Raw genomic sequence first — 57,671 nt, 5'->3', positions numbered from 1 at the left:
CCTAAGGTAGCGAAATTCCTTGTCGGGTAAGTTCCGACCTGCACGAATGGCGTAACGACTTCCCCGCTGTCTCCAACATCGACTCAGCGAAATTGAATTGCCTGTCAAGATGCAGGCTTCCCGCGGTTAGACGGAAAGACCCCGTGCACCTTCACTACAGCTTCGCACTGGCATCAGTCACAACATGTGCAGGATAGGTGGTAGGCTTCGAAGCAGGGACGCCAGTCCCTGTGGAGCCTCCCTTGAGATACCACCCTTGTTCTGATTGATGTCTAACCGCGGTCCGTTATCCGGATCCGGGACCCTGCGTGGTGGGTAGTTTGACTGGGGCGGTCGCCTCCTAAAGCGTAACGGAGGCGCGCGAAGGTTGGCTCAGAGCGGTCGGAAATCGCTCGTTGAGTGCAATGGCATAAGCCAGCCTGACTGCGAGACTGACAAGTCGAGCAGAGACGAAAGTCGGCCATAGTGATCCGGTGGTCCCAAGTGGGAGGGCCATCGCTCAACGGATAAAAGGTACGCCGGGGATAACAGGCTGATACTGCCCAAGAGTCCATATCGACGGCAGTGTTTGGCACCTCGATGTCGGCTCATCTCATCCTGGGGCTGGAGCAGGTCCCAAGGGTATGGCTGTTCGCCATTTAAAGAGGTACGTGAGCTGGGTTTAGAACGTCGTGAGACAGTTCGGTCCCTATCTGCCGTGGGTGTAGGATACTTGAGAGGAGTTGCCCCTAGTACGAGAGGACCGGGGTGAACGTTCCACTGGTGGACCAGTTGTCGTGCCAACGGCAGTGCTGGGTAGCTATGAACGGACAGGATAACCGCTGAAGGCATCTAAGCGGGAAGCCCCCCTCAAAACAAGGTATCCCTGAGGACCGTGGTAGACCACCACGTCGATAGGCCGGAGATGTAAGTGCAGCAATGCATTCAGTTGACCGGTACTAATGGTCCGATAGGCTTGATTTGATCCAGTAACAGCCAGGTTACAAATCAAAGCATACACACAAGTGTAAAACACTTGGACAACAGTTGATCGTGTCTTTTTCCTCGGTTTGGTGGTCATAGCGAAAGCAATACACCCAGTCCCATCCCGAACCTGGCCGTTAAGTGCTTCCACGCCAATGGTACTGCGTCTCAAGACGTGGGAGAGTAGGTAACCGCCAAACCTAGTAAAGACACAACTCTCTATATAAAATGTGAAATTCTAAAAGGCCGTCCCTCTGGGGCGGCTTTTTGCTTTGCTAAGACGCCAGCATTATCAATCATCTTCCTATGTTGTTTGCGTCAGAGCGCCAAAAAGATGCGTGACGCCATCACGACCCTCCGCGAGCGGCAGTAGCAGTCTCTGCCCGCTTTCCGGGATGTCCTGAACGTCAGCCAAGCCACGTAGACAGCGTAATATCGCGTCCCTGATGTTCCCCAAGTAAGCTTCGTGTTCCGCAGTGATCTCCAATCCCGTCAGGTCGGAACCCAGACGACGTTCCATCTCGGAACCCGCCCAAACGAAACGCAGCATCGGCAAGCCGGTTTCATGTTGGCGATCACAGGCGATCAGGAAGGAGCAGTCCGGTTGCGGAGCCTGGAGGTCGTTGACCAATGCGCAATCGGGCAGGGCGTGAAGCCGGTTGACCTGTTCGAACCACAAATCAAAGGCCGACCTCATCGCGGGATTCGACAGGGTCTGTCCGGCCTGCGCTGAAATCTCCAATGCCCGTAGGCTCAAACCTGCACCTGGATGGCGTTCCAGGTGCTCTAGAAGCGCCTGAGACAGGCTGAGTTCAGAGATCGGCTTGTGCAAGGTTGCGACGCCGGACAAGGGTTCCCGATCAGTGGTCATGCAAATGATGCTGCATCGTGGGGCCAATTGCTGCAGCTCTGCAATCAGCGCCTCGACATCGTCCACCACGGTATCGATATCCAGCAAGATAAGGTCCTTGGGGGCGGCGGTGAGCGCTGCCAAAGCCTCGCGAGGCGTTTTTGTACGGGACACGTCGTAGCGAAGCCCGATGAGCAGGTCGGCGAGAGCTGATGCCAATCGATCAGACGCTTCGACCAACAGGATCCGCGCGTCGCCATGCAATTCGGGCAACTGAATGCTGCCCGCAAGCTCGATCATCTCGCCGCGCAGGATGGCTCGCGCCAGATAAATGTCAATGCGGGTGCCTTCGCCTTCGGTGCTGGTGACGTGCACCGTTCCGCCGCATCGCTGCGCCAGATTATACGCCGATTGCAGGCCCAGGCCGGTGCCCGCGCCCCTTGGTTTGGTCGTGAAATAGGGCTCTCCCAGCCGCGCCAGAACTTCCGGGGACATGCCGGCACCGGTATCTTCGATCGAGAGGCACAGATAATCGCGCGGAAAGGTCCCCTCGGGCCGATCTTCCAGCGGGACATTACGAAGACTGACGCGAACCTCACCGGACCGTCCAGCTTGCCGAATGGCATCACATGCATTGGACAGGAGGTTGAACACGACTGCCGCAAACCGACCGGGTTCGCAATAGACGCTCCAACTGTCCTCAGGCAACAGCAATTCAAGCCGGTTACTATGGCCAATCAATTGCTGCATCAGACCGCGATCACGATCCAGCATTTCCGAAGGATCTGCCAACTCGGGGCGCAAATCGTCCTTTCGTGAAAAATCGAGCAATTGACGGAGCAGCGTCCGGCCACGCTCCACCGAGGCATCCACCTCGTCGAACAGAGTGGCATCGACCTGTCCGTCAAGCTTGCGTCGCACGATGCGTTGCGCGGATGTCATCACCGACAACACGTTGTTCATATCGTGCACCACCGAAGCGACGAAGGCGCCCATCGTCTGGACCTTGTCGGAGTGACTGTTGACTTGTTCCAGAACGCGAATGCGCTCGCGTTTGGTTTCCAGACGTCGCATCAGCTGGGCGTTTGTCTGGCGCAGCAGGGACAATTCGTCCTCGAGCGCTTGGTGCTTGGCTGTCATCTGCAGCAGCATTGCATTTCCCGCCGTATCGGGCAGCTGCGTCAGAAACAGCGTCCAATGCGGGCCCTGCATCCATTCGGGCAGGGCAGGCAAGTTGAGAGTGGCGCTGCCGGTGGTTCGTGCTTGTTCCAGAGCGTTTGCGATCGACTGGCTGTGCTCTCGCCCCCACCAGTCGGTGACCGGCTTGCCGGAGACGAGCGCCTCGAGGTCAGGGGAAAAGGTGCTGGCCGCGTCCGATCCAGTCCACTGTGCGTGGCCGTCGGGCGTCAACAGAGCAATGGCGATATTGCGTCTAGGGTCTGCTGTGTCGATCATGGTATAAGACGTACTTTTCGGAGCGCCAACGGGCCGCCCCGCGCTGCCACAATTATGAAGGTTAGTTATTTCCTTTTTGACTTTCAAGCGGTTGCAGATGGTTGATCAGTGCATCTTCGGTCGGAAGCCCGATTACGGGCATTGATGGGTTTGGACTGTGAATGTGTTCCTTTAATGCTAGTTTGTGATTGCCGCCGCATCTCATAGCGAGGACACGTCGATCTTACGATTCAATCTGACTTTCTGGCCAGTTGTTGCGCTTTGCGCTCTGGTGTTCCTGTCGATCTGGGGCGCGGCTCGTCTGGATCGCCTCACCCAGAGTTTCGAGCGGACGAGCGCGACATTTGTGCAAATGGAACGCGCGTTGGGCTACGTGGGCTTCATCCACCATTTCAAGAACTATATTCTGCGCCCGGGTGAAGATCGCTACCTTGCCATGGCGGTGGAGGAGTACCACGAAACACTGGACGCAATTTCGCAGTTGGACGCGTTGATCGCAGAGTTCGAGTTGACAGCCAATCTCCAGGATCTGAGGGCGACGGTGGAACTGTACGGCTCGATGCTGCCAGTGGCAGAGGCGATGCGCAGGGACGGGGCTACAATCCGGGAAATAGATGACGCAGTCCGAATTCCCGACGAAAAGGCCGAGCTGAACCTGGCGCGACTGGAACGGCAGATCCTGGGTCAACTCAAAGCCAAACGCGACGAGGAAGCACGCCTGCGCTCGTCGATTTATGCGCTTGCTGCGGCGTTCTCCATTGTGGCGATCGTCGTGACGTTTCGTGCCGCGACGGGAACCCAAAAGTCACTTCGGTTCCTGTCCTCTGTTCTGGACCGTGTCGACATGAAGGTTTGCATCACTGACTCTCGCGGCAAGATTGCATTCTTCAACCGGGCCTTTCGCGATTCCTACATGAAATACGGCTGGACCGTGCGGTCGGGGCAGGAATTGGCCGACCTTGCTTTGCATGTGACACCCCATCTTGTCGATCCGCGCATGGCGAACGAGGTTTTGTATCGGGAAGGAAGCGCGCATTCGGAGCGTGATATCTTTTACAAGGATGGCACGATCGAACACCTCAGCGATGACCGGCTGCCGGACGGAGGGCGCATGTTCCTTCGGCGCGATGTCACCGAGGCACGCATCAAGGAACAGCAGGCTGCGGCCGAGCGTGCCTCGATGATCGCACAGCTGCGCGCGTCGAACGAAGAACTCGAGAACTTTGCCAATGTCGCCTCGCATGACCTTCAGGAACCGCTGCGAGGGATTGCAATCAACGCGGGCTTCCTGATGCGCGAGGAGCTTTCGCCGAGCGCGCGTCAACGGCTGGAACGCATGGTCAGCATGTGCCGCCGCGAGCAGGATATGATCGACACGCTGCTGCGATACGCCCAGATAAACCGCATGGATTCCGCTACCCTGATTGAAGATCCGGAGCCAAGCGTACACGCCGTGATTTCGGATCTTGCGTCCATGATCTCCGAGGCCGATGCCGTGGTGACGGTCGAGACCGAATTGCCGCTTGTCCTGTGTTCTCCGGGCAAGCTGCGCAGCCTGTTCCAGAACCTCATCGAGAATGGGTTGAAATACAACGACAGCGCCACACCGCGCGTCGGGGTGGGCTTCCTTCACCAGACCCGCATCAATGGAAAAGACATGTCCGACGTTTTTTATGTTCGCGACAACGGAATTGGCATCGCCGAACAGGACAAAACGCGGATTTGGGATATCTTTACTCGCGGATCAGATGCGGAAAAACACGGGGGAGGGCGCGGCACAGGGGCGGGTCTTACCTTTGTCAAACGGATCATCGAGGGCTATGGTGGTATCATAGACTTCGAAACATCACCCGGCACGGGGACGAGGTTCTACTTTACATTGCCTTTGGCAACCGTCGAAGGTGAGGTAAACGATGCGACGCCATCAGAAATGGAGACCACATGAAAGGCATCCGGCGGATCATGATCGTCGAGGACAACGACGATGATTTCGAAGCTTTGTCGATGGCTCTGGAAGAGAGCGGGAGCGGTCATACGCCGATCATCCGCTGCTCCACCGGGAAGGAGGCGCTCGAGCAATTTGATCGAATGCGTCAGTCCAGACGACCCGCCGAAGAAAGCCCACGACTGATCCTGTTGGATCTGAAGTTGCCTGACATGGCCGGTTCCGTGCTTCTCGAAGAAATCAAGTCGGACGCGCGTCTGCGTCAGATCCCGGTCATCGTCGTGACCAGTTCCTCAAACAACAGCGATGTGAACAGGTGTTACGACAACGGTGCGAACAGTTACGTTCGCAAGCCGCTTGATCTGGATGGTTTCTCCAGCATGGTCGAACGGCTGCGCGGTTTCTGGTTGGAGACCTCGGAATTGCCAATACCCGTCTGAGGGGCGACCAACATTCGCAAAGAGGTGCCTGGCCTAGCGACTGTTGCGGGTGTGACGTTTCCAGCGCATCGCCTCTTCGACGGCAGAGCGCAGCATTTCGGAATCCAGCCCGCGTTTCGTCAAGTAACGAACTGCACCGGCCTTGCGAGAGGCGACGGAAATCTGGTCATTTCCCTGACCCGACATTGCCACTGTCGGCAGGTCGGGCCATCGTTTGCTGAGGACTTCCAGAAGGGAAACCCCGTCGTCCGGCCCCAGCCGATAATCGACGAGGGCACAATCGGGAGAATGGTCTTGAAGAAAGGCAATGGTGTCGGCGGCATTCCTGGTCGAGGCGAGAACCACAAGGCCCGCGCGTTCCGCGAGATCTGTTAACTGTTCCACGTCTTCCGGGAAATCGTCAACGATCAGTAGACCGTATGAATGCACCTTCTCGTCTCCCATCGTATTGTCGCCCGACCATTTCGGTTTCCTTTAAGGATCGCAATCCTTTCGGTTCAGCGCAACCGCCTCGGTCATCGTTTACACCGTCATTCGCCTGAGGGAAGTGTCAACTGCAACACCACTCCAGATGCGCCCTGGTCGTGGGACACAGAGATATCCGCATTCATCAGGTCGATCATACGCCGACACATTGCAAGGCCGTCGGGCGTCCCATGCAAAAGAACCGTGGCGGCATCTGCCGGAGAGCGCAATGGGTCATAGAACGCGTCGTCCGTTGGCGCGGCTGTATCCCTTATCTGGATGATGACGCGACCGGGATTGGCCTCTACCTTCTCCGACCCGATCTCGATGCGTCGTGCCTGGCTCGTTGAGGCATTCATCAGAAGAGCTTCGAACAATCCGATCAGCACTTCAGTCAAAGCCTCGGGTATCACATTGACGGTGACCAGCGGCCCGAAACGAAAATCTATACCAGCTTGGACAAAGCCATGCTCCAGCCGACGCATAACCGCCTTGAGGATATCTGAAAGCGGGGTATCCACGCTCGCCAGCGTATTGGGGGGCAGGGACAGAGTACCCAAAACCTCGCCGATCTGTTCCTGCATATTGGTCAGCACGGCGTCTATCTTGTCCAAGGCGGACTGCGGCGTCGATCCGTTCCCGAGCAGCGCGCCTTGTGCGCTCGTGAGGTGCTTTACCGTGGCGGCCAGATCCATGGCTCCCGTCAGCGCGCGCCGTCGCGCGCCGTCATCGCGCTCTATCAACTCGAACTCGCGGCCCTTGATGGTGGCGATATCGAACAGGACACCACTGACCCGGTCGGCTCTGCCACTGGCATCTCGCGAAATAACGCGGCCACGCACCTGAAACCAGATCTTGTGGCCTTCTCGGTGGAGCAACTGCAAGTCCAGCGACAGAACGGCGTCCCTCTCCATCCCATGCAAATGCGCAGCCACTGCTGCGCGGGCCGTTTCGCGATCTTCAGGGGCTATCAGACGGCTCCAGCCCTGAATGTTGTCCGGGATTTCCAACTCGCCATAGCCAAGTGCATTTTTGAGGCGTGGGCTGAGGTAGGATTTGCCTGTGTCCGGTGTCCAGTCGAAATACCCCGCCAATTCGCTTTCCAGCATCACGTCCAGACGTTCGCGGTGGTACTTCAGATCATGTTCCAGCAACTTGACATCCGTGATGTCCCGCATGGTGATGACCGACCCAACCACTTCTCCCTCGGAATTGTAGTAGGGGCGTGTGCGGACGCGCAGCCACCCTCCGTCCATGCGGCTCAATTCTCGGGCGCTTTCTTCGGCGGCCTCCAAAGCCAGCCGGGCGTCGTCCCTCAGGTTGGCAATGGAGTCCAGGGGCAGTACGGTGGAAAGGTTGTCCAGCGGTTGTCCCAGCATTGATCCGTCGATGTTTACGAAAGCCCCGAGTCCCGCGCTGAACCGGCGCACCCTCATGTTCGCCGACAAAACGAGGACGCCGATTTCGGCCGTTGCCATAAGGTTTTCGATGTCCGAATAGGCCGCTTCCAGTTCTACGATCCGCTCCTGATGTTCGGTGTTGACCGTATGCAGCTCTTCGTTGATCGACTGGGTTTCCTCGTTGGTCGCCTGCAATTCTTCGTTCGCCGCCGAAAGTTCCTCGTTCGCGGTCTGCAATTCCTCGTTCGACGCGCCCAGATCCTCAGCCGTGGCGCTCAGCATATCCTGCAATGCCTGCACCTCATTTTCGAGGTGCTCGATATAAGCGTCATGCGGCATGTCGATGGTGTCCTGCCCGGCAAGGACAGGCCGCGGAGGCGGCTCCTCCACGAAATGGAAACTCACGGCGTAGACCAGCCCATGTGTGCCCCATTCGACCCTGCGCGCGGTGATATCGACCTTTCGGATCACGTCTTTGTCGATCAGACGGAGGCCGGGGCGCTTTGACACGTGTTCGCTTTGCGCGCGCCGAATGATCAGCATGATGGAACTGCGCAGCCGCTCGTCCACCAATTCCAGCAGGTAAGGAGAATAGCCGTCCTCTGGGAACCGCAGCAGGGTCTTCACGTCGCCGAAGGAGCGGATCATCCGGGCGTTCTCGTCCACCAGACAGATCGCCGTCTCTGCTTCTTCCAACGCAAAATAGATCAGCTTCTGCAGTTCTTCGTCCGGCATCCTGTCCTGCAGGTTCAATCGCCGCGCCCGGGGCATCCGCATTCCCGAAGGCAGCGAATATTCCATCAGCTTGCTGATGCTTTCCCGGGTGCTCGATGGAATACGCTGGTTTTCGTAGATGCGCATTTTCGGCACGACGGGCTTGAACATCGTGCCATGATTGCCGGGCGTCTCTGCCGCGCCCAGCACGAGAAATCCGGCCTTGCGCAGGCTGAATGAGAACTGCGTGATGACGCGAGCCTGTACGTCCGGGCTGAGATAAATCAGAAGATTTCGGCACGTAATGAGGTCTATGCGCGTGAACGGCGGGTCCTCGACGACATTATGCACGGAGAACACCACGCGCGTCCGGATATGAGGCGAGATGCGGAACCCATCGGGTGTGGCATCGAGAAAGCCTTTCTCGCGGAACTCCTCGGGAATCTCGTCCAGCAGACTTGTTGAGAACAAGCCTTGCTTTGCCATGGTGATGGCGCTTTCGTTGGCGTCCGTGGCATAAATCCGGAAATCCCGCTTCAGACCTTGGGTGCTGCGATAGTCTTCCATCAACATGGACAGGGTATAGGCTTCTTCCCCCGTGGAACATGCCGCGACCCAGACCCTGACCGGTGTGTCCTCCGCACCCTCTTCGAACAGTTTCTTCAGGACACGCTCACGAAAGGCCATCCAGACGGGCAGATCGCGGAAAAAGTTGGTCACTCCGACGAGGAACTCCCGCGACAATGCATTCGCTTCCTGGGCGTTCGTCTTGAGTTCCTGAAGATAGGCCTTGGCATCGATATGGCCGCGCAACGCCATGCGGCGGACGATGCGGCGCATCAGCGTCGGCGTCTTGTAACTTGTGAAGTCGATTTCGGCATTGGCACTGACCAATTTCAATATCGAGTGGAATTCAGGGCTCAAGGAAACGCCGTCCTCTGGCTCTATGACGCCCTTGTCGCGCAGGTCGATGTAACGCTCGATCTCCGGCAACATGTCCTCGGCGGGCAGAACCTTGTCCACCAGTCCGGTAGCGATGGCCGTGCGCGGCATGCCGTCGAACCCGGCCAGTCCGGGATCCTGCACCAATATGAAACCGTCGTGATCCTTGACCGTCCGAATGCCGCGGCTGCCATCCGACCCGGTGCCGGACAGGACGACGGCAATACTGCGATTGCCAACCGCTTCGGCGAGCGACGTAAAAAACAAGTCGATTGGCAAGTTCAATGCGGGCTTTCGCACCTGAGTGGTCAACGAGAACCGCAGGCCTTGAGGCGCGGGCTGTTCCGGGCTCGTCCGTTCTACTGGCCGGGGTTCTGCAGAATGTTCAGCGACATCTGTCGGCGTGCCCTGGATGACGATGTTCGCTTTAGGCGGGATCAGGTAGATCTTGCCGGATTCAACCTTCATGTCGTCATCGACTTCGAGAACCGGCAACCATGTCTCGCGGCTCAGGATGTCCGGCATCATGGATTTATAGTCGGGAGATATGTGCTGAACGATGACAAGGCTATGAGGGAAGCTCTGCGGCAGGCTGCTCAGGAACCGCTTGATCGCGTCAAGACCACCGGCCGACGCACCGATGGCGATAATGTAAAAACTTGTATCGACCTTGCCCAGCTTTCGGTCTGCAGGTGTGCCGATATTGATGTGCTCATCGTCCATTTTCTGATCCGCTGATTGGACGTGAACAGCCTATTGGTGTTTCCAAAAATTTCACCCCAATCTTGGCGAGTGTCGCCGGTCCGGTCCAGCGGGTCAAGGGTGCGAAGTCGTCAGCGATGCTCCCAAAGGAACGCGGCAAATCTTTCATCGCCAAGAGTTTCCAATGCCAACTGTGCCGTCCCAAGAACCATCTGCCGGGCGAACTCAGGCCCTTGATCGTCCCTCCACAGATCGAGCAGCGCGGACTGCGGCAATTCAAGGTCAGCCAAGCGCATCCCGTCATCGATCAGGCCCGGCTGGTCGCCTTGCCAAGGTGCGCCGCGGCGCAGGCCAAAGCCTTCGACCAGCTTGCCGGGATGCCGCTCGAATTCGCCGCCACCGCCCTTGATGACGCTTAGATTGTCCCAGCCCAGCAACTGCGCCGCGTCGGCCTGTAACAGCCGGTACGATGGGTGAAAGACCCCCTGAACGCTGGCCGTTGCGCGACCGGGATTCAGCATCCGGCAGACCGTGTTCACGCAGGACCGCAATCCCAGCACGCCGCGCAGCTTCAACAAGCTGAACAGGGCAGGGTGCATCTCTTCGAGCGGCATGTAGACCAACCCGTCACGCGCCAGCGCTCCTTCGGCCTCTGTTGCCGTGGCAGCGCAGGCGATACCCAGCGTCCTGACGCCTTGGCGCACCGCCGCATCGGGCCCGTTCCAGCCGTGGATCAGGACGCGATGGCCCGCACTGGCGAGTAGCTTGGCCGAAAGCAGAAACCACGGCAGGCCACGGGTGCGCCCTGCGGCGTAGCTCGGCCAGTCCAGATCGACCTGGGGCAGGGGGCCTGCCGCCGCTTGCGCGGCCTCGGCCAGTCCCGCGATTTCCTCCGCCGTCTCACCCTTCATGCGCAGGAGCATCAACAGCGCACCCACTGCGTGCGCGTCCGCGCCGTGAAGCATCAAGCCCATGGCTTCAGACGCTTCGTCGCGGGTCAGGGACCGGGAACGTCCCGGCCCGCGTCCCAGCGTGCGCACATGCTGTGCGAGCGTCGTGTCATTCACTCGGCGGCCTCTTTTACCTGTGCCCGTGCCAGCAGATCTGCCAGCTCTGGACGACAGCTGCCGCAATTTGTGCCCGCCTGCAAGGCCGCACCGATTTCCTCGACCGTCAGCAAACCGTCGCTTTCGATGGCGCGAAGGATCGTATTCACGCCGACGTCAAAGCAGGCACAGACCGTGGCACCTGGATCTGGGCGGTCCGCCGGGGCGCGGCCCGACAGCAATCCAAAGTCCGGAACGTCGGGCAGGGTGGCTATATAGTCGCGCATCACGGCCACAGGCTGCGGCGAGACGAACAACGCCGCCACCAACTGGCCATTCACCCGGAAGGCAAGGCGCGCAGTCCCCTTGGCGCGGTCCTCAAGGATCGACATCTCGGCATCGGGCAGTCCGAACATGTCACGCGCCGTTGTCTCCCAGTCGGATGGCGCATCGAAACCGGCCATTTCAGCACGATGGCCCGCCTTGGTCACCGAACGTGCCCAATAGTCTGCCGCCGGGCGGAAGTCCTGCGCCGATACGGCAAAGCCATACCACGACGCCTGCATCCGCGTGACCTTGACCACGCTGGCCTTGCTTTCGGGCTGGCCGGACAGCGGGTCGACCTCGGGGGCCACTACCGCGTCGATCCGGGCGGCAGGGGCGGTTTCGCCCGTCCAGTGCATCGGGGCAAAGACCTGTCCGCGCAGCACGTCATCGGTGATGCGGGCGCGAAGGATGGCACGCCCCTGCGGGCTTTCGACCACGCACAGATCCGCCGCGCCGATGCCATGCACCTCGGCGTCGGCCGGATGGATTTCCAGGAAAGGCTCGGACAGATGCGCCGCCAGACGCGGGCTCAGCGCCGTGCGGGTCATGGTATGCCACTGGTCGCGCGTGCGCCCGGTATTCAGACGGAAGGGAAAGCGTGGCTCCAGCTTCGACGCCGGGGCCCGCCAGGAGACCGGCACCAGTTTCGCTTTGCCATCCGCGTGAAAAAACTGCCCATCCGCAAAGAACCGGCCACCGGTGCGATGCGCGCTGACGGGCCAGCGCACCGGCTCCAGCGCCTCGTATCCTGCCTCGTCAATGCCAGCTAGTCCGCTGATGTCAAAGTCCTTTCCGAACCGGCCCGCGATCCCGGACAGCGCCGCGTACTCGCGAAAGATCTCGACCTCGGAGGTATAGTCGAAGGCCGCGCCAAAACCCATGCGCCGCCCCACTTCGGCCAGCTGCGCCCAGTCGGGGCGTGCCTCGCCCGGAGCAGACAGGACCGCCCGCTGACGCGAGATCGTCCGGTCAGAGTTCGTTACCGTGCCGTTCTTCTCGGCCCAGGCCGTCGCTGGCAGCAACACATCCGCCAGCCGCGCCGTATCCGTCTGCCCGGTCACGTCGCTGACCACGACGAAATCGCACCCGGCGATGGCATCACGCACCGCATCGGCGTCGGGCATGGACACGGCGGGGTTGGTGTGGATCACCCACAGCGCCTTGATCCGGCCATCCCCCACAGCGCGGAACATGTCCACCGCCTTCAGCCCCGGCGCATCGGGCACCCGTTCGCAGCCCCAGAAGTCGCGCACCGCCGTGCGGTGATCGGCATTTTCCAGATCGAGGTGGCAGGCCAGCATGTTCGCCAGCCCGCCCACCTCGCGGCCGCCCATGGCGTTGGGCTGTCCCGTGACCGACAGAGGCCCGCACCCGGGCTTGCCGATCCGCCCCGTCGCCAGGTGGCAGTTCAGGATCGCGTTCACCTTGTCCGACCCGCTGGAGGACTGGTTGACCCCCTGGCTGAACACGGTCACGACCTTTTCGTGGTCCAGCCACATCTTGCAGAAGGCCGCGATGTCCGCCGCATCAAGGCCCGTAACCATCTCGTCGTCGTTCATCGCCTTGCGCAAGGTTTCATCAAATCCGGTGGTCCGCGTCAGGAAGGTCGCATCCACGCGACCGCCCTCGTAGATCTCTGAAAACAACCGGTTGAACAGCGCCACATCGCTGCCCGGCTGCAATGCCAGATGCAGATCGGCGCCGTCGCAGGACGCCGTGCGGCGGGGGTCGATGACCACCAACTTGGTGCCACGTGCCTTCCGTGCTGCCACGACACGCTGATACAGCACGGGGTGGCACCATGCCATGTTCGATCCGACCAGAACGATGAGGTCGGCTTCTTCGAGATCGTCATATGTCTGCGGAACCGTGTCCGTGCCAAAGGCGCGTTTGTGTCCTGCAACGGTCGACGCCATGCAAAGTCTTGAATTCGTGTCAATATTCGCAGTGCCAAGGAACCCTTTCGCCAGTTTGTTGGCAACGTAGTAATCCTCGGTCAGCAGCTGGCCCGAAACATACAGCGCAACCGAATCCGGCCCGTGCTCGACGATGGTGCTGGAGAAGCGGTCTGCCACCAGTTGCAGTGCCTCGTCCCATCCGGTCGCGCGTCCGTTCACCATCGGCGTCATCAGGCGGTGGCCCAGACCCACGGTTTCGCCCAAGGCCGAACCCTTGGAACATAGCCGTCCGTAATTCGCGGGGTGATCCGGGTCGCCGCGCACCTCCAGCCCGCCCGCACCATCCGGTGTCAGCAGGACGCCGCATCCGACGCCGCAATAGGCGCAGGTCGACCGCTTCGTGACGCGGGTCTCTTCGACCATGTCAGCCGAGGGCAGGGGGCTCGTTCCGTCCATCACTCTTCCTCTTCTCCGCGTGCCCCTCTGTTGGGGGCCGTTACCCGTCAGGCCGCGAGGCTCGACCGGCTCAATTCATTTCCATCTTGCGCGTCAGGGCCGAAAAGCAGCGTTTCGCGCATGCTCGATACGTCGGCCCCGTCGCGGATCAGCTGGTGGAACCAGTTCGCGCCGTCTGTGTCGCCGTACATCACCGCACCGATCAGCCGATGGCCCTCAAGGACCAACCGCTTGTAGACATTGCGGGCGCGGTCGCGGAACACGATCTCCTCGCGTCCTTCTCCGCCCGCGAAGTCCCCCGCGCTGAAGACCTCGCAGCCGGTCACCTTCAGCTTGGTCGACAGCTCGCGCATCTCGAACACCGCTTCACCGTCGGTGAGCGTGGTGGCCAGCACCTTTGCCTGATCGTAAAGCGGTGCCACGAGGCCAAAGAGATTTCCGTCGAATTCAACACATTCCCCCAGCGCATAGACGCCCGGAGTGCCGGTGCGCATCGCAGCATCGACATGGATCGCCCGCCCGCAGGTCACGCCCGCCGCTTGCGCCAGACCCGCCGCGGGGCGAATGCCCACCGCCATCACAACGATCTCACAGGGCAGGATGCGCCCGTCCTTCAGCTTTACGGCCTCGGCACGGAGGTCCCCGACAATCGCTTCGGTCGAGGCTCCGAGGATCACGTCGATCCCCTTGGCCTTCAGATCGCGTGCCAGTGCCGCGCCCGCTTCGGGGTCCAGCTGGCGCTCGATCAGGTGGCCCATGAGGTGCAGGACGGTGACCTCGGCCCCACGCGCCCGCAGGCCCGCGGCTGCCTCCAATCCCAGAAGGCCGCCACCGATCACCACTGCCCGCGCACCGGGGCGCGCCGCGTCGATCATCCTTTGCGTGTCGTCGAGGTCGCGGTAGGCCAGCACGCCGGGCAGGTCATGCCCCGGCACCGGCACGATGAAAGGCGCCGAGCCGGTGGCGAACACCAACCGGTCATAGCCCATCGCACCGTGCTCGCCGGTCACGATGCGTTTCTCGGTATCCACCGCCAGTACCTTCTCGCCAAAGCGGCAGGTCACGCCACGCGCGGCGTACCAGGCGTCGTCATGCGTGACGATCTGTTCATAGGTCTTTTCGCCGGACAACACGGGCGACAGCATGATCCTGTTATACGTCCCGCGCGGCTCGGCGTTGAACAGTGTGATGTCGTAGCGCCCGGGAGCCTCATCCGTCAGATGCTCCAGCAACCGCCCCGCTGCCATGCCTGCGCCGATGATGATGAGACGTTCGGTCATTGAGTGGACTCCCGGTCAACCGGAAGTCTGTGCTCCGGGAACCCCGAAACGTGTTCTGCGTTTGCCCCAAGGTGACCTCTGGTATAGAATTTATTGAGTTGGATGCTTAGCCAAGGGGTGATCGAGTGACCTTCGAATGGGACGACGCAAAGAACGCCGCCAGTATTGCAGAGCGCGGCATCGACTTTGTGTGCGTCCACCAATTCGACTTCGCCAGCGCCTTCATCGAGTCCGATACCCGTTGCGACTATTGCGAGGACCGCGTTCGTGCCTTGGGCCTGATCAAGGGAACGCGCCGCCAGCTCGCATTCACTTTGCGAAACGGCAACATCCGCGTTATATCTCTGAGAAGAGCCAACGCCCGTGAGCGCCGCAGATATGACCGCGAAACCGCTGCCAAACCCGGAAACGCCTGACGTCGACACGCCCGAGTGGACCGACGCCAATTTCCGTTGGGCCGTGCATGCGCGCGACTTCGACGGCGACGTATTTGCTGTCACGGCGTTCCTCAAATCCCGTGCCGAGTTTTTGGCAAAGGCCGAGGCTGCCGGCATACCGCGCGACACTTTCCTGCCGTTCGACCCGAACCGCCCGGGTTTCGAAGAGCGCGCAAAGGCGCTCCTGAAACTGGCCGATGCCGTGGGCTGGGCTGCCGAGTAAGCCATCCCTGTTACTCCGCCGCGATGGCCTTTGGGGCCACCTTCGCCTTGGGCTTTGCGCCGTGCTCGTATTCCTCGAGGAAATCCAGAACGTCCTGACGGTAGCGGTAATAATCCGGGTGCTCCAGCAGGGCCTTGCGGGTGCGCGGGCGGGGCAGGTCCACGTCCACGATCTTGCCGATCGTCGCCTGCGGCCCGTTGGTCATCATGACCACGCGGTCCGCCAGCAGGATCGCCTCGTCCACGTCATGCGTCACGCAGACAGCCGTGACTTTGGTCCGGTCCCAGACCTCCATCAGCACTTCCTGCAACTCCCAGCGCGTCAGCGAATCCAGCATGCCAAAGGGCTCATCGAGCAACAGCAGCTTGGGCGACAGGGCAAAGGCCCGCGCGATGCCGACGCGCTGCTTCATTCCGTTCGACATGTCGGCGGTCGACCGATCCATGGCATCCGCCAGACCGACACGCTCGAGGTAGTATTCCACCACATCCTGCCGCTCGGCCTGCGAGGCCTTGGGGTACACCTTGTCCACGCCGATGGCGCAGTTCTCGCGCGCGGTCAGCCAGGGGAAGAGGTTGGGCGACTGGAACACCACGGCGCGTTCCGGGTCCGCGTCGCGCACCTCGTAACCGTCCAGCTTGATGACGCCTTTCGACACCGAATTCAGCCCCGCCGCCATAGTCAGCACGGTCGACTTGCCGCAGCCGGAATGCCCGATCAGCGAGATGAATTCTCCCTTGTTGAGCTTCAGGTTGAAGTCCTCGACCACCGTCAGCGGACCCTTGGGCGTCGGGTAGATCTTGTGCAGCTGCGAGAACTCCAGGTACTTCTCCTCGATCCCGCTGGCCGCGGCTTCGCGCACAGCCGCCGGCACCGTGTGGTTCGGCTTGATGCCCGGCAGCACGCGCACGCCTTCGGTCTTGGCCGACATGCCCACATCCATCAGGTAGCCGGTGACGTCCTTGCGCAGCTGCTTGAACACCTCGTCATGGTTCATCTCGCCCCGGTCGCGCGGGCGCGGGATGGTGACCTTGAATTCCTCGCCCAAAGTCCCGTCCGGGTTCAGCGCGATGATGCGATCCGCCAGCAGGATCGCCTCGTCCACGTCGTTGGTGATGAGCACGCAGGTCTTCTTGTCCTGCTCCCAGATGTGTTCGATCTCGTCGGCGAGGTTGGCGCGGGTCAGCGCATCGAGCGCAGACAGCGGTTCGTCCAGCAACAGGACCTCCGGCGACATCGCCAGCGCACGCGCCACGTTCACCCGCTGGCGCATCCCGCCCGACAGTTCCGCCGGACGACGCGTCGCAGCGTGGTTCAGCCCCACCATCTTGACGTAATGCGCCACTTTCGATGCCTTTTCTGCCGCTGGCATCTTGGGGAAGACAGAGTCCAGCGCCAGCCGAACGTTCCCCTCGACCGTCAGCCAGGGCATCAGCGAATAGCTTTGGAAGATCACGCCACGCTCCGGCCCCGGACCTTCGACGGGCTTGCCCTTGAAGGTCACGGCGCCTTGCGTCGGCTTTTCCAGCCCCGCCATCAGGTTGATCAGTGTCGTCTTGCCGGTGCCGGAGAACCCCAGGAGGACAAGGAACTCGCCCTCCTGAACGTCCAGATCGATGTTCTTCAGAACCTTCGTGGCGGCGGTGCCGGTGCCGAAGGACTTGGACACATTGTCGAACTTGAGAATGCTCATGATGGGTTCCTCTCAGCCAATCAGCGCTGGTTGGTGAAGGTAAAGAGCGACTGGAGGGCGAACATCACACGGTCCAAGAGGAAGCCGATGATGCCGATGGTGAAGACCGCGACCATGATCTTGGCCAACGAGGAGGACGAGCCGTTCTGGAATTCATCCCACACGAACTTGCCCAGGCCCGGGTTCTGCGCCAGCATCTCTGCGGCGATCAGAACCATCCAGCCCACACCAAGCGACAGACGCAGGCCGGTAAAGATCAGCGGCAGGGCCGAGGGCAGCACCAGCTTGGTGATCTTGGTCCAGGTGTTCATCTTCAGCACCTTGGAGACGTTCACCAGGTCCTTGTCGATCGAGGCAACCCCAAGAGATGTGTTGATCAGCGTCGGCCAGAGCGAGCACAGCGTCACGGTGACAGCCGAGATGATGAAGGATTTCGCAAACAGCCCGCCTTCGGCAGCGGCCACGGCCGAGACGATCATGGTCACGATGGGCAGCCAGGCCAGCGGCGACACGGGCTTGAAGATTTGCACCAGCGGGTTGATCGCGGCATTGGCGGCAGGGGACAGACCGGCGAGGATGCCCAGCGGCACCGCCACGATGGTCGCCAGCAGGAAGCCGAAGAACACGGTTTTGATCGAGGTCCAGATCTGCTGGTAGTAGGAGGGCGCGCCGGTATAGGCCACGTCCTTGACCTGATCAGCCTTGCCGTCGGCGATCAGCTTTTCATTGCGCTTTTCCACCATGGCTTCGAATTTCGCCTGCTTGGCGGCCTTGGCCTGCGCGTCCTGATGCAGGTTGACGGCTTCGGTCCAGACCTGCGCCGGTCCGGGCACCGCGCCCAGCGACGTTTGCACCTGCGGCGCCAGCGTCCCCCACAGCAGCAGGAAGCCGATGATCGCCAGCACGGGCACGACCAGCAGCCGCCAGATTTCCTTCATCTGCGCCTGCGGGTTGTCCCCGGCGGCGGCCTTCAGCACCGGCGTGACCCAGGACAGGCCGATCACCTGGAACCACTTGTCGGCTTTGTTGATGCGGGTGAACAGACGCGCGCGCCGCGCTTCGCGGTCGGCCTCTGCGGTGAAGTTCGGATCGACGGTTGTCATCTCTTGTCCTCGCTGCATCGCGGCGCTCTGCCACGGCGTGCTTAAAATTTAGGCAAACCCGCGATGCTGCACCTGCGATACGCATGGTTTGTGCATGGGTTGTGCATGGATTGTGCATCGGCCGTGATGCGATGTGTTTCTGCGGCTGCATCCGTTCGCAGCCGCAGAAGATTTCAGGGACATACCGGGCGTCAGCCCTTTACCTCGGTGCCTTCGACGATCTGTTCGCCCTTCAGGCCGATCGGCAGGCTTTCCAGGTAGGCGTTCGGGGCCTTGCCGTCATAGCCGATGCCGTCGATCACGTCCCCGGCCGGGGTCGGCGCCTTGTAGCCATCGCTGTCCCATGGGAAATCAGCCTCGTTGGCCAGACCCTCGTCCACCAGCAGGCGGGCCGCTTCGAGGTAGATTTCCGGCTTGTAGACCGACTTCGCCACTTCGTCGTACCACGAGTCCGGCTTGGCCTCGGCGATCTGGCCCCAGCGGCGCATCTGCGTCAGGTACCACACGGCATCCGAGTAGAACGGGTAGGTCGCATTGTAGCGGAAGAACACGTTGAAGTCGGGAACGTCGCGCTTGTCCCCTTTTTCATACTCGAACGTCCCGGTCATCGAGTTGGCGATCACTTCCGGGTCGGCACCGACGTATTCCGGCTTCGACAGGATCTCCACCGCTTCCATGCGGTTGGCGTTGTCGTTCTCGTCCAGCCAGATGGCGGCGCGGATCAGCGCCTTGGTCACGGCCAGCGTCGTGTTCGGGTACTGCTCGGCGAACTCGGCGGTGATGCCGAACACCTTCTCGGGGTTGTTCTTCCACAGCTCGTAGTCGGTGATGACCGGAACGCCGATGCCCTTGAAGACAGCTGCCTGGTTCCACGGCTCACCCACGCAGTAGCCGTCGATGGTGCCGGCCTCCAGCGTCGCGGGCATCTGCGGCGGCGGGGTCACCGACAGCAGCACATCCGCGCCGATCTGCCCGGAGATGTTCTCGGGTGAGTAGAACCCCGGGTTCAGACCGCCCGCCGCCAGCCAGTAGCGCAGCTCGTAGTTGTGGGTCGAGACCGGGAAGACCATACCCATGTTGAAGGGCTTGCCCTCGGACTTGTACTCCTCAACCACCGGAGCCAGAGCCGACGCGCTGATCGGGTGCTGCGGCTTGCCGTCCGCATCCATGGTCAGGTTCGGCTTCATCTTCTCCCAGACGGCGTTCGACACGGTGATGCCGTTGCCGTTCAGGTCCATGGAAAACGGCGTGATGATATGCGCCTCGGTGCCATAGCCGATCGTCGCCGCCAGCGGCTGACCGGCCAGCATATGCGCGCCGTCCAGCTGCCCGCCGATCACGCCGTCCAGCAGCACCTTCCAGTTCGCCTGCGCTTCCAGCGTCACGAACAGCCCTTCGTCCAGGAAATAGCCCTGCTCGTAGGCCACGGCCAGCGGCGCCATGTCGGTCAGCTTGATGAAGCCGAACTTCAGTTCGTCCTTCTCCAGCGCCAGTTCCGCGAAGGCCGGGCTCACCATGGCAGTGGTGGCGGCGAGGGCGGCAAGGAATTTCTTCATGGTCACGTCGTCCCTTTATTGTCAGGCTCAAGGCCCAAAAAACAAAAGCACCGCAGTCACAATCCAACGCGGGAGGAGGTGCGTCGGACAGTGAGCTACGGTGCTCCGGTGCTCCCGATCATCGGGAAGAATTTCGTACCAGGCCACGCCCTTGTGACCCGGTGATTTGATGATTCACCCAAAGCGGTCGACCGATCAAGGGCGATGCTGCATCGCAGCGGCATCCTGCCGCAGAAAGGCGGACTTTAGCGAAACCTTTGATTAAAAATCGGGCGCTATACCTTGAGCGGATCAAAAACGCGCCCGTCAAAGAACGCATCCTTCATAAGCGACAGGTGCCCCGCATTGGATGCAACAGCCGTAGGGGTCAGAATCGATCCCTCCAGTTTCTCCGAGGCGCCGGGCATTTCGGCGCCGGTGCCGGTCAATTGCTGGCGGTAGATGTCGCTGCGGAAGACGCTGCCCGCAGTTTCCATGGCTTGCCGCACGTCCAGCCCATTCCGGACCGCAAGTCGCGCGCCGATCCACTTTGCCTGGCTGCGCCAGGGGAAATTAGCCGCGCCATTGTGGAACACGACAAAATGCGGGCAATCGCGCTGCTCGCCGTGGCCTGAAACCGTGAACCGGCCTGACAAGGCGCGGTCAATCATTTCGGCGGGCACGTTCAGGTAGCGGGCGCGGGACAGGATCTCTGATGCCGACCCGCGCCGGTCGTCGTCCTTCAGCCAGCGTCCCGCCTTCCAGACTGCGCGCATCAGGCGACCCAAGAGGTGCGGCTCCGTCTCGGCCCAATCTGTGCGCACGCCCAACACCTTTTCCGGGCTGAAGGCCCAGATTGCGTTCCCCGGTATCAGCAGCGCACCTGCGCGGCTATCCACCGCCAGTGACCCCCAAGGCTCGCCTACGCAAAATGCATCCACATCACCATCGGCCAGAGCCCGCGCCATCAGAGGTGGCGGCACGGTCCGCACCTCGTAGTCGATGTCGGCGAGCGCCGAATTCGAAATCCAGTAATCCAAGAGTTCCTGGTGCATTGAGAAGGGAAAGGGCACGCCAAAAGTGATCTTGCCGTCCACCACATCGGCGAGCACCTCGGCGGCGCGCACCGGGTCCTGGAAGTCAAAGAAATAGCCCTTCGCGCGCATTTTATCTTCAAGGGCGCGGCTGACGCCGATCACGTCGCCATTCACCGAAAGCACCGAGACGGCAGATATGTCCTGCCGCACGCCGCCCAGTCCCAGCGCCATGGCGACCGGCATGGCCGACAGCATATGTGCCGCGTCCACCCGTCCGAAGGCCAGCATGTCCCGCAGAGACGACCAAGACGACGCGGGTACGAGGTCTAAAGCGAGCCCCTCGGCTTCGGCAAAGCCCATTTCCTGCGCGATAATCAGTGGGGCTGCGTCCACGAGCGGGACGTAAGCGACGGGAACTTCGACGGTTTTCATGCAAGAAGCCCCGCCGTGGTGACGATGGCCTCGGCCACTTCGGCCACCCGACGGCCTTGATCCATTGCCGCCTTGCGCAACAAGGCGTAGGCGGCGGCCTCGTCGATGCCCCGCGCCTTCATCAAAACGCCCTTGGCGCGGTCAATGACTTTGCGTTCTTCCAGCGCGCGCCGGGTTTCCAGCAGTTCGCGGCGCATTTGCTGTGTCATCTGGAACCGGGCAATCGCCGCGTCCAGCACCGGTTTCAAACGGTCCGGATGCAAACCATCCACCACATAGGCGGACAGGCCCGCTTCGATCGCCTCGCGCGCCAAACCGCCCGCCGCCCCGCCTACGAACATCGCAACCGGGCGTTCCATCGGGCCGGAGGCCAGCGTCAGTTCCTCAAGCATGTCACGCGTGGGGTTGTCCACGTCGATCAGCACGACATCCGGGCTGAGCGCAGCGATGCGCCGCGCCAAGGCAGAGACATTGCCGATGACATGCACGTCAAAGTCACCGCCGGCCTGCAAGGCATCCATGATCGAGATCGCACGATCCCGGTCTTCTTCGACGACGACGATGGTTAGGCGGTTGCTCATACAGCCTTTGTGCCTGTCCGCTGGTCGAGTGCAAGCCGCTATCGTGCCGCATTGCTTCGTTTCAGTGCAAATGCCTGTAAATGTGGCTCAATCCCCGGGCGCAGTGCATCTATGCGCCAATTGGTACGATATGGTTGTCCCATGCCAGTTTGTGCGGCTGCATTGCATTGGAAGTGCCGTCTTCGATGGTGTGAAATCCGCCCAGCCCTGTCGAGGCGACAAACCCCTTGGTGCCCGCCGCCAGCCCGCAGACATCCTCCAACGGAACTTCGTGCAGAAACTCACCTTTGTCAGATGAAAAAATCTGCAGGCGTCCGCCCATGGGTGATGTTATGGCCACCTGCGACCCATTCCCGGAAAAGGAAACGCTGCCGGCATAGCCTTTCATCAACTCGTGACGCGGACCGTCGGCCATGGCCCAGGTGGGGTATTCACCGCGCCGGTGCAACATCAAAAGGGCAGGGGCATCGGCCACATCCCCTTGCCACTGAAGCGCCAGCGCCACGCGCCCAGAGGAATCTACTGCAAGATGCCGCATCGAGTTCAGATGCTCCTCTGCGGGCGGCTCGACGGTTTCCAGAACCTCCCCCGAAAGGGAGACATACGTCAGGTTCGGAGCCATGACAGGCAGGTTCAGCTTGGTGCGGCCGGAGTCGGGATGGGTCTCGATTCCTCCATTCGCGATCACCAGCGAAGCGCCGTCCGGCATGAGCCGAAGGTCGTGCGGGCCGACACCCCCAGAGTCGAACTCGCCTAATCGGCGATAGCCGCCGAAAACATCCCACATTCCGATGATGCCTTTTGCAGTCTCGAAATCGTTTTCCGTGGTGAAAAGAATAGATCCGTCAGGGGAATATGCTCCATGGCCGTAGAAATGTCGCCCGGCAGGAGCGGTAAGCTCAGCTTTCAAGGCTCCGGAAAGACAATCCAGAACAACAGCGTAGGTGCCCGGTCGGCGGGCAAAAGCCACCGCCTCTGCGCGTTCGGGATGCGCCGCTGCCGCATGTCCTCGGGCGGGCAATGAAACCGAGAATAGACTTTCACCCTTCTGCGAAAGGCCGTGCAACGCGTATCCGGCACCATCCTTTGCGGCTGCCAAAAAGCTTGGTGCGCCGACATCGGCCCAGCCGCGCGAAGGCATCAGGCCCGCGGCAATCAGCCCATTCAACATGCTTCGGCGTGACAGCATCTCAATCTCCGTCCTGCGAGTTGAAACCGGCGATAACCCCCAATTCCGGTCCCAACTCCCTTGCGATCACGTCGCGAACCTGGTCCACGGCTACCTGCAGCATTTCTACCCGGAACCGGCCTGTCGGATCATCGACGTCGGCGAATACGGGGCTGTCTTGTGCGTCCAGTTCCGCAAATGCCTTTTCATATGCTGCTTCGATATCTTCGCTCACCTTCGGCAAATCGGCTGCCAACCAAAGCGCCAAGGCCTGGGTCGCTTGCAAAGAGAGCCGCACGTGGTGAACCGAGCGCTCCGAGCGGCGCGCCTCGGCCCGTGACGCGCGCGGCTTTTCGAAGGTGCCCATGGGCCGACCAATCCGTGTATCAGAGGTGAACTGCAACCCAGTGGTGACAGCCTTGAACAGCTCCTGAAGACCTTCTTCGCGTGTACGATATCGCTCCGAGTTGTCCGCGAATTCGAACTGATAAGTCATCCAGCCCGCTAGAATGTCGTTAGCGAGGCGGGAAATGTCCCGCGCTTCGGCTTGGATCAAGGTGCAGGCATAAGGCGACTCCGTCGCATAGTTGGGATTGAACAGCAGGTACTCCATTGCGTAAAATCCGCGTGCTGCGATCGAAACGTCTGCAAAGGCACCGGGGTCCACGACGACCGGGTCTTGGGACGCAATCAATCCGGCGAGGGCCTTGGGCGTCGCTCCACGGGTGTCGGGCCAAAACGCCAGCGCGAAGGCCCGATCCTGTTCCTCGGTGGGGCCAAATCGAAGATGGCTAACCTCGACCCATGCGTCGAATGCCTGTGCCCACGCCCTTCGCAATGCAGGGCTGTCCGGTGAGCAGTCCGACTTGGCAGCTTCCTCCAGAAGGTTTGCTTGGCTCGCCAGCCTTTCGAAGCGAGGCACGACGTTCTTTTGCACAATCTCCAAAGGATCCGGGGCGGCAAACGCGGCGCCAGCGCAGAGCGAGAAAAAGCACGTCAATGGTTTCAGCATCACAGGCTCTCCAGAAATTTCAAAAGGTCAGCGCGGTCTTTCGCGGGCATTTCGATCACGGCATCGCGCTGAGCCTGTGCCTCGCCTCCGTGCCAAAGCACTGCTTCCAGAAGTGACCTTGCGCGCCCGTCATGCAAGAAATAGCTGTGGCCGGAAACGGTCTGCGTCAATCCGATGCCCCACAGGGGCGCGGTCCGCCACTCACTGCCATCTGCACGTGCTTCCGGACGTCCATCAGCCAACCCAGGTCCCATGTCATGCAACAGCATGTCGGAATAGGGCCAGATCAGTTGAAAAGACTGTTCTGGCTGGTCTTCCAACCGGTGGGTGACAAAGGAAGGCTGATGGCAGGATTGGCAGCCGGTCTGGTAAAACACCTGTTTCCCTGCCAAAACGTCCGGATCGTCAAAGCCACGCCGCGCCGGGACGGCCAGGTTGCGCGAGTAGAAGGTCACGAGGTCAAGCCCCTCGGCGTCGATCTCGAAGCCGCGTTCGTCGGTATCTCCGTGTGCTGCGGCTTGGCAATCCACCTGCGCCTCGGTGCAGTCACCAGCGCCTGCCGCGAACAACGGGTTCGAAATCCCGATGTCCCCGGCAAATGCCGCTGCGGACTGCTCCTTTATCGTCGGAGCCCCCGCCTTCAGGCCAAATCTGCCCAACATCGGCTGATCGAATTCCGCGGACCACACAATCTGCGCCTTGCCGCTGATGCCATCTCCGTTCGCGTCCTCTGGGTCCGCCAGGGCAAGAATATCCTCCGCCGGGATCGCTTCCAGCAGTCCAAGGCCAATCATTTGCGGCGCGACGCGCGGCGACAGCATCGCTCCTTCGGCCAGGGGACCATATCCGAGATTGGCAGCCGAATAGCTGGGGGCCCGCAACGATGCCGTTTCTCCGTCTGAAAGCTGAACAAGATGCTCCTCATGGGAAATGTCCAAACGGTATTCCGCTGGATGACCGGGAAGCCCGAAATCCTGAAGTTGCAGACCGTAAACCGGGTCGGGGCGGGTCGCCAGGTAACCTTCGATCTCGGGGATCAGATCCTCGGGCGTACCCGGTACGGAAACGCGCAGAAACATCGAGATGGCCGTATCTTCTGGTCCTTCGGGAGGATGTCCACGCCCGTCTTTGAGGTGGCATCGCTGGCACGACCGCGCGTTGTAAAGCGGTCCCAGCCCGTCCGATGCCAGGGTAGATGAGGGCGCGGACACCCAGACCTTGCGGAAAAGACCGTTGCCAACCTTGAAATCCAGTTCGCGCTCGAAGGAGATATTGCCGGATGGCTGCGAAAACGCGTCGGCGGTGTCACGGGCGCGGACTGTGGCTGCACCTCCTGGCATATCTTCGAACCGTTGGGGGACGCCAAAATCCACTGGATGTGCCAGAACTGCCGCTATTCGTGCGCGTTCCTCCGCCGTCCTCGGCACGACCGCAAGGTGTACGTCGGACAAGTCCTGCGCACAGGCGCTGCCTGCGACCATCATCATCCCCAGAACGCCAAGTTTCATGCAGATTGCTCCGTCTTTCCAGCATCATGCCGGACGCCCGCCGGAGGGTGGCAGGCGCCCGGCTCGATGTCAGGGCCACCCATCAGCCCCGACATCTGTTTCGAACCTTATTGGAAGACCGCGCCCGGTGCGTCCAGAGAGTCCGATCCTTCGATCGTCACACCGTCGAGCCCCATGAGCGCCACGACGCGCTCGATGCTGCGGGTCTGATCAATCAGCGCATTCACCCCGCCCATGACGAGCGCTTCACCTTCGGCATTGCCGCGTTCAAGCATCATATCATAGGAAAAGCCGTTCTCTGCAGCCGTCTTGATCGCTCCGAGCGCGACCATGCTGGCGTCCAGTTTCTCCTTCAGTTCCGCATCGAGGTCCGGATCAACCTCTGCAACCAGATCACTGACAGAAGGCCCTTCGATCACCGAGCCATCGACCCGTTCGTAGCGCCCGAGGTAGACATTCCGGATACCCATGCCATCGTAGTAATGCGAATTGTGCGTATTGTCAGAGAAGCAATCATGTTCTTCTTCCGGGTCATTCAGCATCAGCCCAAGGCGCATCCTTTCGCCGGCCTGTTCACCGTAGGAAAGCGATCCCATACCTGTCAGGATCGCCACTATGCCGGCACCTTCGTCGGCCAATAGCGCCTCGCGTGCCGCGCCATCATCGGCCCACTGTGTCGTCATCCACTCGAGGTCCGATACCAAAAGATCCGTTGCCGCCAACAGGTATTGGCCGCGTCGGTCGCAATTTCCGTTGGTGCAGTCTGCGCCTAGGCCGAAGTCCGTCCATGCACGATTTCCCGCACCGTATTCATGGCCGTTCAAATCCTGCCCCCAGAGCAGAAACTCGATGGCATGATACCCCGAGGCGACGTTCGCCTCGATCCCATCCGCTTCGTGCAACACCTCGCCGATCAGGTCGGGTGTGATTTCAGAGGCGTCCACCGCTTCGCCCGACAGGGTAAAGACGGGGGTCGCCACCACGTTCAGTGCCGCGAATTCGTTTTCATCCGAAGGACCGCCGTATGAGGAGTCCACATAGTCGATCAGCCCTTCATCCAGCGGCCATGCATTTACCTTTCCTTCCCAATCGTCGACGATCGGATTGCCGAAGCGGAAAGCCTCTGTCTGTTGGTAGGGCACTCGGGCTGCAAGCCATGCGGTTCGTGCCGCCGCCATCCTTTCTTCCGATGGCGTTTCGACCAGCGCAGCGACAGCGTCCCGCAGGGATTTTGCCGTTTCGGCAGCGTCGCCGTAGCCAGCCTGCGCGAGGTTGGCATAATTGTCGAGAATTGCGTTGCGCTCGATGGCCCAAGCCGGAGCACCAAGCAGCGTCATCACCGCTGCGGAGGTCAGAAGATATTTCATGACTGTTTCCCTCGGAAATCCCAGTTCGGAGTCTTCCTGACTAAAATTATCACCTATGTCAATCCTGCGAGAAACGGAGGCTCCGAAATCAAGCCCGTTTCATTCCGTGTCAAATCTGAAGCGGCCTGCTGGACGCTGGGCCATATGCACATTTACCCAAGAGCTCGACATCCTCAGACACGAGAGCCCCCATGACACAACCGTTTCAACTCGCCGCATGTGCGGAAATGCTCTGGCAGGACAGGCCGATACACTGGCGCGCGGCGCGGCTGCACGAGATGGGATTCGGGGTTGGCCTCTGGAACTATCCGGCTTGGGATCTGGTTGAACTGGAAAAGACCGGCGCCACTTTCACCATCATGAACGGCTACCTCGAAGGCCGGCTGACCGACGCTGAAGGATGCGAGACGCTGTTAAGTTCCGCTCGCGAGACTGCACAGGTTGGCAAACGTCTCGGTGTACAGCGTCTGAACCTGCACGGAACCGGCCTTGGGGACGGAGGTATTCCGATTCCGCAGCATGGCGCTTTCAGCCCCGGCATGGCTTTGCGCGCCCGCGATACACTCAACCGCATCTGCGACCTGGCTGAAACGGAAGGCGTGACATTCACGCTCGAAAACCTCAACCCGTTGGACCATCCCGGATGCCCCTTCGGCAGCACGGCGGAGGTGCTGGCGCTGGTTTCGGCGGTCAACCGCCCGCAGCTCAAGATCAACCTCGACCTCTACCACACCCAGATCGGAGAGGGTGACCTTGTGCGCTGGTGCGAAGCCTGCTTGCCGTGGATTGGCGAAGTGCAGGTCGCCGACAACCCGGGTCGGTGCGAACCGGGTACAGGTGAAATCAACTACGCGGGCATCGCCCGCGCGCTGGCAGACATGGGCTACCAATGTACCGTCGGAATGGAGGCCTTCGCCATGGGCGATGAAGACGCTGCGCTCGAAGCCTTCCGCAAGGCCTTCACGCTCTGACCATGCGGGGGGGAGGCGCGCCGCGTGCCCTCCTTCATCTTGACGAAAATACCGCGGAGAGCGCGAGAGGCAGGGGCTCTCGCACGCCGCAGGCGTCAGAGTGATTTTTCAAAAAAGAAATCCGGGTAAGGATCGTCGTTGAACCGGTCGATCTCGACCCATCCACGCTTGCGGTAAAAGGCGATGGCCTCGGGCAATTGCGCATTCGTATCCAGCCGCAGGAGCGCAACGCCCAGGTCTCGCGCACGCGTCTCGATCCGGTCCATCAGTTGTCCCGCCAGCCCCATACCGCGGGCGGCAGGCGACACCCACAGGCGCTTGATCTCGGCATAGCCTTTTTCCGTCCCCTTCAGGCCGACACAGCCAATGGGCAACCCGTCCGACAAGGCGATCAGGAACGCTCCGCGCGGCGCCGTCATGTCACTTGCCTCGGGGTCGGCGGACAGCTTGACGTCGAAACCGGTATCGAAACGTCGGGCCAGTTCCGAGTAGTAGGTTTCCAGGCAGGCCAAGGCCCGGGAGTCGGTGGGAGGGACTTCCTCCATCGTGATCCGGTCAAACCCCAAAGCCGTGGCAACAATGTCCATGGCCTCCAGCAAGGTGTCGGGCCGGGGATGGCGCGACAGAATGTCTGTAACCTGAAGGTCCGAAAGTCGCTCGTATTCGGCATATTCCGCACGGCCAGAGGCGGTGAGGTGGGCTTCGCGGCGACGACCATCTTCTTCTGACGTTCGCACCTCGATCAAACCTTCATCTTCGAGCCCCCGCAACAAGCGGCTCATCAGTCCCGAATCCAGTCGCAAATAAGCTCGGATTTCCGCGACATCATGCATTTTGTGCCCAATAGCATTCAGAACACGGGCAGGTCCCAACGGACGTCCACGCCCCAAGAATGAGGAATCCAGTACGCCGGACTCGGTGGTGACGGCACGATGAAAGCGGCGGGCCCGGGCAACAGGATCGTTCAGCATGGATGGCTCCGATGTGGTTGTCTGACTTTTGTCAGGCATATCGGGGGCCGTCAATCCGTCACCGAAACGAGATCCTGAACCGCGCACCAAGCACCGAAGGCTCCAAGGCAATGTCCGCCCCATGCGCCTTGAGGATGTTCTGCACGATTGAAAGTCCCATGCCGGTTCCACCCTCTTCCCGCCGCGTGGTGAAGAAGGGTTCGAACACCCGTGCTGCGTTTCCTTTGGAAACGCCCCGGCCATCGTCCGCGACCACCAGCCAGCGATCGCCGCCGTCCAAGGTAACACGGCCAGCTCCATGTTCGGACGCATTGCGGACAAGTTGCCCAACCACAAGTGCCAGGCCGTCTTCAGCCATGGGAAGCACGGCATCGCCCCTGACCTCGAGCGTGAGCCCGTCCGGCAGATCGATCAATTTTGCGAAAGAGCTTAGCGTGGACTGCCCAAGATAGCGGACCTCGCGGGCCTGAGCGGCCTTGCGCAGGGCGGTCAACTGGCGTTCGATCTGCAGCCGGGCGCTGTCTACCTGCGCCAACAGTCTGGCATCTTCAGGCGACAGGCTTCCGCCGTCTTCCATCAACTCCACCGCCGCCCGGATACCGGCCACGGGCGTCTTAAGCTCATGGGTCACATGGTCGGTAAAGGCGCGGATGGTGGCTTCGCGATCGCGCAAGGCCTCGGCCATTGCGATGACCCGGACAGCCGTGGCGTGCAGTTCCTTTGTGCCGTAGTGTACTGGCACGGGCGCAGTTCCTTCTGCCTCGGCATATGCTTCGAGCGCCCGGATCGGGCGCAGCAGCAGGCGGACCAAGAGCCCGCCCAACAAAGCGGTCAGCACTGTGATCACGACGCCCAGCAAGGCGGCCGCAGGGCGAAAGCCGATCTCCGGCCCGAGGTAGCGCAAGACCACCAGCCCGACAAAGCTCATCCCGAGCGTCGCCGCCAGCGCCCCGCCCAGAACGAAGCCCAGCGAAGGCCGCCATCGCCGGGTCAAGAGCAGGCTCCCAGCCTAATGCCTTGCCCGTGCACGGTCTCGATGGACTCAGGACAGCCCGCCTCGGCCAGCTTGCGGCGGAGGTTCCGCAGATGGCTGTCCATGGTGCGGTCCGATTGTTGGGCGCCCGAGCCCCAGACCGCATTGGCCATGTCCATCCGGCTCAGCAGCCGCCCAGGCGAGGCCATCACTGCTTCGAGCATCTGGAATTCGGTTCCGGTCAGGGCGACTGTCGCCTCATCTACCCGGCAAACGCGTGCGGTCATATCCAACGTCACGCGGCCGTGGCGGCGTATCTCGGACCGCGCGGCACTTCCACTGCGGCGCAGGATTGCGCCGACGCGGGCGACCAGTTCGCGTGGTGAGAATGGTTTCGTCACGTAATCGTCCGCGCCCATCTCCAGTCCGACTATGCGGTCCACCTCGTCGTCGCGGGCGGTCAGGAACAGGATCGGAACTTCGGACCGGGCGCGGATGCGGCGGCAGACCTCGAAGCCGTCCATCTCGGGCAGGCCGATGTCCAGCACGATGAGGTCGGGCCCGGAGCGGGCAGCCTCGACCAAGGCCTGCGCCCCGTCGGCAGCGCAGGTCACGCTATGGTCGGCGCGTTCGAGCGCGGTGCGGACGAGGTCACGCAGGCGGGGGTCATCGTCGACAACAAGGATTTTCATGACTGCTCTCCTTGCCGATTGTTAACCCGCCAAACGCGACTTGCGAAAGCCCCAGTCGCGCCAGCCTTCGACGGTCGGATAAATGGTGTCACAGGGCATGGATCCGGTGCCGAACCGGGACACTGCGGGGGCCGCCATCGGGCCGAGGGCACAGATGTAGGCGGGATCGCGCGCGACGTCGGGGTGCGAGAGATTGTAGCTGGCGATCACGCCGGCGAAGTTGACGAAGCTGGCGGAATAGAGCAGGACCAGCCCGGCGCCGAAGCCACGCCAGATCAGCCAGCTGTTAGAAAGGCCGAGCAGCACTTGCCAGATGGCCAGCGCCAGCAGGCCGAAGACCAGAAGCATCCAGAGAAAGGCGTAAACGCGCATGTAGGTCAGTCCGTAGCTTTGCACGTAGAGTTCCAGCCGCAACATGGCCCCGGCGCACAGGACAAGGTTCTGACCGAGCCAGACCAGCAGCAGGGGGCTGATGGAACGGTGTTCCTGCAGAAAGGGGCGGGCGGCGAGCGCCACTCCGGCAGCAAGCAGAGCGGTGACCAGCAGCGGATAGGCGCCGCGATGCGCATATTCGGCGAGGTTCATACCGCGGGGCAAGTCGGCGCCGCCGAGGACGATGAGCATGTCCGTGACGGTTTGAACCGCGATCACGGCGTTGAAGGTCCATAGCGCCCGCAGGATCGAGCGGCGGTTGACGCCGAGGCGGGGGCCCACCTCGGGGAGAGAGGGCAGAGCCGCTGGTGCGGGCAAGGTCCGGTCCAGAAGAGGCCAGAGGATGAGCGCGACGCCAGCCCAGAACAGCAGGCGTTCGATCAGGTCCATGAGGTCAACCTCCCAATCGAGCGCCTGAAGGATCAGCGGGTTGGCCCGCAGGATGAGCCCGCCAAAGACCATCAACCCGCCAAGGGGAAATCCCCAGTCTCGCAGGAGCGGGCGCAGCGTCGCCGGTTGCGGAGCGCTGGGCGTGAAGCCACGCCAATGGCTGGGGGTCAGGGGCGTGGTCCAGCCTTTTGGCAGACGGGCCAGCCAGGCGAGGCCGGTGGCAAGCCATGGGTCTTCGTCGCGAACCCGCGCCCACACCAGCGCGGCGGCGAGGCTGGCGAGGAGAAAGACGACCGAGAGCAGTTGGACATAGTCGATGGCGGGCAGGCTGCCGACGAGGACGAGCAAGGCGGGGCGGATCTTGCGGTGGCCGGGGACGTCCCAGGTCGCGATGGCAAATAGGATACCGGCAAAGAGCGCCAGTGACACGCCAAGAGTTTCGCCGCGAAACAGCCAGTCGGCGAGCAGGACCAGCACGGCCAGAGCACTGCCCCGCTGCCAGTCGCGGCGGGGGCGTTCATCGCGCCGGGAGGCTGTCTGCGCTTGGTCATCCAGCCACCAGCCGTCCATTGTGAGTGTGTTCGGAAACTGTCCCAAGGCTTCGCCCTCTCTTTCTTGTGTCGCTGGAAAGAGGAATGCCCCGGAGGCTGTGCAGACGAGGGACAGGAGATGTGCAGGTTTCGTGCAGAGCGGCCTGTCGCGGAGGCCGCCCAAACCTCGCCTTGCAAGGCGCGGACAACGAGGGGGGGATCGGAGAAGGGCGGGTTTGAAGGTTTTGCTGCGAAACCTGTTTTGTTAACAATGTGTTAACGTATCAGCGGAACCATTGGTCCCAGCCGGACAGATAGTAGTCGACGAGATGGTGGGTCTGGAGGCTGTTGGGCTGGACCTGCACTCGGGCGGCGTCGCGACCAAAGATCTGCAGGGCGGACCATGTCTCCGGATCCAGAAACCGCAGGCCGTCGGGCAAGTTCAGGGGACGGGGGCGGTGCGGAAGGGGCGTGACCAGCGTGAAGCCCCAGTCTCCGAAGCTGGGAACATAGGCGTGATAGGGCAGGACGCTGAGCGGCTCGGAGGGCGTGGCGGGGTTGCGGGTGTCCTCCCATGTGGCCACGACGGACCAGAAGGCCTCGCGGGCGTAGACCGGGGACCCGGACTGCGTGACCAAAGCGCCGCCGGTGGCGAGACGTTCTATCAGAAGGCTGTAGAATTCGCGGCTGTAGAGCTTTGACAGGGCGATGTTTTTCGGGTCTGGCAGGTCGGCTATGATGACATCGAAAATTTCCTCGGAGCTCTCGGCAAATTGCCAGGCATCCTGGTTCAGAATTGTCACGCGCGGGTCGCGCAGGGCGTTGTCCGACAACGCGGCAAGGTCGTTGTGGTCGCGAAACAGCTGCGTCATCCGCGGGTCGAGATCAACAAGGGTGACGGTTTCGACGCCTGCGTGCCGCAGCACTTCGCGCGCGGCCATGCCGTCGCCGCCGCCGAGGATCAGGACGTTGGCATGGCGCTCGGCCAGCGACATGGCGGGGTGGACGAGGGACTCGTGGTAGCGGTGTTCGTCGAGGCTGTCGAATTGAAGCGAGTGGTCGAGGTAGAGCCGGGTGCGGTCGCGGAAGCGGGTGACAGAGATCTTCTGGTAGGGGGTCAGTTCGGTCAGGATGACGTCGTCCTCGAAGAGCGCGGCATCCGCGACAGAAACGAGGCGTTCAGACTGGATGAGCGCCGCGCCCGTCGCCAGTAATGCGACGGTGCAGGCGATCCACTGGGCACGGGCGGCACCGTCGCGGAAGATCCAGAGCGACAGGAGCGCCACCAGCAAATTCAGCAGGCCGAAGGCAAGGCTGGCCGACATCAGCCCGAGGTTGGGGATGATGAACAGCGGAAAGGCCAGCGAGGCGATGAGCGCGCCGATGTAATCGACTGTGAGCACGTTTTCGAAGCGGAAGCGGTGCGCGCCGATCGTTTCGAGGGTGCGGGCGATGAGAGGGATCTCGGCCCCGGACAGGGCGCCGATTGCGATGAGTGCGGCATATAGGGCGACACCCACCGCGTCGGTTGTGGCGTAGGAGAAGAACAGCATGGGCGCGAGGAATCCGCCGATGAGCCCCAGCGCGATTTGCGCCCATATGAAACCGCGCACCGCCTCGGTGACAAAGCGCGAGGCCCATGCGCCAAGGCCCATGGCCGAGAGGAAGACCCCGATGACGAAGGAGAATTGCCGGATCGAGTCGCCCAGCAGGTAGCTGGAGACCGTGGCGGCGATCAGTTCGTAGATCAGCCCGGCCACCGCCACCAGAAGGGTGGCGAGCAGCAGCCAAGCCTCGCGCAGGCGCGTCGGGGCGGTTGTCTCGGTCACTGGGTTAGGACGAGAGTATGACGGAGGAGATGATGATTGCCAGAGACAGGAAAACCGACCCGATAAGCACGGCAAGGGCGGTGTTCTGGTCTTCCTCGATTTCCTTGACGACCGAGAAGTGGGTCATCTTGTTGATGAGCCACCAGCACAGCCCCATCAGCAGCACGCCGAGGAAGGTGTAGAAGATGGTTCCGATGACCTCGGAAAGCTGGATCGTGATGATGGGGTCCATGGTGTCCCTTCCTGCGATTACTTGATGCGGCCGGCGATGGAGCCGGCGCCATTGGAGCCTTGTCGGATGGAGCGGGTTTCCTCGCCCGAGCTGCCGCCAAGGCCGTACCAGGCAACGTAGCTGGTGGCCGCGAGCGCTGAGAGCGAGAGGGAGAGGAAGACAATGCGAAACAGGGTCATGTCAGTCCTCGTCCCAGTCTGAACCGGCGAAACGCTGTTTGTATTGCCAGATCTGACGCGCCCAGGGCGCGAGGGTCAGCACACCGAAGCCAATGGCGAGGAGATAGAGCCATTGCGGCATGCGCACGCCTTCGGAGACGGAGACCGTGACTTCGGTCGGGGCGCGGCCATCGGTCCAGAGTTCGGTTTCGGCCTCGGAGAGGGTCAACTGATAGGTGCCGGGGGTTGCGGGGCGGAATTTGAGCCCGGCAGAGCGGTTGCCCTCGGACCACGCGCCGTCGCTGTCGCGGCCGCTGTAGAATTCCATGAAGCGGCTGGATTCGACCAGGGTCTCGTCTTCGGGATCGGTGACGTCGAAGTCGATTCCGAGCCAGGCGTTCGACGGGCTGGACGCGAAGGCGATGCGCACCAGCTGTTCGGTATTGGTGACCTCGAAGTCAAAGGTTTGCGGCAGGTCGGCGAGTCTGACGCGGGTTGCGGGCAGAATGTCGGGCGGCCGGTTGAGGGCGCCGATGAGCATCGCCAGCAGCAAGGCCACCACGGCGCACCCGCCCGCAACGAGGCGGATGAAGCTGTCGTTATGTCCTCCGCCGAAGGGCTGCGTCGGATGCCGGTCGATGGGACGCGGCGGCGTGTCGAGGCCAAAGGCGAGGGTGACTTCCTCGGGGGAGAGCCAGACCGTGCGGTAGACCTCGCGTTCCTTGAACGCCCCGGAGGTGGAGAAGTCGAGCATGGCAGAGGACGAGAGCAGCGAGACCGTAGTGGTCTTTTCGTCCATCTTTGGCGCCCATGTGAATTCGCCTTCGAGGTAGGTGATTTGCGGGCGCGAGGTCTCGTAGTACGTGTGACGGTCGCCATTCAGCAGGACGGTCGGACGGTTGTCGGCGGCATTGACCATGCGGCTGTCGATCCAGGCCGGGGTTGTGGGTTTGCGCACGCGCCGCGAAAAGGTGGTGTTTCCGTTCTCGAAGTTGAGCCAGGCGTAGCCGTGGGTCGGCGAATACAGCTGGTGTTCGGCCCATTCGAAAGGCCCTTCGCGCAGGCCGATGGTGCCGACGATCTGCCAGTCGACCCCCATGAGCCGCCCCGACATCCCGAGGGTGAAGGGGGAGTCCGGGCGTTTGCGCCTGTCGTATTTCGTCAACAGCTTGTAGCCGTGCTGGGCGTCCAGTTCGGCTCCGCAGTAGGGGCAGACATGGACCACCACGCGCCCACCGCCGAGCAGGTTCAGACCCGCGCCGCAGGAGGTGCAATTGATCGACTTCAGGTCAGAGGAGAGGGTCATCGCGGCTCTCCCGACACTTCGAACGGATCATGCCATTCGCCTGTGAACCACCCCGATCCAGTGGCATCGGTTTCGCAGGAGAGCAGCGTGCCGTGATCGCCCTGCGCATTGGCGTAGGTGAAGGACTCTCCCACCAGAAGCCGCTCGCCAAAGGCGCCGCGCAGTGCGCTGCATTCGCCGCGGCCTGTTTCAATGACGCGGAAGCGCTCGTTCTGCCACTGGAAGCTGTGGCCGAGCGGGCTTTCGGTGGTGAAGCCGGGGCGCTGGGCGTCGGGGATCTCGAACTGGATCACGATGTCGCCCTCGTCGACCGAGATCCAGGCACCGTTGCCGCGCGGGTCTTCGCACCAGTACTCGTCCCACCAGCCACGCCCGTAGCTGAACCGCGCATGGCCAAGCGCCTCCCACGCCTTGTGGCCAAGTTTGACGATGTCGCCGATGGCAAACAGCTGCGGGCCGTCGTGCATCTCGCCCGCCGAGCCGGCATTCAGAAGCCGCTCGCCCTCGATGTACAACGTGGTGTCGCACGAGGGGCAAGTCTGCATGATGACGGACTTGACCACCTCCGGGACGGGGTGGCCGCAATTTGGGCAGGTCAATTCCATGGCTAAGGTAAATCAGTTAACGGAGCTTGGTTCAACGATGGGACAACCTTACCCGGGAAAGAGCTCCATCGCCAGCACATCGCACAGCACGCGCGGTCGATAAGCCTTTTCAGGGAGGCGAGTGCTACGCTCGCGATCCCGGCGTAAGGCCATGCGTGATCTGTGTACTCGGACGTAAGGACCACGCGTGCATCGGGTCGCCTGCGAATAATCGATGCCGGTGGGGGGCCAGTAGGATGAGATCAACGAAGGACAGATCTGCGCGTGGTGTGGCGGTCCATGCCAGAAATGTAGGGGTGGCATTGGTCGGCGTCCAAGCTTGATAGCCTGGGTCGCACGGTAAGCGGTCCGACGCTGTGTACCGATGCTCTTTCTCAGGCGGCTGTTTGGGGCAGGAACCGGCAAACTGGAGCGCATGTGTAGTGTTGGCTTTCAGTGACGCCGGATCGTCAGCCGATTCATGCGCGCATCTGGGCGGGCTTCGGCTCTGCGCACCAAACTTTGGAGGCGCGGTACGGTGAACGATAGGGATGAGAGAATTTTATCATGACTGCGGCGGGGCTGGGTGATTGGTCATGATACAAAACATCATGGGGGGATTGCGAGGCGGGGGCGAAACATGGAGAGCATGGCGCCGGAGGAGCCGCAGCGTATGCTGCACCCGTTTCAAATCCTGCCAGAACGGCTGCCGCCCGGTGACACCGCCGGTGCGCGGGTTAATGGCGGGTTTCCGCATCACGGGCCGCGCGAGGGCGCGACCGACACGACACGAGACCGGACTTTCAAGGAGCCGCGCATATGACCCTTCGTTTCGCCATTCTCGGCGCAGGCCGCATCGGCCAAGCCCACGCCCGCGCCATTTCCGCCACCCCCGGCGCGGCCTTGGTCGCGCTTTACGAACCGCTGGAGGCCGCGGCGCAGTCCATGGCATCCCGCTATGGCTGCGAGCTGCGCTCGACTGACGAAATTGCTGCGGCGGAGGACATCGACGCCGTTGCCATCTGCACGCCGACCGACACCCATGCCGACCTGATCGAGCAGTTCGCGCGCGCCGGAAAGGCGATCTTTTGCGAGAAGCCGGTGGACCTGTCGTCGGAGCGTGTGAAGCAGGCGCTGAAGACCGTCGAGGACACCGGCGCGACGCTGATGGTGGGCTTCAACCGCCGTTTTGACCCGGATTTCATGGCGGTCAAGGCCGCGATCGACGCGGGCAGCATCGGCGACGTGGAGATGGTGACCATCACCTCGCGCGATCCGGGCGCGCCGCCGGTCAGCTACATCAAGGTGTCGGGCGGGATCTTCCGCGACATGACGATCCATGACTTCGACATGGCGCGCTGGTTGCTGGGCGAGGAAGTGACGACCGTGGTGGCACAGGGTTCGAACCTGGTCGATCCCGAGATCGCGGCGGCGGGCGATTATGATTCCGTCAACGTGATCCTCAAGACCGCGTCGGGCAAGCAGTGCGTCATCACCAACTCGCGCCGCGCCACCTATGGCTATGACCAGCGCATCGAGGTGCATGGGTCCAAGGGCATGGCCTCGGCGGCGAACCGCCACGAGTCGACCGTCGAAGTGGCGGGCGAGGGCGGCTATGCGCGTCCGCCGCTGCTGAACTTCTTCATGGACCGCTATGCCATGGCCTATGCCAACGAGATCGCGGCCTTTGTCGACGCCGTGGCCAATGGCAAGCCGACGCCGACCACGGGTCTGGACGGCCTGAAGGCGCTGGAACTGGCGGATGCCGCGCTGGAATCGGCGCAGACCGGCAAGGCCGTGACGCTGGGCTGAGGTCCGTACCGAGCCTGATCGGTTGGTTTCACTCCCTCTGTGTGCCCGGGACACCGGGCACGTGCCGCCGCACGGATCCTCCCCCGTGCGGCGATTTTTCGTTGCGTGTGCAACGAAGCTTGATCTTCTGGTGGGGCTGGTGTTTGGTCCGCCGCAGAGGCCGTGCGATCAAAATTTTGTTTCCTAGTGGAAGAAACTGGACAAGTCGGGGCGAGTCGTGTTCCATGTTCTCAAGTGGCAAAGGTGTTGCAATATAGTGCGAACCCTGCAACATCTTGCACATATCGTCGCGGTGTAGGGGAGGACATCATGGCACTATTTCGCAGACATTTCCTGTCGGCAACGGCGGCGCTGGTGCCGCTGTTCATGGCTGGGGGCGCGATGGCGCAGGAGGTCACGCTGACCCTGCACCAGTTCCTGCCCGCGCAGGCCAACGTGCCGAAGCTGGTGCTGGACGTCTGGGCCGACAAGGTCGAGGCCGACTCCAATGGCCGGATCGAGATCGAGCGCTTTCCCGCGATGCAGCTGGGCGGCACCCCGCCGGAGCTGATCGACCAGGTGCAGGATGGCGTGGCGGATATCGTCTGGGCGGTGAACGGCTTCACCCCGGGGCGCTTTCCGCAGACCGAGGTGTTCGAACTGCCCTTCATGACCGAGGACGCCGGCGCGGCGTCCTATGCGTACTGGAAGATGTTCGAGACGCATATGAAGGACGCGGATTTCGCGGATGTGCATGTTCTGGCCACTTTCGTGCACGGTCCCGGCATGTTGCACACGAAAAGCCCGGTGTCGGCCCCCGAAGACCTGACCGGGATGAAGATCCGTGGCGGGTCGCGCATGGTGAACCAGCTTCTGGAGACGGTCGGGGCAGAGCCCATCGGGCTGCCGGTCACGGCGATCCCGGAATCGCTGTCCAAGGGCGTGATCGATGGCACCACCATCCCGTGGGAGGTGACGACCTCGCTGAAAGTGCCCGAACTCGTGCACAATCACACCGAGTTCGACGGGCCGGGGATTTACAACCTGACCTTCGTTCTGGCGATGAACAAGGACGTCTATGAAAGCCTGTCCGACGAGGACCGCGCGGTGATCGACGCCAATTCCGGTCTGGATTTCAGCGTCTTCGCGGGCAAGACCATGGAAGAGGCCGATGGCCCCGCGCGGCAGGTCGCGGTGGACAATGGCAACACCATCGTCACCGTGTCGGAAGAAGACGCACAGAAATGGGCGGAAATGGCACAGCCGATCTATGATACATGGGTCGCGGACATGCAGTCCAAGGGCATCGACGGTCAGGCGCTGATCGACGAGGCGCGCGCCCTGATGGCGGAATACGAAGCGAACAACTAAAGACCGCCCGCAGGGGCGGGGTCATTCTCAGGGAGGAAACGAAATGACCACACGGAGAACCTTCATGGGTGTTGCGGCAGGCTTTGCCGCGGCGCTGATGGGCACCACCGCACTGGCGGCGGATGTCACGCTGACGCTGGAGCACTTCCTGCCCGCACAAGCCAACGTGCCGGTGCAGGTGCTGGACGTCTGGGCCGACAAGATCGAAGCCGAGTCGGGCGGCCGCATCGAGATCGAGCGCTACCCCTCGATGCAGCTGGGCGGCACCCCGCCGGAATTGATCGACCACGTGCAGGACGGCATCGTCGACCTGGGCTGGACCGTGGTTGGCTACACCCCGGGCCGCTTCCCGCGCACCGAGGTGTTCGAACTGCCGTTCATGGTGACCGACGCGCGCGCCGCGTCCTATGCCTATGCCAAGATCTTCGAAGAGCAGATGGCCGACGAAGACTTCAAGGACGTCAAGATCATCGGCACCTGGGTGCATGGCCCGGGCATGTTCCACACCAACAAGCCGGTGACCAAGCCCGAGGACCTGCAGGGCATGAAGATCCGTGGCGGTTCGCGCCTGGTGAACGACCTGCTGACCCGCGTCGGCGCAGAGCCGATCGGCATGCCGGTTCCGGCGGTGTCCGAGGCGCTGTCGAAGGGCGTTCTGGATGGCACCACCATTCCGTGGGAAGTGACCCCGGCGGTGAAGGTGTCGGAACTGGTGTCCAACCACACCGAGTTCGAAGGTCCGGCGCTGTACAACCTGACCTTCGTTCTGGCGATGAACAAGGACAAGTACGAGAGCCTCGACGATGACCTGAAGGCCATCATCGACGCGAACTCGGGCGTGCCGTTCTCGATCTTTGCCGGTGGTACGCAGGCGGATGCCGATGGCCCGGCGCGCCAGATCGCGGTGGACCGTGGCAACAACATCATCACCGTGAGCCAGGCCGACGCCGAGGCGGCATGGGCACCGATCACCGCGCCGATCTACGAGACCTGGGTCGCGGACATGAACGCAAAGGGCATCGACGGTCAGGCACTGATCGACGAGGCCAAGCAGCTGATGTCCGAGTACACGCCGGACATGGACACCTGGGGCAAGTAAGCCCTAAGGAGGGGCCGCGCCGCGATGGTCGCGGCCCCGATTGCATTTATCGGAAACACTTGAATTACAGGGGAATGTCGCGATGGCCGGTTTGCACCGCATCGTCCTTGGACTTGCGCGCCTGATGGCGCTGGCCGGGGGCGCCGTGCTGACAGTTCTGATTGTCATGGTCTGCCTGTCGATCATCGGCCGCGCGGGCAACAGCCTGTTGCATGCGCTGGTGGCCGTGGACGTGATGGCCGGGGCCGCGCAGGGCCTGATCGACGCGGGCGTCGGCGCCATTCGCGGCGACTTTGAACTGGTGGAGGCCGGGATGGCCTTTTGCATCTTTGCCTTCCTGCCGTTCTGCACGGTGACGGGCGGCCATGCCTCGGTCGACGTGTTCACCAACTTCCTGCCTGGTTCGGTGAACCGCGTGCTGGACGTGCTGATCGCGATCCTGTTCGCGGCGGTGATGGTGGTGATCGCGGTGCAGCTGGAAGAGGGCATGGCGCGCAAGATTTCCTCGGGGCAGACGACGCTGTTGTTGGAATTCCCGGTGTGGTGGGCCTATGCGGCCAGCCTTGTCGGAGCTGCTGCCTCGGCGGTGGTGGCCTGCTACCTCGTGGTGGTGCGGGTGTATGAAATCGTGACGGGGCGCGTGATCGTGCCGAATGCCGTGGGAGCGGACCATTGAGCAATCTGGAAATCGGGATCTGGTCGTTCCCTGCGCTGCTGCTGCTGATCTTCCTGCGGGTGCCTATCGGGCTGGCGATGTTCTCGGCGGGGTTTGCCGGGATGTGGCTGACAATGGGGAACACCAAGTTGCCGATGGCGCAGTTGAAGGACCTCGCCTATTCGCAATTCTCCAACTACTCGCTGTCCATCGTGCCGATGTTCCTGCTGATGGGGTATTTCGCGACATTGGGCGGCATGTCCCAGGCGCTGTTCAAGGCGGCAGAGAACTTCCTCGGGCATCGGCGCGGCGGGGTGGCCATGGCGGCGATTGGCGCCTGCGCGGGCTTTGGCGCGATCTGCGGGTCGTCGCTGGCGACGGCTGCCACCATGTCGCGCGTGTCGCTGCCCGAACTGAAGCGCTACGGCTATGACGGCGGTTTTGCCACGGCGACGCTGGCGGCGGGGGGCACGCTGGGCATCCTCATTCCGCCGTCGGTGGTGCTGGTGATCTACGCCATCCTGACCGAGCAGAACATCGCCAAGCTGTTCCTTGCGGCCTTTGTGCCCGGTATCCTTGCGGCCATCGGTTACATGGTGGCGGTGTCGATCTACGTGCGGGTGAACCCCGAGAGCGCCGGTGTGCGCGAACCGGTCCCGATGGGCGAGCGGTTCCGGGCGCTGGTCGATGTCTGGCCGGTGCTCTTGGTGTTCCTCGCGGTGGTGGGCGGCATCTACGGCGGTATCTTCACCCCGACCGAGGGCGCGGCCGTCGGTGCATTGGGAACTGGTATCATCGCGCTGGTTAATGGTGGCTTGACCTGGCGCACGCTGCTGGACAGCTTTACCGATACGGCGCGGTCCTCGGCGATGATCTTCTTCATCGTGCTGGGGGCGGCGTTCTACAACGCTTTCCTCGCGCGGACGCGGGTGCCGCAGGAGCTGTCGGAGTGGGTCGTGGGACTCGGTCTGACGCCGATCGCGGTGCTGGCGGCTATCCTCGTGATCTACCTGATCCTGGGCTGTTTCATGGACTCGCTTTCCATGATCCTGCTGACGATCCCGATCTTCTTTCCGGTGATCATGGCGATGGATTTCGGGCTGTCGCCGGAACACACGGCCATCTGGTTCGGCATCCTCGTGCTGATCGTCGTCGAGGTCGGGCTGATTACGCCGCCGGTGGGGATGAACCTGTTCGTCATCAACGCCATGTCGCCGGAGACGCCGATGGTCTCCACCTATCGCGCGGTGTTGTATTACGTCGTGTCCGACCTGCTGCGGGTGGTGGTGCTGGTGGCTTTCCCGGCGATCACGTTGTTCCTGCTGCCATAAGCGGGAGAGGAGTCGGGAATATGCATCGCGTGAGGCGGTGCATGGACTTCGAGCGGGGAGGGGGCGCTGCCCCCGTCGCCTCTGAGGAGGCGACTCCCCCGAGGGTATTTGTGAAACCAAAGAACATGGGGCCGGGCGCCCGAGGGGAGGTTCGACATGAAAATTGCGGGACAGGTTGCGATCGTCACGGGCGGGGCGAGCGGACTGGGGGCGGCAACGGCGCGGCGACTGGCGGCCGAGGGGGCCAGAGTTGGCATCCTCGATTTCGACGCCGATCGCGGGGCCGAGGTGGCGCGCGAGATCGGTGGACATGCGGTAAAGACCGACGTGTCGTCGGAGGCTTCGGTGGCGGCGGCGGTGGCCGAGGTGAAGGCCACGCTCGGCGCGCCGCGGATTTCGGTCAGCTGTGCCGGGATTGGCTTGGCAGCGCGGGTTGTCGGGCGCGAGGGCGTGCTGTCGACGGAACTGTTCGAGAAGACGATCCGGGTGAACCTGATGGGGTCCTATTACGTGATGAGCCATGCGGCGCGCGAGATGATGGCGCTGGAGCCGCTGGAGGGGGGCGAGCGCGGCGTGGTCATCAATACCGCGTCGGTGGCCTTCGAGGACGGGCAGATCGGGCAGGTGGCTTATGCGGCGTCGAAAGGCGGGATTGCCTCGATGTGCCTGCCTGCCGCCCGCGAGATGGCCAAGCAGGGCGTGCGGGTCATGGCGATTGCGCCGGGCCTGTTCAACACGCCGATGATGGAGGGCCTGCCGCAGGAGACGGTGGACGGGATCGTGGCGAACATTCCCTTCCCGCATCGTTTGGGCGATCCGGCGGAATACGCGCAGCTGGTCTGCCAGATCTGCGAAAGCGCCTATCTGAACGGCTCGGTCATCCGGCTGGACGCCGCTGTGCGTCTGCCACAGCGCTGAGGGTCTGGGGATGGGTGTTCAGTATCGCGCGCACAAGGTGAAGCGGGAGGATCGGGCCGATGGTTCGATCATCCTGACCTCTGGCTACGACATGAGCCCGGTGGCGGAGAAGACCGGTGTCTGGGTGGACCGCTGGGCCGCCGAGGCGCCCGACCGGGTGTTCATTGCCGAACGCGACGGCGAGGGCTGGCGCGAGGTGAGCTATGCCGAGACGCGCCGGATCGTGCGGGAGCTGGCCGGTGGGCTGCTGGCGCGCGGGGTGTCCGCGCCGCTGGTGGTGATCTCCGGCAACGGGGTGGACCATGGCCTGCTGACGCTGGCGGCGCAGTACATCGGCGTGCCGACGGTGCCCCTGGCGGAGCAGTATTCGTTGATCCCCGAGGCGCGCGGCCAGCTGGAGCATTGCGTCGAAGTGGTGAAGCCGGCGGTGGTCTTTGCCGACGATGGCGCGCGCTATGGCGAGGCGCTGGCCATGCCGATCTTCGACGGGATGCTGAAGGTCGTGGCGAAGAATGCCTCGGGTGACATGCTGCTGCTGTCGGACCTGATGGGATCGGACGCGGGTGTCGATGCGGCGGCGGCGGCGGTCGGCCCGAACACGGTGGCGAAGTACCTGATGACCTCGGGGTCGACCTCGCACCCTAAGGCGGTGGTGACCACGCAGCGCATGATGTGCGCGAACCAGGCGCAGATCCTCGACGCGCTGCCCTTCCTCGGCGATCCGGCGAAGCCGCCGGTGGTGGTGGACTGGCTGCCGTGGAACCATGTGTTCGGCGGCTCGCACAACTTCAACATGATGCTGTCGAATGGCGGGACCTTCTACGTGGATGGCGGCAAGCCGACGCCCGCGTTGATGGGCCTGTCCATCGAGAACAACCGTATGAAGAGCGGCACACTGGCCTTCAACGTGCCGGTGGGCTTTGCCAAGATGCGCGACGCGATGAAGGCGGACGAGGCCCTGCGCGACATGTATTTCTCGGGTCTCGACATGCTGTTCTACGCCGGGGCGTCGCTGCCGCAGGACGTGTGGAACGACCTGGAGGACATGGCCCGGGAGGTCACCGGGACGGTGCCGCTGATGAACTCCAGCTGGGGTCTGACAGAGACCGGCCCGGCCTGCCTGATCCAGCACGAGCCGACGCATATGTCGGGCATCGTCGGCGTGCCGATGACTGGGGTCGAGGTGAAGCTGATCCCCGATGACGAGATGCGCTGCGAGGTGCGGGTGCGCGGGCCGAACATCATGCCCGAATACCTGAACGATCCCGAGAAGACCGCCGAAGCCTTTGACGAGGAAGGGTTCTTCCTCACCGGGGACGCGATGAAGTTCGTCGATCCCGAGGACATCGACAAGGGGATGAAGTTCGACGGGCGCATCTCGGAGGATTTCAAGCTGCTGACCGGGACATGGGTGCGGGCGGCGAACCTGCGGCTGGATCTGCTGCGTGACCTGGCGCCACTGGCGGCGGACCTGGTGATCTGCGGCGCGGACAAGGGCGAGATCGGCGTGCTGGTGTTCCCGTCGCAGGCCTGCATGGACATGGCGGTGCAGGAGGGCGAGCTCTACTGCTCGGAAGTGCTGCATCACGAACTGGCCAAGAAACTGCGGGCGCGGGGCGAGCATGGCTCTGCCACGCGGGTCAGCCGCGCGCTGGTGATGTGCGAACCGCCCTCGTTGGGGGATGGCGAGATCACCGCCAAGGGCAACCTGAACTTCCGCAAGGTGCAGGCCCGCCGGGCGGGGCTGGTGGCGCGGCTCTATGACGACAGCGACCCGCAGGTGGTGCGCGTCTGATTAAGATCCGGTTACCGCGTCAGCGGGGTTAAGACGGCGCGCGCAGCGGTTAACGCAGCGCGCGCAGTGTTGCTGCACGACATACGGTGTCCTGCCCGACGTTGTCCACAAGGGCTTAACGAAACTCAATCTTGGTTACGGCGTACGCAAGGTGAGTCGCGGCCGGTTTGGCCGGGAAAACCGGCCGGTTGTTAACCTGTCAGGCGATTCGCAGCCGCCGCCCCCGTTGCATGAAAAATTTCGCCGTTAACCGGCAGAAAAACTTTCCCGGAAGACCACGGTAAACCGCGCCGCGAGACGCCGAAGAGGACGACGACACACTCGCGCAAAGCCGACCGAATAGTCAGCAATACTTGCCATGTTAGCGCCTGCGCCCTGCTTCTTTGGTTTTCCAAATACCCTCGGGGGAGGCCGCAGGCCGGGGGCAGAGCCCCCAAACGACATGTGCACAAAAGTGCACACGTCACATATCAATCGTTGATTTGTCTCACGTGACTGGCATTATAGCGCACAAGCGCGTTCGGGGAGGAGACCGGACGCGTGCGCTTGATCCGGGCGTTGCCCGGGTCGCTGGGAGGTTTGATATGACGGACAATCGCAATGCGGCGATCCACTTCGTGGATCGTCACGTCGATGAGGGGCGCGAGGCCAAGGTGGCCTTTCGCGAGGCTGCGGGCAAGAAGCGTGACCTGACCTATGGCAAGCTGGCCGAGCGCAGCGCGCTGGTAGCCGGGGCCATGGACCAGCTGGGCATTCACCCCGAGCAGCGGGTGGCCTGCCTGATCCTCGATCAGGTGGAATACCCGGAAATCTTCTGGGGCGCGTTGAAGGCGCATGTGGTGCCGATCGCGCTGAACACGCTGCTGACGGCCGAGACCTACGACTTCATCTTCCGCGACAGCCGCGCCGTGGCGCTGTTTGTCTCGCGCGAGCTGTACGATGTGGTGAAGCCGATCCTTGGCGAGAACCCCTTCCTGCGGCACGTGGTGGTGATCGGCGACGACACGCCCGAGGGGACGCTGTCCTACGAGGCGCTGATGGCCAGCGCCACGCCGAGGAAGCCCGCGCAGGTGGGCGAGGATGAATGTGCCTTCTGGCTTTATTCCTCGGGCTCGACGGGTCAGCCGAAGGGCGTGCGGCATGTGCATGGCGCGCTGAGGGCGACGGCGGACACCTACGGGGCGCAGGTTCTGGGCATCCGGGAAGACGACGTGGTCTATTCCGTGGCGAAGATATTCTTTGCCTACGGGCTGGGGAATGCCATGACCTTCCCCATGTCGGTGGGCGCGACGACGGTTCTGTATGGCGGGCGGCCCACGCCGGATGTGGCAGTGCAGATCGTGGCGGATGAGCAGCCGACGATTTTCTGCGGGGTGCCGACGCTCTATGCCGCGACGGTGCATTGGCTGGAGAAGAACGCGGTGCCGGCACATCGGCTGCGGCGCTGCATCTCGGCGGGGGAGGCCCTGCCCGAGGAGGTCGGCAACGGCTGGAACAGGCTCTGGGGCTGCGAGATCCTCGACGGGGTGGGCTCGACGGAGATGCTGCACATCTTCCTGTCGAACGCGCCGGGGGACGTGGTTTACGGCACCAGCGGACGCGCGGTGCCGGGGTATGAATTGCGCTGCGTCGATGAAGACGGGCAGGAGATCACGCCGGGCGGCGTGGGCGAACTGCTGGTGCGGGGTGCCTCGGCCGCCGAGGGCTATTGGAACAAGCGGTCCAAGAGCCGGTCGACCTTCGAAGGGGAATGGACCCGAACGGGGGACAAGTACGAGGTGACCGAGGACGGGCGTTTCGTCTACTGCGGGCGCACGGACGACATGTTCAAATGCTCGGGCATCTGGGTGTCGCCCTTCGAGGTGGAGCAGGCGGTCGTCGCCCATCCCGGTGTGCTGGAGGCGGCAGTCGTGCCATGGCGCGATGCGGATGACCTGGAAAAGCCCAAGGCCTTTGTCGTGCTGAAGGACGGCTCGGACGCGGCGGCGGTCGTGGCGGAGTTGAAGGACTTCGTGAAGGCCAAGGTCGGCGCGTGGAAATACCCGCGCTGGGTGGAGGTCGTGGAGGACCTGCCAAAGACCGCGACGGGCAAGATCCAGCGCTTCAAGTTGCGGCAGGCGAAGGCCTGCGATCCAGCCGTGGAGGATGTGGCATGAGCTGGCCGGCGGAGGTTGTCGCCGGGGGCAAGCGGCTGGAGAGTTTCGGCGTGGGGCCGGGGCCGGGTGAGGCACCGACCATCGTGCTGCTGCACGAGGGGTTGGGCTCGGCGGGGCTGTGGCGGGACTTCCCGCAGCAGCTGGCTGAGGCGACTGGCTGGGGCGTCTTCGTCTATTCGCGCGCGGGTTATGGCCGGTCGGAGGCGGCGGATCTGCCGCGCCCGCTGGACTACATGACGCGCGAGGCGGTGGAAGTGCTGCCGGAGGTGCTGGAGGCTGTGGGCTTTCGGCGCGGGGTGCTGATGGGGCATTCGGACGGGGCGACCATCGCGGCGATCTATGCCGGGTCGGTGGAGGATCACCGGGTGCGTGGGCTGGTCTTGGAGGCGCCGCATTTCTTTACCGAAGAGATGGGTTTGGCCGAGATCGCGCGCGCCAAGGAGGCCTTTGCGACGACCGATCTGAAGGCGAAGATGGCGAAGCATCATGACGATGCCGAGGCCACGTTCCGGGGCTGGAACGATGCATGGCTGGCGGAGGGGTTCCGCGACTGGCACGCGGGCGAGGTGATCGATTACTGGCGGGTGCCTTGTCTGGCCATTCAAGGCGCGCAGGACCAGTACGGGACACTGGCGCAGATCCGCGAGATCGAGGGGCGGTCTTATGCCCCGGTCGAGGTGCTGGTGCCCGATGACTGCCGCCACGCGCCGCATTTCGATGCGACGGAGGCGGTTCTGGCAGCGGTGGTCGAGTTCCTGGAACGGCTGGAGCGCATCGAGGCGGCGGAGCCGGATGCAGCGTGACCGCTGGGCCGTACATCCCCGGACAGACGGAGCGCCCCCCGGAGGGGGCGTTCGATCATTTGAAGGGGGTCGCGGAACCTTTGGCGGAGTGCCCGGCCTGGCGCGCGGGCAAGCGGTTCTTTCGGGAGGGGTACTTCTGGGAAGCGCATGAGGTCTGGGAGGTGGTCTGGATGGCCGCGCCCGAGAACTCGGCCGAGAAGGTGATGGTGCAGGGCGTCATCCAGTTGGCCAACGCGCGGTTGAAGCGGCGAATGGGCCGCGACGCGGCGGCGGCCAAGCTGGAAGGGATTGCCTGGGGCCTGATGGCCGAGGCCTGGCGACGGGCGGATGGCCCGGTGATGGGATTGGTGCGACCGATTTGGGATGGATTGATGCACTATAATGCAGAAACAATATTTGGCGTGGAGTAATGTGCATTATAATGTGAAAACCGCATTGCGAGGGCAGGTTTTTGCGGTATAGTGCCACCCAAGCGCGGAGGAGACAGGACGAATGACCAAGCGAATCGAGTTCCAGGTGGACCCGGCTGCCTACAAGCACTGGAAGGTCGAATACGACGGCCCGGTGGCGAACCTCTATATGGACGTCGACGAGAACGGCGGGCTGTTCGACGGCTACCAGCTGAAGATGAACTCCTACGACCTGGGCGTCGATATCGAGCTGGCGGATATCGTGCAGCGGATGCGCTTCGAGCACCCCGAGGTGAAGGTCGTGGTGATGAAGTCCGGCAAGGACCGTATCTTTTGCGCCGGGGCGAACATCCGGATGCTGGGCGGCGCGAAGCACGCGCACAAGGTCAATTTCTGCAAGTTCACCAACGAGACGCGGAATACCTTCGAGGCGGCCGAGGAGGACAGCGGCCAGAAGTACATCGCGGCGGTCAAGGGTGCCTGCGCGGGCGGCGGCTATGAGCTGGCGCTGGCCTGCAACCACATCATGCTGACGGATGACTCCTCGTCCTCCGTGTCGCTGCCAGAGGTGCCTCTGCTGGCGGTGCTGCCGGGGACGGGCGGTCTGACCCGCGTGACGGACAAGCGGAAGGTCCGCCGGGACCGCGCGGATGTGTTCTGCTCGACCGAGGAAGGCGTGCGCGGCAAGCGGGCGGCGGAGTGGAACCTTGTGGACGAGGTGATCCCGAATTCGAAGTTCGATGCCACGGTCGAGGAGCGGGCGAAGGAATTCGCGGCGGCGTCCAGGAAGGCGGACGTGGCGAAGGGCGTGACCTTGGGCAAGCTGGACCGGACGTTCCATGAGGATGGCTCGGTGACGTATTCGACCGTAGAGGTGCAGGCGAACCGCGAAGGGCGCACCGTGACGATCACCATCAAGGGGCCGGACGCGGATGCGCCTGCGGTTATGGCGGCCTTCGAGGCGCAGGGCGATCAGGCCTGGATGCTGCGCGCGGCGCGCGAGCTGGACGATGCGATCCTGCACCTGCGGCTGAACGAGCCGGAACTGGGCCTGATGGTCTGGAAGACGCAAGGTGACCCCGAGGTGCTGCTGGCGCATGAGGCGCTGCTGATGGCCAACAAGGATCATTGGCTGGCGGGCGAGGTGCTGCAGTACTGGAAGCGTGTGCTGAAGCGGGTGGATGTGACGTCCCGTTCGATGGTGGCGCTGGTGGAGCACGGGTCGTGCTTTGCCGGGGTTCTGGCGGAGCTGCTGTTCGCCGTGGACCGGTCCTACATGATGGAAGACGAGTTCGAGGGGGATAACCGTCCTATTGCCACGGTGACGCTGTCGGATGCGAACTTCGGCCCGATGCCGATGGCCAATGGTCTGACGCGGTTGCAGACGCGGTTCCTGGGCGATGCCGAGGCGCTGGCCGGGGCCGAGGATAAGAAGGGTGAGGCGCTGGAGGCCGAGGATGCCGATGAGGCCGGCCTTGTCACCATGATCCTCGACGATATCGACTGGGAAGACGAGATCCGCATCTTCCTGGAAGAGCGCGCGTCGTTCAGCCCGGATGCGATGACCGGCATGGAGGCCAACCTGCGCTTTGCCGGGCCGGAGACGATGGAGACGCGGATCTTTGGCCGCCTGACGGCGTGGCAGAACTGGATCTTCATCCGCCCGAACGCGGTGGGCGAGAATGGGGCGTTGCAGCGGTATGGCACCGGTGTGCGCGGCGATTACAACATGGAGCGCGTTTGACGCTGGGAGAGGCGGTTTCTTGAAAAGAAACCGCGGCGGAAACTTTTCAAGTTTCCGGGCATACGGAGAGGAATAGGCACATGATGGACCTTATCAACGTCAGCTATGACACGCAGATCCCGAACAACGTCGGTTTGTCCGGTGACAAGAAGGTGCTGAAGGCGCTCGAGCGCTGGCACCCGGGCTACATCAACTGGTGGAACGACCTGATCCCGCAGAACTTCCAGGAGTCGATGGTCTACCTGCGCACCGCCGTGTCCGTGGACCCGAAGGGCTGGGCGAAGTTCGACTACGTGAAGATGCCGGAATACCGCTGGGGCGTGCTGCTGGCCCCGCAGGTCGAGGACCGGCGCATTCCCTGCGGCGAGCATGCGGGAGAACTGGCCTGGCAGGAAGTGCCGGGCGAGTATCGCAACATGCTGAAAAGGCTCATCGTGATCCAGGGCGACACCGAGCCGGGCTCGGTGGAGCAGCAGCGCTTCCTCGGTCTGACCGCGCCGTCGCTTTATGACATGCGCAACCTGTTCCAGGTGAACGTCGAGGAAGGCCGCCACCTGTGGGCGATGGTCTACCTGCTGTTCAAGTATTTTGGCAAGGATGGCCGCGAGGAAGCGGATGACTTGCTGCGTCGGTCCTCGGGGTCCGAGGAAGCGCCGCGGATGCTGGGGGCCTTCAACGAGGAGACGCCAGACTGGCTGTCCTTCTTCATGTTCACCTATTTTACCGACCGTGACGGCAAGATGCAGCTGGAATCGCTGGCTCAGTCGGGCTTTGATCCGCTGTCGCGCACCTGCCGCTTCATGCTGACCGAGGAAGCGCACCACATGTTCGTGGGCGAGACCGGGGTGGGCCGGACCATCCAGGCGACGCTGGACGCGATGAACAAGGCGGGCATCACCGATCCCTACGACACGGACAAGATCCGCAACATGGGTGTCATCGACCTGCCGACGATCCAGAAGAAGCTGAACCTGCATTACACCCTGTCGCTGGACCTTTTCGGGCAGGAAGTGTCGACCAATGCGGCCAATGCCTTCAACGCCGGGATCAAGGGTCGGTACATGGAGACCCGGATCGACGACGACCACAAGCTGCAGGGCGACACCTACAAGGTGCTGGACATCGAGAACGGCGTGCTGATCGAGCGCGAGGTGCCGGCGCTGACGGCGATCAACATGCGCCTGCGCGACGATTACGTGCGTGACGCGGCGGGGGGGGTCGGTCGCTGGAACAAGCTGATCGAGAAGGCCGGGATCGAGTTCGAGCTGAAGCTGCCGCATCAGGCGTTCAACCGCAAGATCGGTGTCTTCGCGGGCAAGAACTTTGACCCCGATGGCAAGCTGTTGTCGGGCGAGGAGTATGATCGCGGCATCACCCAGTGGCTGCCGACCCATGCGGATGGCGACTTCATCACCTCGTTGATGAAACCCTGTTACGAGCCGGGCAAGTATGCGTCCTGGATCGCCGCGCCGAAGGTGGGGATCGACAACAAGCCGGGCGACTTCGAATACGTGAAGCTGCATATGGCGTAAGGTTCGGGTCGGGGTGGGGCGAATTTTCAGCGAAAATTCATCCCGCCTTGATCTGGCGCATGGCAGGATGGCCGGAGGTCCGGCCTTTTTGTGGATCATATCCCGATTGCGAACAGGGGAAACGTCATGGAATCGAAGCGACTTGTCGGACATGCCCCGCGCACCCGCGCCGTGGGCGAGGAACTGGTCAGCATCCAGGGGCCGTGCATCGGCTGCAAGGGCTGCACGGGCCTGTGCGCCGCATTGATCGAGGCGCTGTCGGTGCCCGATGTGGTGCTGGGCCGCGCCGGCTGATAACCCGAAACAGACGAAACGACAGGGCCGGGGCCGGGCTGGGCACCCGGGGGAGGACCGCGCGTGAACAAGCCGTTGAAACAACACCTGATCGACCCGGAAATCTGCATCCGCTGCTACACCTGCGAGATGACCTGTCCGGTGGAGGCGATCGTCCATAACGACGACAATGTCGTGGTTGATGCCGACAAGTGCAACTTTTGCATGGATTGCATCCCGGTCTGTCCCACGGGGTCGATCGACGAATGGCGCGTGGTGGCGGAGCCCTATTCGGTGGAGGAGCAGTTCGGCTGGGACGAGCTGCCCGAGCAGGCTGAGCTGGGCGGGAGCGAGGCGGATACCGGCCTTGAGGCGCTGGACGAGGCCATGGCGGCGCTGCTGGCCGAGGCGCATTCCGGGGCCGGGGGGAAGGCGCGCGCGCCGGCCTCGGCGGCGAAGCCCACCGTGAACCTCTATACCTTGGGCAAGCCTGCGGTGGCGAAGGTCACGGGGATCGTGCCGCTGACCAAGGACCCGGAGAACGACGTCCGGCACATCATCCTCGATTTCGCGGGGCAGCCCATGCCGGTGCTGGAGGGACAGTCCATCGGCATCCTTCCGCCGGGCGAGGACGCGGAGGGCAAGCCCTTGTTGCCGCGTCTTTATTCCGTCAGCAGCCCGCGGGACGGCGAGCGGCCGAACTACAACAACCTGTCCCTGACGGTGAAGCGCGAGGCGGGCGGGGTGTGCTCGAACTACCTGTGTGACCTGAAGGTGGGGGACGAGGTGCGGGTGACGGGGCCGTTCGGGGCGACTTTCCTGATGCCCGACGACCCCGAGGCGCGGCTCTTGATGATCTGCACCGGCACGGGCTCGGCGCCGATGCGCGGGTTTACCATGCGCCGTCAGCGCACGGTCGGAGGCAAGTCGGGCGGCATGGTGATGTTCTTCGGTGCACGCACGCCGGATGCTCTGCCGTACTTCGGGCCGCTGAAGAAGGTGCCGGAGGCGCTGCTGGAGCAGCACCTGGTCTATTCGCGCATGGCCGAGGGCAAGGAATACGTACAGGACCGGATGCGGATGGAAGAGGACCGGGTGGCGGACCTGCTGAATGATCCCAAGACCCATGTCTATATCTGTGGGTTGCGCGGGATGGAGGAGGGGGTCGAGCTGGCCTTTACCAACATTGCCGAGAGCATCGGGCAGCAGTGGACGGCGCTGCGCGACGCGATGCGCGAAGAAGGGCGCTATCACGTCGAGACCTATTGAGAGGGTGGAGGGGGCTCTGCCCCCGTCTCCTGCGGAGACTCCCCCGGAGGTACTTCGACCAAGAAGAAGCAGGGGCCGGGCGTGTTGGTCCGGGGCAGTGGTCCTGTGGAGGGATAAGGCATGAGTGAGCCGTATGTGCACGAGATCCGGGTGGCTTGGGGAGATTGTGACCCGGCGCGGATCGTCTACACGGCGCGGATCCCCTGGTTCGCGCTCGATGCAATCAATGGCTGGTGGGAGGATCGGCTGGGTGATGGCTGGTTCCAGATGGAGCTGGACCGGGGGGTGGGGACGCCTTTCGTCAACATGAATCTCGACTTTAGGTCGCCAATCACGCCGCGGCATCGCCTGATGTGCAGTGTGCAACCGGTGCGGCTGGGCGAGACGTCGATCACTTTCGAAGTGGTGGGGCGGCAGGATGGAGTCGTGTGTTTCGAGGGGCGGTTCACCTGTGTCTTTGTCACGGCAGCGGCCTTTGCCAAGTGTCCGCCACCAGAGGACATCCGCGCCTTGGTCGAGGCACATCTGCCGGTGGCCGGGACCTAAGTCTGCGCCGAGATTGTGCAGAAAAGCGCCTGTTTGACGTTGCTTTGGGCGGCGAAGCGGCTACTGTGTTGCACTATAATACACAAAGCGTGGGACATATGAGCAAGGTGCAGCCGCTTTCGATGGACATGGCGCAGCGCGACGCGGAGGCCGAGCGCGCGGTTGAGGCGCTTTTGGTGCGGGTCGGCGAGCGGGTGCGGCGGGCGCGGGAGGCGCGGCATATCCCGCGCCGGGTGTTGTCGGAGATGTCCGGAGTCTCGCCGCGTTACCTGGCGCAGCTGGAGGGCGGCGAGGGCAATATCTCGATCGGGTTATTGATGAAGGTGGCGCTGGCGCTGGACCTCGACGTGGACCGGCTGGTGGGGGAGGAAGACCCCTGGACGTCCGAGGTCTTGCGCGTGGCGGACCTGTTCGCGCGGGCGGATCGGGCGGTGCAGGCGCGGGCCTTGGCAGTGCTGGAGGCGCAGGCCCCGGAGGGCGCGCGGGCACAGCGGGTCTGCCTCGTGGGTCTGCGGGGTGCGGGCAAGTCGACGCTGGGGCGGCTGGCGGGCGAGGCGCTGGGCGTGCCCTTCCTGGAACTGAACGCCGAGATCGCGCGGCTGGGCGGGATGCCCGTGGGCGAGATCATGGCGCTCTATGGGGCCGAGGGGTATCGCCAGCTGGAGGCCGAAGCGGTGGAAGGCGTCATCAAGGCGCATGACCGAATCCTCCTGGCCGTGGGCGGCGGGCTGGTGGCCGAGAGCGGTACTTACGAGCGGGTCTTGGAGCGGTTTCACACGGTGTGGGTGAAGGCTTCGCCTGAAGAGCACATGGGGCGGGTGCGGGCGCAGGGCGATTTGCGGCCCATGGCGGGCCAGCCCGAGGCGATGCAGCAGCTGCGCACTATCCTGCGGGCGCGCGAGGTGCTGTACGAGCGGGCGCATGCGGCGCTGGACACCAGCGGCGCATCCTTGGAGGAAAGCGTCGAGGCGTTCAAGGCGCTGCTCGCGCGCGAGGGTTTTCTGGAATAGGCGCTTTGGGCGCGTGGGAGGACGGGATGGCTGTCGGCTGTCGTCGCGAGGGCACGGCCCTCATCGTGACCTTGGACAATCCGCCGGTGAATGCGATCGGTTTGGCGGTGCGGCAGGGGTTGGTTGCAGCGTTGGAGCGCGCGGCCTCGGAGGAGGGGGTGAGCCGGGTGGTTCTGATGGGCGCGGGGCGTGCCTTTGCCGCCGGGGGCGACGCGCGTGAGTTCGATGCGCCTGCCGTGGCGCCGCATCTGAATGACGTGGTGAACGCTATCGAGGCCTGCGAAGTGCCATGGGTGGCGGCAATCAACGGGGTTGCGCTGGGTGGCGGGACAGAGTTGGCGCTGGCTTGTCGTGTACGGATTGCGGCACCTTCTGCACAGTTGGGCCTGCCGGAGGTCACTTTGGGCATCGTTCCGGGCAGTGGCGGGACGCAACGCCTGCCGCGTCTGGTGGGCATGGCGAAGGCGGTGGAGATGATCTCCTCGGGGCGGGCCGTGACGGCGGCGGAGGCCGAGCGGATCGGGTTGATCGATGGCGTGGCGGATGATCCGCTGACGGTGGCTTTGGGGTTGGACGTGGGGTCCGTGGCCCTGGCGGATCGGGTCTGTGACCTGCCTGCGCCCGAGTTGGATGCTGAGGCACTGGCGGCGGCGCGTTTGTCGGTGGCAAAGAAGGCCCCGCAGCAGGTGGCGCCCTTGCGGGCCATCGAGCTGGTGGAGCAGACGGCGACGGTGCCTTTGGCCGAAGGGTTGGCGGTGGAGCGTGAGGCTTTCTTGACGCTGCGGGTTGGGCCGCAGGCTCGGGCGCTTCGTCACGTGTTCTTTGCCGAGCGGGCGGCGAAAGCGCCGGAATGGCTGACGGCTGAACCAGGGGATTTCAGCCATGTGGCCGTGGTCGGCGGCGGCACCATGGGGGCGGGGATCGCCTACGCCCTGCTGAACGCGGGGGTGCGCGTGACGCTGTTGGAAAATGACGCCGAAGGCGTGGAGCGGGCGCGCGCGAATGTGGGCAAGATCGTCGAGGCGTCGATGAAGCGGGGCTTGATCGACGCTGCCGGGGCCGAGGATCGCCGCGCGCGGCTGGTGCTGTCGCAGGACTACGGCGATGCGGCGGAGGCGGGGCTGGCCATCGAGGCGGCTTTTGAGAGTGTGGAGGTGAAGCGCAGTATTTTCAGCCAGTTGCAGGCCGTTCTTGCACCGGAAGCGGTGCTGGCGTCGAACAACTCTTACCTTGATCTGGACGAGATTGCGCGGTCGGTGGACGATCCCTCGCGCGTGGTGGGGCTGCATTTCTTTGCGCCTGCGCACATCATGAAATTGCTGGAGATCGTGCGGGGCGAGGCGACCTCGGACCGTGTCTTGGCCACCGGGTTCGCGCTGGCTAAACGGTTGAAGAAGATCCCGGTGCTGGCGGGGGTCTGCGACGGGTTCATCGGGAACCGCATTCTGGCGCGCTACCGCGAGGCGGCGGATACGGTGTTCATGGATGGCTCGACGCCGTGGGAGGTGGACGAGGCCATGGTGGAATTTGGTTACGCCATGGGTCCTTACGAGGCGCAGGACCTGTCGGGGCTGGACATTGCACATGCCAACCGGCGCCGGCAGGACGCGACGCGCGACCCGGCGCGGCGCTATATCCCCATCGCCGACCGCATGGTCGAACTGGGCAAGCTGGGGCGCAAGACCGGGGCGGGCTGGTATCGTTACCCGGGGGGCAATGGCAAGGTCGAGGACCCGATCGTGGCGGACCTCGCGCTGGAGGAGGCACATTTCGCCGGGATCACCCGCACGGATTACGGTGCGGAGGACATCCGCGAGCGGCTGCTGCTTGCGATGATCAACGAGGCGGCGGATATCCTCGGCGAGGGCATCGCGCAAAGCGCCCGCGACATCGACCTGGTGACGGTCTTTGGCTACGGCTTCCCGCGCTGGCGGGGCGGGCTGATGCACTACGCCGACAGCTTGGGCGTCCCGGCGATTGTCGAGAAGCTCCAGAGGCTTGTGCAGGAAGACCCGGTTGCGTGGAAGGTTTCGCCTGTGCTGCTGGACTGCGCCGCGCGGGGCGTTACGCTGGCCGAACGCTAAAGGCCCAGCAGGGCGGGGAGATCATTCAACGAGGCAAACACCTCCGCCCCCACATCAGACAACGCGGGGTTGCCCTCGGGCGCGTAGCCCATGACGCGCATTCCGGCGGCGATCCCGGCGCGCGCCCCGGTGGGGCTGTCCTCGACCACGACGCAGTCGGCGGGTGGCACGTCGAGGCGGCGGGCAACTTCGAGATAGAGGTCGGGCGCGGGCTTTGGCCGCCCGAGGGTCTGCCCGGACAGGATCACGGCGAAACGGTCGCGGACGGTGGGGTGCTGGCCCAGCGTCACCTGCATCTTTTGATCCGACCCGTTCGAGCCGACGCCGGTGACGATCCCGGCGGCGTCCAGCCGGTCCAGCAAAGGCTCGATCCCGGGGATCAGCGCAACCCCCTCGGCCAGCCGCGCGTAGAAGGCGTCCACCCAATCCTCGGGCAAGTCAGCGCCCAGTCCACGCGCGCGCCGCGCCACATCGGCCATGGTGCCACCCACCAGTCCATGCACCTGCGCATCGTCCATGACGAGCCCGTAGCGGGCCACGTCCATGCGGATCATGTCGAGGGTGACAGGCTCGCTGTCCACGATGACGCCGTCGCAGTCCAAGATCACGGCGCGGGGAATTTTCTTTTCGCTCATGGCGCGACACTTAACCCGGCCAGCCAAAACTGCAACCCACGCCGGAAGGACGCGCGCTTTTGCTTCTTTGGTTTGGCAAATACCTCGGGGGTTTGGGGGCAGCGCCCCTGACGCGCCGTAGGCGTGTTGCGGGCGCCCCCCCGGGGGGCGCCCCCCGCGCCCCCGCGGGGCCCCCGCCAAAAAAAAAAAAAAACCCCCCGGG

Annotated in this window: 47 protein-coding genes, 2 rRNA genes and 1 pseudogene (1 of these 50 cut by a window edge); 25 read left to right on the top strand and 25 right to left on the bottom strand. The window is 62.9% G+C overall.

What is annotated here, in order from left to right; all coding sequences use genetic code 11:
- Nucleotides 1-963 (top strand): 23S ribosomal RNA (locus tag ACP16H_RS23065) (it extends 1,860 nt beyond the left edge of the window).
- An 85-nt stretch (nucleotides 964-1,048) separates the two neighbouring features.
- A 5S ribosomal RNA gene (gene rrf, locus ACP16H_RS23060) occupies nucleotides 1,049-1,163 on the top strand.
- A gap of 104 nt (nucleotides 1,164-1,267) precedes the next feature.
- On the opposite strand, the gene ACP16H_RS23055 is transcribed toward rrf, so the two are convergent.
- Nucleotides 1,268-3,268 (bottom strand): ATP-binding protein, encoded by a 2,001-nt coding sequence (locus tag ACP16H_RS23055; protein WP_425074584.1) that lies wholly within the window; start codon nucleotides 3,266-3,268, stop codon nucleotides 1,268-1,270.
- A gap of 184 nt (nucleotides 3,269-3,452) precedes the next feature.
- Here ACP16H_RS23055 and ACP16H_RS23050 point away from each other — a divergent pair, with 184 nt between their 5' ends.
- Nucleotides 3,453-5,213 carry a sensor histidine kinase gene (locus tag ACP16H_RS23050; protein WP_425074583.1) on the top strand — a complete coding sequence of 587 codons (1,761 nt, stop codon included), beginning with the start codon at nucleotides 3,453-3,455 and terminating at the stop codon, nucleotides 5,211-5,213.
- Entirely contained in the window at nucleotides 5,210-5,653 is a 444-nt protein-coding gene (locus ACP16H_RS23045; RefSeq protein WP_425074582.1) for a response regulator, read from the top strand. Before ACP16H_RS23050 ends, ACP16H_RS23045 begins: the two co-directional genes overlap by 4 nt.
- Before the next feature lie 33 nt (nucleotides 5,654-5,686).
- On the opposite strand, the gene ACP16H_RS23040 is transcribed toward ACP16H_RS23045, so the two are convergent.
- The 5 genes and pseudogenes from ACP16H_RS23040 to ACP16H_RS23020 all read right to left on the bottom strand — a co-directional run.
- Nucleotides 5,687-6,097 carry a response regulator gene (locus tag ACP16H_RS23040; protein WP_425074581.1) on the bottom strand — a complete coding sequence of 137 codons (411 nt, stop codon included), beginning with the start codon at nucleotides 6,095-6,097 and terminating at the stop codon, nucleotides 5,687-5,689.
- A gap of 86 nt (nucleotides 6,098-6,183) precedes the next feature.
- Nucleotides 6,184-9,897 (bottom strand): chemotaxis protein CheB, encoded by a 3,714-nt coding sequence (locus ACP16H_RS23035; protein ID WP_425074580.1) that lies wholly within the window; start codon nucleotides 9,895-9,897, stop codon nucleotides 6,184-6,186.
- Nucleotides 9,898-10,007: 110 nt separating this feature from the next.
- A complete protein-coding gene (locus ACP16H_RS23030; RefSeq protein ID WP_425074579.1) occupies nucleotides 10,008-10,943 on the bottom strand; it encodes a glycosyl transferase family protein in 936 nt (311 codons plus the stop codon).
- On the bottom strand, nucleotides 10,940-13,603 hold the full coding sequence (locus ACP16H_RS23025) for a molybdopterin-dependent oxidoreductase (RefSeq protein WP_425074578.1): 2,664 nt from the start codon (nucleotides 13,601-13,603) through the stop codon (nucleotides 10,940-10,942). Before ACP16H_RS23025 ends, ACP16H_RS23030 begins: the two co-directional genes overlap by 4 nt.
- Nucleotides 13,604-13,653: 50 nt before the next feature.
- Nucleotides 13,654-14,883: pseudogene (locus ACP16H_RS23020) on the bottom strand (NAD(P)/FAD-dependent oxidoreductase); the annotation flags it as partial.
- A 125-nt stretch (nucleotides 14,884-15,008) separates the two neighbouring features.
- Here ACP16H_RS23020 and ACP16H_RS23015 point away from each other — a divergent pair.
- Both ACP16H_RS23015 and ACP16H_RS23010 read left to right on the top strand, forming a co-directional pair.
- Nucleotides 15,009-15,299 carry a BrnT family toxin gene (locus tag ACP16H_RS23015; protein ID WP_425074577.1) on the top strand — a complete coding sequence of 97 codons (291 nt, stop codon included), beginning with the start codon at nucleotides 15,009-15,011 and terminating at the stop codon, nucleotides 15,297-15,299.
- Nucleotides 15,247-15,543: a hypothetical protein gene (locus ACP16H_RS23010; RefSeq protein ID WP_425074576.1), complete on the top strand. Its 297-nt coding sequence runs from the start codon at nucleotides 15,247-15,249 to the stop codon at nucleotides 15,541-15,543. The genes ACP16H_RS23015 and ACP16H_RS23010 overlap by 53 nt, the downstream gene beginning before the upstream one ends.
- Before the next feature lie 10 nt (nucleotides 15,544-15,553).
- On the opposite strand, the gene ACP16H_RS23005 is transcribed toward ACP16H_RS23010, so the two are convergent.
- The 9 genes from ACP16H_RS23005 to ACP16H_RS22965 form a co-directional block, all read right to left on the bottom strand.
- Complete coding sequence (locus ACP16H_RS23005; RefSeq protein ID WP_425074575.1) at nucleotides 15,554-17,236, bottom strand: ABC transporter ATP-binding protein; 1,683 nt, start codon at nucleotides 17,234-17,236, stop codon at nucleotides 15,554-15,556.
- Nucleotides 17,237-17,256: 20 nt separating this feature from the next.
- Nucleotides 17,257-18,339: an ABC transporter permease gene (locus tag ACP16H_RS23000; RefSeq protein WP_425074574.1), complete on the bottom strand. Its 1,083-nt coding sequence runs from the start codon at nucleotides 18,337-18,339 to the stop codon at nucleotides 17,257-17,259.
- A 191-nt stretch (nucleotides 18,340-18,530) separates the two neighbouring features.
- Nucleotides 18,531-19,895: a CmpA/NrtA family ABC transporter substrate-binding protein gene (locus ACP16H_RS22995; RefSeq protein ID WP_425074573.1), complete on the bottom strand. Its 1,365-nt coding sequence runs from the start codon at nucleotides 19,893-19,895 to the stop codon at nucleotides 18,531-18,533.
- Nucleotides 19,896-20,170: 275 nt separating this feature from the next.
- Nucleotides 20,171-21,343: a CmpA/NrtA family ABC transporter substrate-binding protein gene (locus ACP16H_RS22990; protein WP_425074572.1), complete on the bottom strand. Its 1,173-nt coding sequence runs from the start codon at nucleotides 21,341-21,343 to the stop codon at nucleotides 20,171-20,173.
- Nucleotides 21,340-21,924: an ANTAR domain-containing response regulator gene (locus ACP16H_RS22985; protein ID WP_425074571.1), complete on the bottom strand. Its 585-nt coding sequence runs from the start codon at nucleotides 21,922-21,924 to the stop codon at nucleotides 21,340-21,342. The genes ACP16H_RS22990 and ACP16H_RS22985 overlap by 4 nt, the downstream gene beginning before the upstream one ends.
- A gap of 109 nt (nucleotides 21,925-22,033) precedes the next feature.
- A complete protein-coding gene (locus ACP16H_RS22980) occupies nucleotides 22,034-23,113 on the bottom strand; it encodes a DUF1513 domain-containing protein (RefSeq protein WP_425074570.1) in 1,080 nt (359 codons plus the stop codon).
- 1 nt (nucleotide 23,114) lies between these two features.
- On the bottom strand, nucleotides 23,115-24,104 hold the full coding sequence (locus ACP16H_RS22975) for an imelysin family protein (RefSeq protein WP_425074569.1): 990 nt from the start codon (nucleotides 24,102-24,104) through the stop codon (nucleotides 23,115-23,117).
- Entirely contained in the window at nucleotides 24,104-25,612 is a 1,509-nt protein-coding gene (locus tag ACP16H_RS22970; protein ID WP_425074568.1) for a di-heme oxidoredictase family protein, read from the bottom strand. Before ACP16H_RS22970 ends, ACP16H_RS22975 begins: the two co-directional genes overlap by 1 nt.
- Before the next feature lie 107 nt (nucleotides 25,613-25,719).
- Nucleotides 25,720-26,979, bottom strand: a complete 1,260-nt coding sequence (locus ACP16H_RS22965; RefSeq protein ID WP_425074567.1) for an imelysin family protein — start codon at nucleotides 26,977-26,979, stop codon at nucleotides 25,720-25,722.
- Nucleotides 26,980-27,170: 191 nt separating this feature from the next.
- Between ACP16H_RS22965 and ACP16H_RS22960 the strand changes: the two genes are divergently transcribed.
- Complete coding sequence (locus tag ACP16H_RS22960; protein WP_425074566.1) at nucleotides 27,171-27,950, top strand: TIM barrel protein; 780 nt, start codon at nucleotides 27,171-27,173, stop codon at nucleotides 27,948-27,950.
- Between the two features lie 95 nt (nucleotides 27,951-28,045).
- Here the strand turns inward: ACP16H_RS22960 and ACP16H_RS22955 are convergent, their stop codons facing one another.
- The 9 genes from ACP16H_RS22955 to ACP16H_RS22915 form a co-directional block, all read right to left on the bottom strand.
- Complete coding sequence (locus ACP16H_RS22955) at nucleotides 28,046-28,921, bottom strand: bifunctional helix-turn-helix transcriptional regulator/GNAT family N-acetyltransferase (RefSeq protein WP_425074565.1); 876 nt, start codon at nucleotides 28,919-28,921, stop codon at nucleotides 28,046-28,048.
- 58 nt (nucleotides 28,922-28,979) lie between these two features.
- On the bottom strand, nucleotides 28,980-29,915 hold the full coding sequence (locus ACP16H_RS22950; protein WP_425074564.1) for a sensor histidine kinase: 936 nt from the start codon (nucleotides 29,913-29,915) through the stop codon (nucleotides 28,980-28,982).
- Nucleotides 29,912-30,586: a response regulator transcription factor gene (locus tag ACP16H_RS22945; protein ID WP_425074563.1), complete on the bottom strand. Its 675-nt coding sequence runs from the start codon at nucleotides 30,584-30,586 to the stop codon at nucleotides 29,912-29,914. The genes ACP16H_RS22950 and ACP16H_RS22945 overlap by 4 nt, the downstream gene beginning before the upstream one ends.
- A 21-nt stretch (nucleotides 30,587-30,607) precedes the next feature.
- Complete coding sequence (locus ACP16H_RS22940) at nucleotides 30,608-32,005, bottom strand: DUF4173 domain-containing protein (RefSeq protein ID WP_425074562.1); 1,398 nt, start codon at nucleotides 32,003-32,005, stop codon at nucleotides 30,608-30,610.
- Between the two features lie 217 nt (nucleotides 32,006-32,222).
- Nucleotides 32,223-33,767, bottom strand: a complete 1,545-nt coding sequence (locus ACP16H_RS22935; protein ID WP_425074561.1) for a polyamine aminopropyltransferase — start codon at nucleotides 33,765-33,767, stop codon at nucleotides 32,223-32,225.
- Between the two features lie 4 nt (nucleotides 33,768-33,771).
- A complete protein-coding gene (locus ACP16H_RS22930) occupies nucleotides 33,772-33,999 on the bottom strand; it encodes a DUF350 domain-containing protein (RefSeq protein ID WP_425074560.1) in 228 nt (75 codons plus the stop codon).
- A gap of 17 nt (nucleotides 34,000-34,016) precedes the next feature.
- A complete protein-coding gene (locus ACP16H_RS22925) occupies nucleotides 34,017-34,178 on the bottom strand; it encodes a hypothetical protein (protein WP_425074559.1) in 162 nt (53 codons plus the stop codon).
- Between the two features lies 1 nt (nucleotide 34,179).
- Entirely contained in the window at nucleotides 34,180-35,463 is a 1,284-nt protein-coding gene (locus ACP16H_RS22920; RefSeq protein WP_425074558.1) for a DUF4178 domain-containing protein, read from the bottom strand.
- A complete protein-coding gene (locus ACP16H_RS22915; RefSeq protein WP_425074557.1) occupies nucleotides 35,460-36,008 on the bottom strand; it encodes a DUF4178 domain-containing protein in 549 nt (182 codons plus the stop codon). The genes ACP16H_RS22920 and ACP16H_RS22915 overlap by 4 nt, the downstream gene beginning before the upstream one ends.
- 679 nt (nucleotides 36,009-36,687) lie before the next feature.
- Between ACP16H_RS22915 and ACP16H_RS22910 the strand changes: the two genes are divergently transcribed.
- The 18 genes from ACP16H_RS22910 to ACP16H_RS22825 all read left to right on the top strand — a co-directional run bounded on the left by ACP16H_RS22910 (nucleotide 36,688) and on the right by ACP16H_RS22825 (nucleotide 56,834).
- Nucleotides 36,688-36,870: a hypothetical protein gene (locus tag ACP16H_RS22910; protein WP_425074556.1), complete on the top strand. Its 183-nt coding sequence runs from the start codon at nucleotides 36,688-36,690 to the stop codon at nucleotides 36,868-36,870.
- Complete coding sequence (gene iolG / locus ACP16H_RS22905) at nucleotides 36,867-37,859, top strand: inositol 2-dehydrogenase (protein ID WP_425074555.1); 993 nt, start codon at nucleotides 36,867-36,869, stop codon at nucleotides 37,857-37,859. The genes ACP16H_RS22910 and iolG overlap by 4 nt, the downstream gene beginning before the upstream one ends.
- 309 nt (nucleotides 37,860-38,168) lie before the next feature.
- Nucleotides 38,169-39,209 carry a TRAP transporter substrate-binding protein gene (locus tag ACP16H_RS22900; RefSeq protein WP_425074554.1) on the top strand — a complete coding sequence of 347 codons (1,041 nt, stop codon included), beginning with the start codon at nucleotides 38,169-38,171 and terminating at the stop codon, nucleotides 39,207-39,209.
- A 43-nt stretch (nucleotides 39,210-39,252) separates the two neighbouring features.
- The gene (locus ACP16H_RS22895; protein WP_425074553.1) at nucleotides 39,253-40,308 is read left to right on the top strand and encodes a TRAP transporter substrate-binding protein; all 1,056 of its coding nucleotides are present in this window, start codon (nucleotides 39,253-39,255) and stop codon (nucleotides 40,306-40,308) included.
- Nucleotides 40,309-40,390: 82 nt separating this feature from the next.
- Nucleotides 40,391-40,984 (top strand): TRAP transporter small permease, encoded by a 594-nt coding sequence (locus ACP16H_RS22890; protein WP_425074552.1) that lies wholly within the window; start codon nucleotides 40,391-40,393, stop codon nucleotides 40,982-40,984.
- Nucleotides 40,981-42,294, top strand: coding sequence for a TRAP transporter large permease (locus tag ACP16H_RS22885; protein ID WP_425074551.1), 1,314 nt, complete (start codon nucleotides 40,981-40,983; stop codon nucleotides 42,292-42,294). Before ACP16H_RS22890 ends, ACP16H_RS22885 begins: the two co-directional genes overlap by 4 nt.
- A gap of 156 nt (nucleotides 42,295-42,450) precedes the next feature.
- The gene (locus ACP16H_RS22880) at nucleotides 42,451-43,212 is read left to right on the top strand and encodes an SDR family NAD(P)-dependent oxidoreductase (RefSeq protein ID WP_425074550.1); all 762 of its coding nucleotides are present in this window, start codon (nucleotides 42,451-42,453) and stop codon (nucleotides 43,210-43,212) included.
- Nucleotides 43,213-43,222: 10 nt separating this feature from the next.
- Entirely contained in the window at nucleotides 43,223-45,007 is a 1,785-nt protein-coding gene (locus ACP16H_RS22875; protein ID WP_425074549.1) for a feruloyl-CoA synthase, read from the top strand.
- Nucleotides 45,008-45,591: 584 nt separating this feature from the next.
- Entirely contained in the window at nucleotides 45,592-47,163 is a 1,572-nt protein-coding gene (locus ACP16H_RS22870) for a benzoate-CoA ligase family protein (protein WP_425074548.1), read from the top strand.
- Nucleotides 47,160-47,966 (top strand): alpha/beta fold hydrolase, encoded by an 807-nt coding sequence (locus ACP16H_RS22865; protein ID WP_425074547.1) that lies wholly within the window; start codon nucleotides 47,160-47,162, stop codon nucleotides 47,964-47,966. The genes ACP16H_RS22870 and ACP16H_RS22865 overlap by 4 nt, the downstream gene beginning before the upstream one ends.
- Nucleotides 47,963-48,376, top strand: coding sequence for a DUF309 domain-containing protein (locus tag ACP16H_RS22860; protein ID WP_425074546.1), 414 nt, complete (start codon nucleotides 47,963-47,965; stop codon nucleotides 48,374-48,376). The genes ACP16H_RS22865 and ACP16H_RS22860 overlap by 4 nt, the downstream gene beginning before the upstream one ends.
- Nucleotides 48,377-48,458: 82 nt before the next feature.
- Entirely contained in the window at nucleotides 48,459-50,120 is a 1,662-nt protein-coding gene (boxC, locus tag ACP16H_RS22855) for a 2,3-epoxybenzoyl-CoA dihydrolase (RefSeq protein ID WP_425074545.1), read from the top strand.
- Between the two features lie 80 nt (nucleotides 50,121-50,200).
- A complete protein-coding gene (gene boxB / locus ACP16H_RS22850; protein ID WP_425074544.1) occupies nucleotides 50,201-51,652 on the top strand; it encodes a benzoyl-CoA 2,3-epoxidase subunit BoxB in 1,452 nt (483 codons plus the stop codon).
- A gap of 126 nt (nucleotides 51,653-51,778) precedes the next feature.
- A complete protein-coding gene (locus tag ACP16H_RS22845; protein ID WP_425074543.1) occupies nucleotides 51,779-51,946 on the top strand; it encodes a hypothetical protein in 168 nt (55 codons plus the stop codon).
- A 63-nt stretch (nucleotides 51,947-52,009) separates the two neighbouring features.
- Entirely contained in the window at nucleotides 52,010-53,194 is a 1,185-nt protein-coding gene (gene boxA / locus ACP16H_RS22840) for a benzoyl-CoA 2,3-epoxidase subunit BoxA (RefSeq protein ID WP_425074542.1), read from the top strand.
- Nucleotides 53,195-53,314: 120 nt separating this feature from the next.
- Nucleotides 53,315-53,740: an acyl-CoA thioesterase gene (locus ACP16H_RS22835; protein WP_425074541.1), complete on the top strand. Its 426-nt coding sequence runs from the start codon at nucleotides 53,315-53,317 to the stop codon at nucleotides 53,738-53,740.
- A 98-nt stretch (nucleotides 53,741-53,838) separates the two neighbouring features.
- Nucleotides 53,839-54,750: a helix-turn-helix transcriptional regulator gene (locus tag ACP16H_RS22830; RefSeq protein WP_425074540.1), complete on the top strand. Its 912-nt coding sequence runs from the start codon at nucleotides 53,839-53,841 to the stop codon at nucleotides 54,748-54,750.
- A 26-nt stretch (nucleotides 54,751-54,776) separates the two neighbouring features.
- Nucleotides 54,777-56,834: an FAD-dependent oxidoreductase gene (locus ACP16H_RS22825; RefSeq protein WP_425074539.1), complete on the top strand. Its 2,058-nt coding sequence runs from the start codon at nucleotides 54,777-54,779 to the stop codon at nucleotides 56,832-56,834.
- Here the strand turns inward: ACP16H_RS22825 and ACP16H_RS22820 are convergent.
- The gene (locus ACP16H_RS22820; RefSeq protein ID WP_425074538.1) at nucleotides 56,831-57,469 is read right to left on the bottom strand and encodes an HAD family hydrolase; all 639 of its coding nucleotides are present in this window, start codon (nucleotides 57,467-57,469) and stop codon (nucleotides 56,831-56,833) included. The two genes, ACP16H_RS22825 and ACP16H_RS22820, sit on opposite strands and share 4 nt — an antisense overlap.
- Nucleotides 57,470-57,671: the final 202 nt, after the last annotated feature.

The sequence above is a fragment of the Sagittula sp. S175 genome, from assembly GCF_049800975.1.
GTDB lineage: Bacteria > Pseudomonadota > Alphaproteobacteria > Rhodobacterales > Rhodobacteraceae > Sagittula.
Note: the sequence above shows the minus strand (reverse complement) of the source record. Positions and strands in the feature narration are given on the sequence as shown.

What these genes read in the sequence shown, in the direction of transcription:
- ACP16H_RS22830 (WP_425074540.1), top strand. Translation starts at nt 53,839, where the DNA reads ATGAGCAAGGTGCAGCCGCTTTCGATGGACATGGCGCAGCGCGACGCG.
- ACP16H_RS22960 (WP_425074566.1), top strand. Translation starts at nt 27,171, where the DNA reads ATGACACAACCGTTTCAACTCGCCGCATGTGCGGAAATGCTCTGGCAG.
- ACP16H_RS22975 (WP_425074569.1), bottom strand. Translation starts at nt 24,104, where the DNA reads ATGCTGAAACCATTGACGTGCTTTTTCTCGCTCTGCGCTGGCGCCGCG.
- ACP16H_RS22865 (WP_425074547.1), top strand. Translation starts at nt 47,160, where the DNA reads ATGAGCTGGCCGGCGGAGGTTGTCGCCGGGGGCAAGCGGCTGGAGAGT.
- ACP16H_RS22945 (WP_425074563.1), bottom strand. Translation starts at nt 30,586, where the DNA reads ATGAAAATCCTTGTTGTCGACGATGACCCCCGCCTGCGTGACCTCGTC.
- ACP16H_RS22925 (WP_425074559.1), bottom strand. Translation starts at nt 34,178, where the DNA reads ATGACCCTGTTTCGCATTGTCTTCCTCTCCCTCTCGCTCTCAGCGCTC.
- ACP16H_RS22890 (WP_425074552.1), top strand. Translation starts at nt 40,391, where the DNA reads ATGGCCGGTTTGCACCGCATCGTCCTTGGACTTGCGCGCCTGATGGCG.
- ACP16H_RS22915 (WP_425074557.1), bottom strand. Translation starts at nt 36,008, where the DNA reads ATGCAGACTTGCCCCTCGTGCGACACCACGTTGTACATCGAGGGCGAG.
- iolG (WP_425074555.1), top strand. Translation starts at nt 36,867, where the DNA reads ATGACCCTTCGTTTCGCCATTCTCGGCGCAGGCCGCATCGGCCAAGCC.
- ACP16H_RS22835 (WP_425074541.1), top strand. Translation starts at nt 53,315, where the DNA reads ATGAGTGAGCCGTATGTGCACGAGATCCGGGTGGCTTGGGGAGATTGT.
- ACP16H_RS22845 (WP_425074543.1), top strand. Translation starts at nt 51,779, where the DNA reads ATGGAATCGAAGCGACTTGTCGGACATGCCCCGCGCACCCGCGCCGTG.
- ACP16H_RS22980 (WP_425074570.1), bottom strand. Translation starts at nt 23,113, where the DNA reads ATGCTGTCACGCCGAAGCATGTTGAATGGGCTGATTGCCGCGGGCCTG.
- ACP16H_RS23025 (WP_425074578.1), bottom strand. Translation starts at nt 13,603, where the DNA reads ATGGACGGAACGAGCCCCCTGCCCTCGGCTGACATGGTCGAAGAGACC.
- boxC (WP_425074545.1), top strand. Translation starts at nt 48,459, where the DNA reads ATGACCAAGCGAATCGAGTTCCAGGTGGACCCGGCTGCCTACAAGCAC.
- ACP16H_RS22820 (WP_425074538.1), bottom strand. Translation starts at nt 57,469, where the DNA reads ATGAGCGAAAAGAAAATTCCCCGCGCCGTGATCTTGGACTGCGACGGC.
- boxB (WP_425074544.1), top strand. Translation starts at nt 50,201, where the DNA reads ATGATGGACCTTATCAACGTCAGCTATGACACGCAGATCCCGAACAAC.
- ACP16H_RS22990 (WP_425074572.1), bottom strand. Translation starts at nt 21,343, where the DNA reads ATGAAAACCGTCGAAGTTCCCGTCGCTTACGTCCCGCTCGTGGACGCA.
- ACP16H_RS23055 (WP_425074584.1), bottom strand. Translation starts at nt 3,268, where the DNA reads ATGATCGACACAGCAGACCCTAGACGCAATATCGCCATTGCTCTGTTG.
- ACP16H_RS22870 (WP_425074548.1), top strand. Translation starts at nt 45,592, where the DNA reads ATGACGGACAATCGCAATGCGGCGATCCACTTCGTGGATCGTCACGTC.
- ACP16H_RS22875 (WP_425074549.1), top strand. Translation starts at nt 43,223, where the DNA reads ATGGGTGTTCAGTATCGCGCGCACAAGGTGAAGCGGGAGGATCGGGCC.
- ACP16H_RS22995 (WP_425074573.1), bottom strand. Translation starts at nt 19,895, where the DNA reads ATGAAGAAATTCCTTGCCGCCCTCGCCGCCACCACTGCCATGGTGAGC.
- ACP16H_RS22895 (WP_425074553.1), top strand. Translation starts at nt 39,253, where the DNA reads ATGACCACACGGAGAACCTTCATGGGTGTTGCGGCAGGCTTTGCCGCG.
- ACP16H_RS22920 (WP_425074558.1), bottom strand. Translation starts at nt 35,463, where the DNA reads ATGACCCTCTCCTCTGACCTGAAGTCGATCAATTGCACCTCCTGCGGC.
- ACP16H_RS22965 (WP_425074567.1), bottom strand. Translation starts at nt 26,979, where the DNA reads ATGAAATATCTTCTGACCTCCGCAGCGGTGATGACGCTGCTTGGTGCT.
- ACP16H_RS22970 (WP_425074568.1), bottom strand. Translation starts at nt 25,612, where the DNA reads ATGAAACTTGGCGTTCTGGGGATGATGATGGTCGCAGGCAGCGCCTGT.
- ACP16H_RS22985 (WP_425074571.1), bottom strand. Translation starts at nt 21,924, where the DNA reads ATGAGCAACCGCCTAACCATCGTCGTCGTCGAAGAAGACCGGGATCGT.
- ACP16H_RS22900 (WP_425074554.1), top strand. Translation starts at nt 38,169, where the DNA reads ATGGCACTATTTCGCAGACATTTCCTGTCGGCAACGGCGGCGCTGGTG.
- ACP16H_RS22880 (WP_425074550.1), top strand. Translation starts at nt 42,451, where the DNA reads ATGAAAATTGCGGGACAGGTTGCGATCGTCACGGGCGGGGCGAGCGGA.
- ACP16H_RS23035 (WP_425074580.1), bottom strand. Translation starts at nt 9,897, where the DNA reads ATGGACGATGAGCACATCAATATCGGCACACCTGCAGACCGAAAGCTG.
- ACP16H_RS23000 (WP_425074574.1), bottom strand. Translation starts at nt 18,339, where the DNA reads ATGACAACCGTCGATCCGAACTTCACCGCAGAGGCCGACCGCGAAGCG.
- ACP16H_RS23045 (WP_425074582.1), top strand. Translation starts at nt 5,210, where the DNA reads ATGAAAGGCATCCGGCGGATCATGATCGTCGAGGACAACGACGATGAT.
- ACP16H_RS23040 (WP_425074581.1), bottom strand. Translation starts at nt 6,097, where the DNA reads ATGGGAGACGAGAAGGTGCATTCATACGGTCTACTGATCGTTGACGAT.
- ACP16H_RS22955 (WP_425074565.1), bottom strand. Translation starts at nt 28,921, where the DNA reads ATGCTGAACGATCCTGTTGCCCGGGCCCGCCGCTTTCATCGTGCCGTC.
- ACP16H_RS22825 (WP_425074539.1), top strand. Translation starts at nt 54,777, where the DNA reads ATGGCTGTCGGCTGTCGTCGCGAGGGCACGGCCCTCATCGTGACCTTG.
- ACP16H_RS23005 (WP_425074575.1), bottom strand. Translation starts at nt 17,236, where the DNA reads ATGAGCATTCTCAAGTTCGACAATGTGTCCAAGTCCTTCGGCACCGGC.
- ACP16H_RS22930 (WP_425074560.1), bottom strand. Translation starts at nt 33,999, where the DNA reads ATGGACCCCATCATCACGATCCAGCTTTCCGAGGTCATCGGAACCATC.
- ACP16H_RS22910 (WP_425074556.1), top strand. Translation starts at nt 36,688, where the DNA reads ATGGAGAGCATGGCGCCGGAGGAGCCGCAGCGTATGCTGCACCCGTTT.